The following is a 57671-nucleotide window of genomic DNA, read 5'->3' on the forward strand; positions in this document are numbered from 1 at the left end:
GATATATTTTTTATTAATTTTCGTTATTCATTCATCTTATATACCATGTATTTTTTTTAATCAAGCTGAATAAAAAATACGCTTTTCAACACGACGTTGAGTTAAAATTTTTATCCAGTTAAAATTCAATAATAAAAGTACGTTATAATAAATATTTGCTATACAACTTAGGATCAAACCTTGAACAAATTTGCAGCCATAATTTTTGTTTTATTATTATCATGTGGTGCTGCGCTATGGTTTTTAGCCAGTGACTCTTTAAATTTTCATATTAAAAATCAACTTCAAAATATTGGTTCGCAACTAAGCCAACAAAAAGTAACGGTTGAAAACGTAACTGTCCATGGGTATCAGGGAACAGGAACCATTAGTAATTTTGTGATGGCTCCATCACTATTATCGAATATTTCGACCGATGAAAAATCGACACTAAGTATTGCCGCCATTCATTTAGTGGTTGATCGTGATAGCTTAAAAGAAGATATTATTCTTATCGAGAGTATAACCATCGATGGCTTGAGTGCTTCAATTTATTACAGCGAAGATGGTGGCAGCTTCAAACAACTACTATCAACCGTGCAAAAAAATATAGCTCAATTCACCCTCAAAGACCCTAGTGTCGAAAATCAGCAACAAGTTACAACGACACCACGTTTATTAAAGGTCGCTAAAATAACAGTAAATTCTGCAATACTTAATTTAATAAGTCATAAAGACGCACCAATAATCACTAAAATATTACCTCGTTTTGAGGTAGATAGTATTGATAAAGAAACCGGTAGCACTGGTGAAACCATAGGTATTGAGTTATTTGAAAAATTATTGATCATATTGAATAACCAAGCAACTATGCTTACAAAAACATTGTAAAGCTTGAAATAGTCTAATAACCCAGCTAATAATAGCTTTACTCACTTATGATTTATCCGTATTAAAAAGGTAATAAAATGCGAACGTCATTAACGACAGCAAATCTCATTTGCATCATACTTATTAATTCAGTTTTATTGCTATTACCTTTTACAAGCCATGCTCGAGATATAGAAATAACTCCCTTTATCGGGAAAATGTTCAGTGCTGATCTAATTAACAGCCAAAACGGCACAGACCTGGTTGTCACTGATGATAAGAATTATGGCTTAGCAATCGCTTGGCAAGACTCACCTAATGGCCAAGGACAAATATTACTTAACACCGTTAGCCACGACTTTATCAGTAGTTCAGATCTACAAGAGCACTCCTTCGATATTACCTACTTGCATTTCAGTGGCGTTACTCAGCTTAAACAGCAAAATTATGTGACGACCATCTCGCTAGGCATCGGTGCCACTTATTTTGAAACTGACAGTAAAGACGAAATCTACCCCTCCCTCACTATGGCTTTTGGCACGCGCTACGAACTATCAAAATATGTCGCTCTTGTTACAGAGCTTCGAGGTTATGCAAGTTATATAGAAGAGGATAATCAGTTATTTTGTCAAGAAAGCATCTGTCACGCTTTGATAGAAGATGGTCTGTGGCTTGATGGGAGTATTTCGGTTGGTTTAGCTATTAAATTTTAGTCATCATTGATAAACCATTTTATTACCAGTAGCATAGCTAGAGTAAACCTGCTGTTTTAATCAAAACAGCTACCATTGTTAGATCTAGCTGATGTTGCAAATAAAATTTTCATAAAAAACTTCATCTAATAAAAAGCAGGGCTTTAAATGTGATAACAGCTGTCAGGCTTGAACAAAAATTTCTTTGGCAGCGATTTTAAAAAGAAGCGGTATTAAGAATCACCCGTCGTGAATTAAGTCCGGTAAAGCACTTTAATAACATGCCAACCAAATTTAGTTTTAACAAGATGGGGCTCTAATATTGCACCGCTAAAAGCCACTTTATCAAACTGAGGTACCATCTGACCTCGTTTAAACTCGCCTAAATCACCCCCTTTTTTACCCGATGGACAGGACGAATGTTTTTTAGCTAATGTTTGAAACTTAGCCCCTTTAGCTAGCTGCTTAATAATATCTTCTGCTATCTCTTTATGTTTAACCAAGATGTGAAGTGCATGCGCTGTTGCTGCCATATTGAAACCTTTTTAGTACTATCTAATAAACACGCATATTATAGCGGCTCATAACTAATTTAGTTGAATATTATCTTTCGGAAAACAAAAAGCCCCGATTCTTTCGAATCAGGGCTTTCATATTATGGTACCGCAGGACGGACTTGAACCGTCACTTCTTTCGAAACCGGATTTTGAATCCCCGCACAGCAACACACGCCCTTTACAACAAAGGGTTGCGTAGATACACTGCAAGCACTCTGAAAGAAACTCTGAAAGATTATGTCTGAAACATTCATTAAACTAACTGACAAATTATACATATATAAAGATAAAAAAAGTAAAAACTTTTATGTATATCTAAGAAAAAAAGAAGGTTCAGAAAGTGAACGTAGTATACGCATATCTACAAGAACAAGCGACATAGAACAAGCTACAAGAAAAGCTTGGGCTTTATATACTAATTATCATGATAGTAGCTTCATAGAAGAAGTAAGCAAAAGAAAGCAACCAACCGTTAAAAAAATAGGACTAAAAGTAATAGAATTACTAATGATTGAAGATAAAAAAATTAATACTGATTACATCAGAGTAATAAATGAAATAATAGAAAAAATAGGAAGCACAAGAATAAAGAAGCTAGATAGAATCATAGTAAAAGACTATTTAAGTGAGTTTGCAAACAGCAAAACACAACTAACAATTAGAAAAAGTTGCTTTAACAAAATAATAAACAGAGCTATTGATGAAAAAATAATAACGGAAGCTGAAGCGATTAAAGTGCCTACCGTAAAACTAAAACAAGCTGATACAAAACAAATGTTTAATCATGAACATTTAAGCATATTTAGTGAGAATATTGATAACTTCATAAATGAAGCAAAAAGAGAGTCATCAAGAGATAAAAGATTTATATTCAAACATTATATGACATTTCTACTCGAAACAGGTGCAAGGTCAGGTGAAGAAACCTCACACATAAAATTTAGTGACTTTGTGGTTGAAGAGAAAGAAAATATCATTAGGGAGAATGTAAGCACAAATCATCAAATGATAAGTAGCATCAGCATACCAAAACTTAATAAAAAAGGGCTTATTGATAGAGACTATGTACACCTAAAAATAACCGCAGGAAAGATACACAGCAAATCCAAGAGATCATTTAGAGAGATAGTAGTTAATAGCAAAGCACTAATTGCAATCAACGAAATAATAAACAAAATACATCGAAAAGGTGATAAATCAATACATGATAACCACCCACTTTTTCAATTTAAAAACACATTAAAAGATTCATATTTATTTAAATCAAATCATTCAAATGTAATTAATCAACAATTTGAAAGAATGTTTTCTGACTTCTGTGAATACTGCAAAATAGATCACAAAGAAGAAGCTATATCACTTTATAGCTTTAGACATAGCTATATTACTAACATGTTAAAAGCCAAAAAATCACCCGCACTAATTGCGGCTCAATGCGGTACTAGTATTGAAATGATAGATAGATACTATAATAAGCTAACTACGAGAATGAATAGAGATGAACTTTTATAAAAATGTGAACAATCACACATAGAAAATATGTTAAGTAAAATTATAATTTTAATTAGTGTTAAAATTTACTTATATTAATGAGTAAATAAAATGATGTCACTAGAAAAAATGCTACAAAAAAATAACTTCAAATCAATTGAAAATTCAATGCTTGATAAGAGCATGTTTAGAAAGTTTTCTGCTATATATAAACTAATAACAGCAGACAATTTAATAACAAAAAGTGATCTTGAAGAACTAGAACTATCAATAAATATGACTGAAGAAGAGTTTAAAGATATAGCTACAGAGGTATTGAGTAATATTAACTCTTATTTTGAAAGCAAGTATCCTGAGCTTAATGATAATGACGAATCAGATAAGCATGAAAGAAGTATGATGAATAATGAGTTTTGTTAATTTTTACACAATGCTAAATAACCGACTCCGTGTTGTTCCAACACTCTTCGCTTCGCTCGTTCGGCTTTTTGCAAGCAAAAAGAAATCCGCATTCGCTCCAAAATCTAACGGGGGATGCAATGAATAATGCACAATTTTTAAGAATTGAAGAGTATTCACAAAAGACCGTACAGCGCAAAAATGGAGAAACGAGGGGTAATGTATTTGGTATATTAAAGGAGGCTGAACGTGAAGCTAGTCATTCTAAGCATGTTAATAACCCTATGAAGCCTGAGATAATTTTCGGAATAACAGCTTCGGAAATGCTATCTGAGCTGAATTATCTATCTGAAAATGTAAAAGTAAATAATAAGAAGATACGAAAAGATGCAAGAATATTAACCGCTGGAATAGCTTCATATCCAATAAAGCAAACCTCAAAAGAATTCGATATTAAGCACTTTGAAATATGGAAAAAAGTAACAGTAGAATACTTAAAAGCTAAATTTAACAGTAACATAAAATCAGTTATTTGTCATATGGACGAATCAAATCCCCACTTGCACTTCTATCTATATAACAGTAAAGACTTAAACATGAGAAGCTTTCACCCCGCTTTTTTAGCTGAAGATAACGAGAAGAACACAAAGCTAAAAAGAAAGGCTTTTAGAAGTGGTTTAACAGAATTTCAAGATCAGTATTTTAAACTTACTAGCAAACCTTTAGGTTTTGAGCGAAAGACAGTACAACGAGAGAGACGAAGCAGAAAGACTCAATTAGCAATGAATGATATGAATAAGTTAAGCAGTGATAAAGATTTTGAAATATTAAAACTTAAGAGAGCTAATTTAAAGCTAATTAATGTTATTAATAGTTATAAGAATAATATTAAGTTGCTAAAATTGAGACTAAGCAAAGCCCTCGGTTTTGGTAATAGTAGTTATACCCTAAAATAAAAAACAAACTCCCCAAAGGGGAAGCCCCTTTTTTTTATTTATAGGGCATGAATTTTTACTTTTATAAATATATCTAATTGTTTGTTTTTATTTATTAGTACTCCTGAATAGATGTGGATCGCAGAAAATTATGAAACCTGCGACAGAAAATGAGATTGAAGCATTTTCCTTATATTCACTAATGCCACATTGAAGACCCTTTCCATTATGAAATAATGACCTCAAAATAGCCTGCTTAAAGTTAGAAAGCTGACATTAGTCTTTGCTTATCTAACTACAACTATTTCGTAACTATTCGATAAAGGAGATATTTTTCGGGAATGATTTCTTGTCAAAAACTATGAAAGCTGACACCAGTAGTGCTGAATATTAAGTTAAAGTGTCTGAAGGCTTTTACACATACGGCATAACAAAGGATTAAGAATCCTATGGTAGTATTTTGTAATGTAAATCATGGTTAATACATATGTATGAGTCGAATAAGTTTACAGTGGTATGAACATTAGTGATAACCGAATTAGTATCTGAATACTTAATCGATGAATCGTTTAGGTGGTTATGTAAACAACGCAAACACTTTCCTGTGAACAGTGATGTGTGGCATTGTCGATTTCATTGGAAAAGTATTAAACCCAAATTAATACGTGATTTATCAATTAACCGTTTCACTTTTCAACCACTACAAAAGGTAACAAAAGCTTCAGGTGAAGTTATTCACTTATGGACATCAATCGATAGTGTGGTATTGAAATTGTTATCATTGGTGTTATCACATTATTTACCGTCATCTAAGCTGTGTACACACTTAAAAGGGCATGGTGGTAGTAAACAAACAGTAACTTCAATACAAGCTGAAATACCGAATAATACCTTTGTATTTAGAACGGATGTTAAATCGTATTATGAGTCCATCAATCACGAAATATTGTTAGACAAGTTATCGGTTTACATCAAAAATAAAATGGTAATGAACCTACTAGCGCAGTATCTAAAACGAAGTGTTGAATCTGGAGGTTTATTTAAGGATATAAAACAAGGTATTTCATCAGGGTGTCCGTTAAGCCCTTTGATATCGAGTTTTTATCTTTATGAGTTAGATAAAGAAATGGAAGATAAATCCGTATTCTATCGACGTTATATGGATGATATTATCGTACTATCACCATCAAGGTGGAAATTACGCAAAGCGATAATAACAGTTAATCAACATTTTGAAAAACTAAAGTTAAAACAACATCCTGACAAAACAGACATAGGTAGGATTAGTAATGGATTTGACTTTTTAGGATATCAGTTTGGACAAGAAAAAATAACCGTGTCAAAACGAACAGTACAAAATCACATTCGTCGAATAACGCAGCTTTATGAGCAAAAAAAGCATCAACCAAATTGGAAGATGCTTCTTGATGATTATCGACAACGTTGGGTTACATGGGTTTTATCAGGCATACCGTCGTCAATAATTAATTTTGATTCTGAATCAATAAACTTAAGATTGTTTCTTAAATCGACGTGATGCTAAACCAATCATGCCTAATGCAAAAATAGCAAGTGTTGAAGGTTCTGGAACCTCCGCCTTCTTGACGAGCCAAGTATTTGTGCGGATGTTGGTCGCGCTGTGACTCTCAGGTCCCCATGAATCGTCTCTTAAGAATCCCTGAGCGACTTTATCGCTCCACCACCCGATTTGTACTGTACGGGGTGCTCCAGCTCTATTTGAGTAACTTGAAATTTCAGTCGTCATGCCGTTTAAATACCCATGATTAGCATTATCTCCATAATAAGAACCATCTCCTAACATCATCACTAGTGCTTTGAATGAAAATATTGAAGTGTCCCATGTGCGCCCTGTTCCTGTTGTAGGGATTAGAACGTTGTTATTTTGATGAAGTAAAAGTCCTAATACCTCTGAAGTTGAAGCAATTTCCCAACCGATAAGGCTGCCACTAGTTGTGCTTGCTAATACATCATTATATGACATGTTATCGGTGAACCTAGCGTCTAACCACTGCCAGCCCGTAACGCTATCAGTGACGTACCCATCATGGTCTGTAATAAGACCAGCATTCGACAAACAGCTAGTAGTTATGGCTAAAACCATAAATACCTTATTTAAAAATTTAAATTTCATATGTGTTCCTTATATCCCTTTCCAAAAATCTGGGTAGGTAATCGTTGTTAAAGTAATCTATGAATCCCCGCACATTAATACAAAAATCATACCAAACTTAAAATATCAAACAATTTCAATATGATGATAATTTATGCAGTGTTTAATTAAGTAACACTGTAAAATAATCTGACACAAAATAACTTATCAACCGGTTGTTTCGATTGAACAATATTAACAAACTGTAAATAAAACTAGTTTTAGTATAAAAATATTATTAGATGATTAAATTTCATCTTCAACCTGATATAAACCACTACAACATTCATGCTTAAACCACTTAAAACAAGTGTTTCAGTAGTGTAATTGATTAAAACTCAGTGATGCTAATTGTTGTATTCCAACACCGTAACACCACTACATACCAGTATATTCAACACCTAGCAACTGACTTGTAATCCGTTGGTTTGACATGTCATTAATTGGTCTTACTACAAATTCAAGATATTGATTTTATAATGTAAGTTATCTATTTCTATATTCATGAAATTAGCTTAAAACAAGATGGTAAAATTCAAAATATGCATAATAACGGAGTTTTATCCGTTGCTAGTGGGAGTCGGACATTGGCAAAGCGAACTTTGATTTTTTATTCTGTTAACAGTAACTTTAGTCTCAACTTTAACATCTTAAATTTGAACTCCACTGTCTCCTTAGAGCTTCAAGCGGACGTTAGGATTAACGAGTGGCTAACGTCTGCAATGCGCACTTTTTTGACATGGAAGGGAATTGATAAACCTTAGTAATTTAAAGAATACGCACCGCTAAGTGCGTAGATTATAATGAATCACTTTAACTAAGCTTTACTGATGCTCGTAATTTGAAGGCCGTTTGACATTAAGCCACCAGCATCAACAACAAACTCATTCGGATAATCAAAAGAAAAACCTTTAATGAATGCGTCTGCTGATAAATCAACTTCTTTAGCATTAACTCCCTTAGCTTGACCTTCAGCTCCAAACCCAACTGCTTTTACAGCAATATTAGCTTTGTAAATCTCATAAGCATTACCTGTTTTTTTAGATACGCCTTTGCTCTTAGTAATACTTAATATTTGAACTTTCTCTGACATAATGTTTTCTCTAATTAGTTGGAAATCCGTTTCCGCTATGCTTTCCCTATACACATATCATGCAGTATATTAAATAAAACAGTCAAGAGAAATACACTGTACAAGTGTACATAGTTTATTTCATCCTTTAATAATGGTTACTTATTTATCAATAACTTAAGTGCGACTACTGTATTTATAGCTTGTTTTCATTAATTATTAACCCTAACGCTTGTTTTATTAGGTTTTTATGTTATAAATAATGGTTATGTAGGGTATAAGCACCGTTTATAGCGGGATAACAAAATAAGTCAAGTGACTGTTGACGTTGAAGTTTTTACTTAAATCAGTAGTAATAAGTTTGACGAGTGAGATTAAATATGCTTATAATAGATACATCAACAGCTAACAGTTTATGAAGAGTGTTTAAACAAGTAAAAAAAAACAGAAAACGAATAAATATGCAGTAAAAGTGAATTTACGCATTAAAAAACCTAAATGGAATTAAAACTTAAAACACTTAAATTGTTAGTTGCATATTAACGTTTTTAGGTGGTTTTTAAGTGAGTACAGTTCAAAATACATACAGTGTAATAGCAGACATAAAAAAATGTGGATGCAATAGAAATTCGTTTGATGCTATAAGCATTAAAGCGTTTAAGGCTGTATCTGCATCTATAAATCAAATTAAAGAATCATTAGAAAAATTCCCTCTACTTACAACTGAAAGAATAAATACGTTCAGAAAAATATTTTTAATGAAACAAATACACAAAGAAACAGGAATACCAAATTTCTGCAACACAAAAGAAAAAAGAAAAGAAAGAGATAGAAAGTGGGATCTAAGAATTGATGAGCACTACAATAATTTACTAATAAAAGAGCTAGCTGAAAAACATGAATTCATAAAGAATATTGATGACAAGTTAAGTGCTACAAGTAAGATAAAAAGATTGCAGTGTCGGAGAGGAATTAGAAGACTTGTTAATAAAACTTTCAAGATAATCATAATTAAGCTTGCAGCTCAAGAAGCATATGACGCTAAAAAGAACAAAAACGGTAAAGCCGTAACTTATGCAACAGACAAGCAGAAAGCTTTTTACAATCACTCTGAAACAAAACAAGCTGAATATAGAAAGAATACGTTTATTGAAGTAAACGGGCTAGCTACTTCATTACCTGACGCTAATTATATTAGCAGAATTCAAATGTCTAAAATAATAATGCGTTCATATGCAACGCAAATAATTGCGGAGCAAAAAAATTATATTTGTGTGTTCACTACTGACACATGCCCTCCTAATTTTCATACTGCGCCAAAGATCGCAAAAGGAAGCCGCGGGGACAAAAAAAACACTTCTAAAGATGCAATAGAATTTTTAAGAAATAATGACATAAAGCTAAAAAAGAGATTAGAAAAAGAAGGGATCGTAATGAGCAATCAGGATTTTCTTGAAATAAAGTGTACAGAGCCACATTTTTCAGGAACGCCACACTGTCACTCTCTTTTGTTTTCATCTGATGATTCATTAAGAATAATATTAAAAGAAAAATTCAAGCTATTTAACTACAGCAATGAAAAAACTGAAGGTCAAATAAATGAAATGATAGAAAGCTTATTAAGTGGAGAAGTAGAAGAAATAACTAATAAAGCATTAACTATTAAACTAATAAAGAAAGCAGAAAAAGACAACAAAGAAGAGAAAATTGCTTCTCCTGTATCTTATTTGTTTAAATATATAACTAAAAACTTTTTTGATAGCGGTGATGCTCTAGAAGATGAAATTTCAGAAAGCGGCATAATTGAGAAAGTTGAAGTAAAAAATCACATTGAAGCAATTTCGGCGTGGTACAAAGTAAATTCTGTAAGAAGATTTTCATTCAGAGGAATCAACGGAGCATTAGGCAAGTGGGATTATTGCAGAAAACTAGATGCTGACAAAATTGAAGATAATGAAGAAAATAAAGATCTTATTAAAGCTATAAAAATCGCAAAAAAAGAAGGCTTAAAAGACAATGAAAATACGTCTAATGCATTTGTTAGATTTATTGCTGTAAGCAAAAACTTAGAATGGGTAAAAGAAAGTAGAGTTAACGCATATGGTGAAAAATTAAAAACAAATGTAGCTATAAAATCAAATGTAATAAATGCAGCAGAAGTGTTTAAAAATAAAAGCGTCTTGCTAAATAAATCACAAGCAGAATTAATGAACTTAAAAGCAAATGAAAAAAACATATCAAACATAATGATACATGAAAGACAGATATTTAGTGAAGAAAGCGTACTAGATAGATCAATAAAAGAGATATCAAATTTAGGTCAAAAAGTGACGTACTTAGTAAATTACAGAAGTGAAAAAATAACAATACTAGAAATTAAAGAAGAAATAAAAAGCGAATTGTTGGGGACAGTTAAAGATAGTTATCCAAGTCAGCTGACTTCGTCATCTGATGAAGACATAAAAGCAAGATTGCACAACCAAATAGAGACACAAAGGTCAAATGAAAGAGATGAAATTGCAGAAATACATAAGAAATATAAAAACAAGTCAAAAGAGTACATAGAAATGCACATGTTTTTGAACGATATAGCTGCTTAATGATTATAAGTCGTTAAGCTTTAAAAAGGTAAGTAAAATGGGAACAAAATACATGGAGTCAATAAAATGCATGAAGAATACTACAAGTGGATTCGTGAAATGAACATAAAATATGAAAAGCTAAATGAAGAAAATGAAAAATACAATGAAAGAATGAAGCAAAAAGAAGCAGAGCGCTGGTATTCACTGCTAAATTAGAGAGTTATTATTACGGGGCTTCGCCCCTTTTTTTATCGATGTTTGTTACAGCCTCTATTGATAATACTCAAACAAAGTACAACAAAAAAAGCTACTGAAAACGGGATTAAAAAGCATTAATAACACAATTAAAAATTAAAATAAACAAAGCCACGCTTTCAACTTTCCCACCTAAAAACCAGTACAAAAAACAAACAAATAAGTAATCCACAACATTTAAATAAAATAAAGCAAGTTAATTGATTAGTAACAAAAATATGTACTTTATCAAGCAACCGTAACAAAAAATAATGATTTGTCATATTAATTGAGTAGTAACACAAAAAATGGAATTATCAAGTTATAGGAGTAGTAACGCAATAAAAGAGATCGTCAAGGAAGTAAGTATCATAAATATAAAAATAATCAATCAAACAAGTATCATAAATAATAAATTAATCAAGCAAGGTAAAATAAAAAGTACTAGAAGAACAAAAAAAACAAATAGAAAAACAGTTTGACATTTACAAATCTCTTCACCCTATTGATGTGTAGAGCAGTTAAAAAAAACAAAATAAAGAAGGGTTAAAAAACATAAAACCAAAAGAAACAATTAATATCAAAAATAATAAATTAGTAAAGGAAGTAGGTATCAAAAATAATAAATCAGTCAAGTTAATAGAGAAATAACACAAAAAAGAGGATTATCAAGTTAAAAGTCAAATAACACAAAAAAGAGGATTATCAAGTTAAAAGTCAAATAACACAAAAGAGTGGATTGTCAAGTTAACAAGAAAGTAACATAAGAAGAGGGTTCGTCAAGTTATAAGAGTAGTAACACAAAGAAGGAAGTTGTCTAGTTAATTTGAAAATAACACAAAAAAGGAGAATTTCACAAAATGGTAGCATCTGCGAGAATCGAACTCGCACTCCCGAAGGAACCAGATTTTGAATCTAGCGTGTCTACCAATTCCACCAAGATGCCACTTCGTGAAAAACTCTGAAAGGTGTCTGAAAGATATTTATAGAGCTTTTCAAAACCTAAGCTCTTGTACTTAAAGTACTTTACACTAGTTAAAGCCTACACACAACGAATTTTGAATCCGGCGTGTCTACCAATTCCACCACTGCGGCTTAAATATTTTTGTAGTAACTACCAAAAATTTAAACTGTTTATCAATAACGCCAGTGCATTAATGAATATGTTCGGCATTATACGAAAATAACTTTATTAAGCAATAGTTTTTATCAATCGTTGGCGTATATGTTTATTATTTGGTCGATTTGGAGGTATTTGAAAGTTTAAATCATTAAACACCGACTTAATTAATGCTTAGGTGACGGTTCCCCTTTCAACAAGGCAATTAAGTATAGCTCGCGACACTAAAATAAACGTTGCCTTCATCAGCTATTTTATCGAAATTAAAATAATTTCAGTCTAAATAAACGGCTCAATATATCAACAAGTCATTTGATGCCAATCTAAAATCATTCTTGTGTGATATAACATAGCCATGGAGTGAGCTTAGTAACAATTTACTTACTGTAAATTGACAATTCCATATGGAGAAATATTATGAAAACCTTAATAAGCAATTCGAAAAAAGTACTTATCCCCTTAATTATGGGAAGTATTTTTGCTGGAAATGTTATGGCCGCAGGCCCCTATGCGGTAGAACTTGGCGAAGCAGGTACTTTCACCATATTGAGTAAATCTGGTATTACTGATGTTTATCCGTCTACTGTTACCGGTAATGTCGGTACTAGCCCAATTACAGGCGCTGCACTTTTACTCAACTGTGATGAAGTAACCGGCGCTATGTATACCGTTGACTCTGCTGGCCCACTGCCCTGCTCGATAAATTCACCTTACCTTTTAGAATTAGCAGTCAGTGATATGGGCATTGCCTACAATGATGCTGCAGGCAGAGTTCCTGCTGATCATACCGAACTTGGTGCGGGTGAAATTGGCGGCCTAACGCTAGAACCTGGTGTTTATAAATGGTCTTCAGACGTCAATATCAGTACAGATGTTACTTTTAATGGCACTATGGATGATGTTTGGATCATGCAAATATCCGGTAATTTAAATCAGGCGAATGCCAAGCGCGTGACTTTAACGGGTGGAGCTTTAGCCAAAAATATTTTCTGGCAAGTCGCAGGTTATACCGCATTGGGCACTTATGCATCTTTTGAAGGTATCGTGCTCAGTAAAACCTTGATTTCTGTTAATACTGGAACCACTGTTAACGGGAGATTATTGGCGCAAACTGCTGTCACATTGCAAAAAAACACGATTAACGCGCCAACTGAGCAATATGAAGAAGCTCCTCTATAACAACGTAGAAACTTCAGTCAAATAGCGTTAACGACATATAAAGATGGCAAGCTTCAATGCTACTGTCATTTTTTTATGTCGTTTTTTAATACTATTTTAGCGATAAAAAACACAAATAATCATCTCTCTTATACTTTAGCTTTTGTGTTTGATAAACTGGTGAAAATTTATTATTCACGTGACTTATGACTTTCATTTCATCTCAACATTTTCCCCGTGCTGGTTTTCGCCGCCGCTTAGCTTCATGGGTATATGATCTTTTAATTGCCATTGCGGTTTATATGACTGCCGGTGCAATGTCATTTCTATTGATGTACTTAGGTTTTCACTTTGGTTTATTTGGCTTACAGGGGTACGAACACTTTTCTGATGCTATTGCCAATACGGCTTGGTTAAAGTGGCCAAATGAGTTTTGGAAGCTTGCTTGGGTGTCGTTTTTCTTTATTTGGTTTTGGTCTAAAACCGGTCAAACCTTAGGAATGAAAGCCTGGCGTTTACGTGTGCAAAACCAAGATGGTACTTTGATCAATAAGGTTACTGGCCTAAAAAGATTACTGCCTACGCTATTAGGTTTAGGTAACTTTACGGTGATTTTTGATCGTAAAAACAAATTAAGCTTACAAGACAGGTTAACCGATACAGAAGTGGTGGTTTTAACGTTAGAGGCTAACCGTGGACGTTTGTAGAGCCACTAATACGCTGCAATAAAGTGAGGCATGATAAATGTGATTATCATGCCTTCTAATCACATTTATCGACTAAAAGGCGCACAAGTAAACGTTAACTGGGCCGTTTATTCATTAGGTATAACGCTAATGATACAAAGATAAAGCTGGGCATTAACGCGCCAAAAGCCGCTGGCAACTGATACACTAAGCTTAACGACCCTAGTACTTCGTTAGTAATAAAAAACAATATTCCTGTTGCTACTCCCATCATAATTCTTGCCCCCATCGATACTGAACGCAAAGGTCCAAAAACAAAAGACAAGGCAAGTAGCAGCATCACCGCAACGGTTAGTGGTTGAACTATTTTACGCCAAAAAGCTAAAACGTAACGACTTGAGTCTTGGTTGTTTTCTTCCAAATAACTTAAGTATTCAGATAAGCCCCGTAATGATAAAGCTTCGGGAGTAACCATAACGACGCCAAGTTTTTCAGGCGTCAAACTCGATGTCCACATTTTTACCTGCGATGACTCGGTAACCATTTGGTTTTCACTTAAATGGATATCGACAACATCACGCAACTGCCAGGCATCTTTTTGATAAATAGCACTATCTGCAGATAACCAACTTGATAGTTTTAATGATTTATCAAAGCGGTATATTTGTACATCGTTTAATTTCCCTTTGTCTTCTACTTCACCAATATGGACAAAATAATCACCGTCTTTCGCCCAAGTTCCATCAGCGGATGAAATTAAGCTTCCGCCCGATATCGCCTGCGCTTTAAGCTGTCTTGCTGCTAATTCACCAACCGGCGCTAACCACTCTCCAACCGCCATGCTGATAAAAACGAGAACAGTCGCTGACTTCATCACTGATTTTATAATGTCTACCCGCGACAAACCTGCCGCTTGCATAACCACAAGCTCACTGTTTGTTGCCAGCATACCCATACCGATTAAACCACCAATTAATGCTGACATCGGGAAAAACATTTCAATATCGGGTGGGATTTTATAAAGCACAAATAAAGCTGCATGCGCAATATCATAGTTACCCTTGCCCACGGTTTTCATTTCTTCAACAAACTTAATGATACCACTTAGGCTGACAAAAACTGATAACGTTAACAGCGTTGTAGATGCAATAATTCGACCAATGTACATGTCTAATATACGCATTATGATGATTTTCCTTTGCGGGTAAAATTGCGAAATAATAGCGGAAGCTTAGCTTTGATTTTCATCCCAAAACTGCGATCCTTTATAAGCAGACTTACACCGAGCACCAGCACAAAAAAGTGTACTGGCCATAAACCTAAGCTTTTAGGTATTGTGCCCGACTCAACGCCAGAGCGCACCGCTGTCAGCATCAAGAAATAACCTAGAAACAGCAATAATGCCGGTAACATTTTAGCAAATTTACCTTGCCTAGGATTAACAACACTTAAGGGTACGGCAATTAATGTCATGATCAAACACGCAATAGGAAAAGCAATGCGCCAATGACTTTCTGCACTAAAAGCAGCGGTATCTTCTTCGAATAAATCTTGGGTTGGAATAGCCCTTAACTTTCTATTTTTGTGCGCCACTTTTTGATCTTGTATTTGGATATAATACTTATCAAAAAAGACTTCTTTGAATTCTTTACTCTTGGTATCGTTTTGATAACGTGTGCCGTCACTCAAAACTAGACGCTGTGAGCCACTTTCTTCCTCAACCACTTGTCCGGTTTGTGCATAAACTAAACTGGCATTAATAATACTTTTATCTGTGGCTTTTTTATCGGGAAGTTGCGCAACAAACACTTTTTCAAAGGTGTTGTCATTACGGTTTTTGTCATGAATAAAAATAACGGCTTTTTCATTACCTGTCGTTTGAAAACGACCAGCAATAAGCGAACTTAACCCCGAGTCTGCGGCTAATTGTTCTTTAACTTGATACTCATATTCTGAGGCCATAGGTGATAGGTACAGCGTAAAAATACCGGTAAATATCGCAGTCACAAAGCTTAAAATCAGTGTAACCCGCACTACGTACCATTCACTGACACCACAGGCATGCAATACTGTCATTTCGCTATCGGCATAAATACGCCCGTAAGCCAATAAAACCCCAAGAAATAAGCTTAAGGGTAAAATCATTCCCGCTAAGTCAGGTATCTTTAAGCCAATAAAGACCATAACCAAGTGTCCGGGGATCCCACCTTCGGCAGCATCATCAAGAATACGAACAAATTTATTACTAATAAAAATGGTCATCAGCACTAAGAAAACCGCTAATTGAGTTTTAGTGACTTCTTTAAGTAAATAACGAAAGATAATCATAAGAATTCCCTATAAAAACATCGTTTTTTTCTGACATCTGCTCTATTTTTAAGTAAACTTGTCGTTTTCATAAGTAATATTAATTTTTGCTCTGAGGGGAATTCGCTTGCACCAAGCTATAATTATAGCCTGTAGCTGAATACTTTTAAAAGTAAGCATAACGATTATTTATAGATTTAAACAAGTTTACTTGTAAATTTCATTTAAAAACAGCTTGTTTTTGTACGAATTAGGAGAGCTCATGGAGTTCAACGTAAAAAGTGGTAGTCCCGAAAAGCAACGTAGCGCCTGTATTGTTGTTGGCGTTTTTGAACCTCGCCGTCTTTCAGCGATTGCTGAACAACTTGACGAAATTAGTGAAGGCTATATCAGTAACTTATTGCGTCGCGGTGATTTAGAAGGTAAATCAGGGCAAATGTTACTGCTTCATCACGTGCCTAATATATTAAGCGAACGTGTTTTACTGGTCGGTTGTGGCAAAGAACGTGAACTTGATGAACGTCAATACCGACAAATTATCAGTAAAACTATTAGTACGTTAAATGAAACGGGCTCGATGGAAGCTGTGTGCTTTTTATCAGAACTTCATGTTAAAGGTCGCGATACCTATTGGAAAGTACGCCAAGCCGTTGAAGCGACTCAAGACTGTTTATACAGCTTTGACGGATTAAAAACACGTAAGGTTGAAGCACGCCGCCCTCTACGTAAAATGGTTTTTAATGTACCAACACGTCGAGAATTACCCATGGGCGAACGCGCTATTTCGCATGCGCTTGCTGTATCTGAAGGTATAACAACCTGTAAAAATGTTGCTAATATGCCGCCAAATATCTGTAACCCAGCATATTTAGCAGAACAAGCTAAGATTTTAGAAAATGATTACGACAATGTCAGCACTAAAATAGTTGGCGAGAAAGAAATGGAAGAATTGGGTATGAATTCATACCTTGCCGTTGGTCGAGCTTCGCGTAATGAATCTATTATGAGTATTATTAAATATAATGGTGCTGGTGATGATGTTAATCCGATAGTTTTGGTCGGTAAAGGTGTGACTTTTGATGCCGGTGGTATTTCTTTAAAGCCTGGCGAAGCCATGGATGAAATGAAATATGATATGGGTGGCGCAGCAGGTGTTTTAGGTGCTATGCACGCCCTAGCAGAATTACAGTTGCCAATTAATGTTATTGGTGTTTTAGCCGGTTGTGAAAATATGCCGGGTGGCGATGCTTATCGCCCTGGTGATATTTTAACGACGATGTCAGGACAAACAGTTGAAGTATTAAATACGGATGCAGAAGGTCGCTTGGTTTTATGTGACGCGCTGACGTACGTTGAACGCTTTGATCCTGAACTCGTTATCGATGTAGCAACCCTAACTGGTGCCTGTGTGGTTGCCTTAGGTAAACATGCATCTGGCCTGTTGAGTACGCACAACCCATTAGCACATGAGTTGTTAAATGCTTCTGAACAAAGTGGTGACCGCGCATGGCGTTTACCGTTATGGGAAGAATATCAAGAACAATTAGAAAGCCCATTTGCTGATTTCACCAATTTAGGTGGCAAAGGCGCAGGTACTATTACGGCTGCCTGTTTCTTAGCGCGTTTCACTAAAAAGTACCACTGGGCACATCTTGATATTGCCGGTACGGCCTGGCGCAGCGGTGGCAAAGACAAAGGCTCTACTGGTCGCCCGGTAAGCTTATTGACTCAATTTTTATTGAATCGCGCTGGCGCAGAGCAAAGCGAATAACTTTAGACTAAAAAGAAATAAAAGGAACAACGCAAACATGCAAACACAAGTAATGTTTTATTTGCTTGAAGAAGATGCAAAGCATGAAGCGGTGGCTGAACAGTCACATGCTCATGCTTGTTTGCAGGCTGCTAATTTTTATCGCCAAAATCAGCGAGTATTTATTTACTGCGCTGATCAGCAAACAGCTCACCAGTTAGATGAACTGCTTTGGGCCTTTGAACCTGACAGCTTTGTTCCTCACAATTTACCGGGCGAAGGCCCTAAAAATGGCGCTGCCGTTGAAATTAGTTGGCAACCACCTACTAACCGACGCGCTATTTTAATAAATTTAACCAGCACAGTGCCTCACTTTGCTAATCAGTTTTCACACATTATTGACTTTGTACCCAGTGATGAAACCCTCAAACAACAAGCTCGAGAGCGCTATAAAGGCTATCGTCAATGGGGGTTTCAAGTGGATAATCAAACCGCGCCACAACCGTCACAGTCAATTAATGCACTTTAATCAAGTTAAGTAGTCATTCCCATGGAAAAAACATTCAATCCTTCAGAAATCGAACAGTCTCTTTATCAAAGTTGGGAAGAGCAAGGTTATTTTAGCCCAACAGGTGAAGGAGATGGCTATAGCATCGCTATACCACCACCAAACGTTACCGGTAGTTTGCATATGGGACACGCGTTCCAACAAACTATTATGGATACCTTAATTCGTTATCAACGTATGCAAGGTAAAAATACTTTATGGCAAACCGGAATGGACCATGCGGGTATTGCCACACAAATGGTGGTAGAACGTAAAATTGCTGCCGAAGAAGATAAAACTCGTCACGATTACGGTCGTGAAGCTTTTATTGATAAAGTATGGGAATGGAAAGACGAGTCGGGTGGCACTATTGGCAAGCAAATGCGCCGTTTAGGTAACTCTATCGATTGGTCTCGCGAACGTTTTACTATGGATGATGGCATGTCTGAAGCGGTGCAAGAAGTTTTTGTACGCTTATTTGAAGACGACTTAATTTACCGTGGTAAACGCTTAGTTAACTGGGATCCAAAATTCCATACCGCTATTTCTGATTTAGAAGTTGAGAACAAAGATAAAAAAGGTCACATGTGGTATTTACGCTATCCTTTGGCTGATGGTGTTAAAACTGCTGAAGGTAAAGACTACCTAGTGGTAGCGACAACTCGACCAGAAACTGTTTTAGGTGATACTGGTGTCGCGGTAAACCCTAAAGATGACCGTTATAAAGATCTTATCGGCAAACATATTTTATTACCTTTAGTTAATCGTTTAATCCCTATTGTTGGTGATGACCATGCTGATATGACCAAAGGTTCAGGTTGTGTGAAAATCACACCTGCACATGACTTTAACGATAATGAAGTCGGTAAACGTCATAATTTACCATTAATCAATATTTTAGATAAAAATGCTGCTATTTTAGCAAGCGCTGAGGTTTATAAAAATAACGGCGAGCATTCTGATGCCTACAGCACTGAATTACCAAGTGAATTTGCAGGAATGGACCGTTTTGTTGCTCGCAAAGCCATTGTCGCTAAATTTGATGAGTTAGGTTTACTTGTTGAAGTAAAAGATCATGATTTGGTCGCACCCTATGGTGATCGCTCAGGCGTGATTATTGAACCCTTATTAACCGACCAATGGTATGTTCGCACCGCACCTTTAGTGGGCCCTGCCGTTGACGCGGTAGCAACGGGTCAAATTGAATTTGTGCCTAAACAGTATGAAAATATGTACAACGCTTGGATGCGTGACATTCAAGACTGGTGTATTTCTCGTCAGCTTTGGTGGGGACATAGAATTCCAGCCTGGTACGATGAAGATGGTGGTGTTTATGTCGGTAGAACCGAAGCTGAAGTGCGTGCTAAATACACGTTAGCGGCAGATTTTGTTTTAAAGCAAGATGATGATGTACTCGACACTTGGTTTTCATCAGCATTATGGACGTTTTCTACCTTAGGCTGGCCAAGCAATATGGAAGATCTTAAAAAATTCCATTCAACTGATGTGCTTGTTACCGGCTTTGACATTATTTTCTTCTGGGTTGCCCGGATGATCATGATGACCATGCATTTCATTAAAGATGAAAATGGCCAACCACAAGTACCGTTCAAGAAAGTCTATGTTACCGGTCTAATTCGCGATGAAAATGGCGATAAGATGAGTAAATCAAAAGGCAACGTTGTCGATCCTCTTGATATGATTGATGGCATTGCCCTTGATGAGTTATTGGAAAAGCGCACCGGCAACATGATGCAGCCAAAACTGGCGGCAAAAATAGCTAAGCTAACCAAGAAAGAATACCCAGCAGGTATTGAGGCTCATGGTACTGACGCATTACGCTTCACCTTAACCTCAGTTGCATCAACAGGCCGTGACATTACTTGGGACATGAAGCGCTTAGACGGTTACCGTAACTTCTGTAATAAATTATGGAATGCGAGTCGTTACGTATTAATGAATACCGAAGAGCAAGACTGCGGTAAAGTTGTTAATGGTCAACAAGGTGAAATGGAGTTTTCATTAGCTGACCGTTGGATATTAGGTCAATTCCAGCAAACTGTAATAACTGTCCATGAATCTTTTGAAGCTTTTCGTTTCGATTTAGCTTCACAAGCACTATACGAGTTCACTTGGAACCAATTTTGTGATTGGTACTTAGAGTTAACAAAACCAGTATTGTTCAAAGGTAGCGAAGCACAGCAACGTGGTACTCGTCATACCTTAGTGACTGTACTCGAAAGCTTATTACGCTTGATGCATCCTATTATGCCATTTATCACTGAAACAATTTGGCAACGTGTTGTGCCATTAAGTAATTTTGTTGCTGATAACAAAGGTAATGAAAACGCCAGTATTATGGTCCAGCGTTTTCCACAGTTTGATGAAAGTCAATGTGACCAGACGGCTATTGATGATTTAGAGTGGGTCAAACAGTTTATTGTTGCTATACGTAATATTCGCGGCGAAATGGATATTTCACCCAGTAAAGAATTACCGGTATTACTTAAAAATGTTAATGCTAATGACCAACGTCGCTTAGATGAAAATCAACAGTTTTTAAGTGCCTTAGCTAAACTTGAAAGTATTACGGTATTAACCGATAACGACAATGCACCACTGTCTGCTACCGCTGTTGTTGGCGATTTATCAGTATTAATTCCAATGGCGGGGTTAATTGATAAAGAAGCGGAGCTAGCCCGTTTAACAAAAGCGGTCGATAAACTAGAGAAAGACGCGGAGAGAACCCGTGGAAAATTGAGCAATGAAAAGTTTGTTGGTAAAGCTCCTGAAGAAGTTATCAACAAAGAAAAGACCAAGTTAGCTGATACCGAATCGGCCTTAGTCAAGCTTGCTGAACAAATAGTACAAATTTCGGCGTTGTAAGCGTTGTTTATCTTATGATTGATAATAATAATGATTCTCAATCATAAATATCTAATAAAGCCAGCATCTTAGCTGGCTTTTTTATCTCATAAAAAAGTCATCAAATCTTAAGATTTTTATAGGATTTCAAGAAAATATTGTGCTAACATACTTTTGCGTTGAGTTTTTGCGTTTCGGGAGAAGGATATTTCAACTATTTACCTTAATTTAACAAGGTCGATTATTGATTAACCTCAGACGCTACTAGTTTGTGTTATTGGAAACCTTTCTCTGTCTGTACTTTTATAGGTAGAGAGCATTTACTCCGTATATTTCATAGTGGATAATCCACTTTTTACTATTTTTTAATTAATGACCTACGGGAAATGTTGACATGTCTGATTCAGTAACTGGTAAAGTAAAATTTTTTAACGAATCTAAAGGATTCGGTTTCATCGAACAAGATAACGGACCTGACGTTTTTGTTCACTTCAGCGCTATCTCTGGTGACGGTTTCCGTACACTAACTGACGGCCAAGCTGTTACTTTTACTATCAAGCAAGGACAAAAAGGTCCTGAAGCTGAAAACGTAATTGCTTCTTAATAACGACTTATTGTAGTTATTAAAGGATCTTAGCATCCGAATAAAATGAGCGGAACAATGAAAATTGTTGCGCTTTTTTTTATACTAAAATTCAACCTTCCACGTTCGTTAAAGAGCGCACATACCGTCAAACTTCCCTTTGCTATCAAAGCTATTAATAAGGTCATTACTAAAGATCATCAAAAACGCATCAGTAATTAAACAAGAGTATGTATTCTTATTGCTATATGTTTATTTCTAACCACAGGCCCACTGAATTGTGTTTTAAAAGAGCTTATCAGCACAGCCATAGGTTTTATTAATTAATAAAAAGAAGTGAGTTAATGAAGGGAGGTTTACACTTGTGACACCATTATTAAATAGCGCAGCAGAAACACCGGTAAAAGGTATCAGCAAGGCTATAAAATACGGTGTCTTATTTTAGTTAGTGGGTTATCTCTGCAGAAATGATATCTACAATCGCATCAATATGCATTTCATCGGTATTTAAAGCGGGAATATAATGATACGTTTCGCCACCAGCACCAATAAACATATCTCGGTTTTCGTGCACTAACTCTTCTAAAGTTTCTAAACAGTCAGCACTAAATGCAGGGCTAATAATAGCGACATGCTTATTATCAGCGGCGAGATCAACAAGCGTTACATCGGTATAAGGTTGTAACCACTCTGCTTTACCAAAACGTGACTGAAAGGTCATCACAAAATCATCCTCAGTAAAGGCTAACGCTTCCATTAATAACCGCGTTGTCTTTGCACAACAACAATAATAAGGGTCACCCTGCTCTAAGAAATACTTAGGCATACCATGAAAAGATAATACTAACTTATCCGGCTTACCATGTTCGGCAATATGCTTATTTACACTTTGCGCAAGGGCCGCTATGTATTTAGGGTTGTCATGATAACCACTAATAAAACTTAAACTTGGGATCCAACGCCACGATTTAATTTTATTAACGACCGCATCGAAAGTAGAACCAACCGTTGGGCCTGCATATTGAGGATACAGAGGTAAGGTAATTATTTTGCTGACTCCTGCAAGCTGTAATCTGTCTAAAGCCTCGTCGATTGTAGGCTTACCATAACGCATTGCCAGCTCAACTCTGACATCATCACCATATTTCTCAGTGAGCACTTTAGCGACTGCGTCTTTTTGTTGTTGGCTAATAACCAATAAAGGTGAGCCTGATGGTGTCCAAATACTTTCATAGAGTTTTGCTGATTTTTTAGGTCGAACCCGTAAAATAATACCATGCAAGATCATCAACCAAATAAGTCGAGGTATTTCAACGACCCGAGGATCAGATAAAAACTCACCTAAGTAGCGTCTTAAAGCTGATGCAGTAGGCGCTTCAGGTGTGCCAAGATTGGTGAGTAAAACACCAACTTTAGCCGTTTTATTATGTATTTCTTTGGTACGGCCGTGAAAACGTCCACTAAATTTAGACATGAATTAGATACTCTATTTTTTAAATGACGAAAAAAACACCACAGATTAGTTTACCCTAACACACCAAACAAGAATCAGTTCAATCTGATGTGTTAAAAGGCTTAAACCCATACTATTTTAAATTATGGAACGATATTACTAATGACTAAATTTAATTGCTCTGTAGTCGTTACAGCTACATTATTAAGTTCAGCTTTGAAATCACCTGATTTAATACCAGCGCCGCCTGAAGCAGAAACAACGGCATAAATATGTACCGTATCGACATCACTCAACTTAGCTTGTGGCGTCATAGCACTTGCATCGTTAAGTACTATCGTTATGGGCAAATCACTTGCAACTAATTTAACGGCGGCAAGAGGCATACGCCCACGAGAAGTATCTGCAGATATAGCATAAATGAAAACCGTTTTATCATCACCCTGTGACAGCAATGTTTGTATTTCATCACTTAATGTAACGTTAACCGTTAGCTTGGGACCAGGAATACTTGGTTCGATTTGACTGTTAGCATCGTCGGTCATATTGGGTTGGGCGATACGCTTTTTCGCTTCATCAATAACTTCAAGCAATGCTTGCTTATTGACATTCTTTTTATCTGAATCAACAACACGTTGCCAATGAGAAATAGCCACTTGATACTGACCAGCAGTAAAACTATGCATACCTAGTAATATGTTTGTGGAAGGATCACTAGGGTCTATCGCTAAAGCCTGATCAATAAACCCTTGCACCCTTTCATCAATTTGTTGTTCGTTCTTGTAGTAAATCGCTTGGGCTTTAGCACCAAACACATCGGCTTGCGGGCCTTCAATGCGTAAGACTTGGTCATAAGCTTTTACTGCACTGTCAAATTCACCGACGGTGACTAAAGATTGACCTAGAGCGTACCAAGCATCTGAGTTGTCTGGTTCGGTTTTAGTGACATCCATTAAGCGTTTTAATTGATTAATAGTTTGTTGTTCCGCATTAGCCGATTGTTGCATTGGCTCTTGAGGCGTCATTGTTGTCAGTTTTTCATAAGTGCCTATTTCAGCATATAGATAAAAACTAAAAGCTAAAATAAAAACAGACAAGCCAATAGGCCAAGCCATAGCCAATACTTTCGTTTCTTGCGGCGTTTTATCTGCAAGGTCTTGATTTTCCATATCTTGCAATAAAGTATTATCTAGCTCTGTTAATAAATATTGGTAATTTTCATCATCAATATTATTTTGCTGAAAGTCTTTTTCTATCTCAGCTTTATGCTCGTGGTATAAGCGCACATTAGTTTCGTCACGCTGAGTGTCATCAATCGAGATGTTGTTTTGGTGTTGTTTAAGAAATGGTGCCCACACTACTGCTAAAACCAGCAATAAAAAGACAATAATGATAAAAATTAATTCCATGAGACAGCCTTATTTATGCTTTAGAATTTGATCAAGTTTATTTTTTTGATCATTGCTTAACGGTTGTTGGGCATTTTTAACCGGCTTTCGACGAAGAATAATAACAACGACTATCACACCAATAAATAATAGCCCTGCAGGGCCATACCATAAAAGATAAGTTAAGCTAGAGACCCTAGGGCGATATAAAACAAATTCACCGTAGCGTGACACCATAAAATCAACAATCTCCATATCAGCCTTACCTTGTTGAAGCATGTCATAAACTTCACGGCGAAGATCTTCGGCAATAGGTGAATTAGAATCAGCCAAATTTTGATTTTGGCATTTAGGGCAACGTAATTCTTTATTAAGGGCATTAAAACGAATTTCTGTGACCTTATCTTTAAAGACATAAGTATCAACCGGGCCGGCTAAAACAAATGAACTGAGCAAGGTAACCGTCGTTAAAAATGCGGCAACTAACAATTTATTGAACATCATTACTGGCTTCCTTTGCTCGTTGACGAAACTAAAAATTCTGCTTCTATTTGAGTAATAAGGGGCTCAAATTCATTTTGCCAAACTTGCGGCGTTAATGGACCCGCATATCGCTTGCGAATAATATTACTGTGATCCACCACAAAAGTTTCTGGTGCTGCGTATACCCCTAGATTAACACTTAATTTTCCCTCTTCATCAAAGGCTGAGAATTGATAAGGATTACCTAACTCGGTTAACCACTTTGCGGCATCAACACGTTGATCATCATAATTTAAACCATAAATAGTAAAACGATTTGTTTTAGACAATTCGTTCAAATATTCGTGCTCATAACGACACGATGGACACCAAGTTCCCCAAACATTCACCAGTTTTATACCCGGTTTAAAGTCAGCTGTCGTGACAGTTCGATCAGCGTTTAATACCGAGTGTAAGCTGAACTCAGGGAATTTTTTGTCAATCAACGCCGAAGGTAACTCTGTAGGATTAAGCGATAAACCGCGAAATAAAATAGCCCCTAAAGCGATAAACAATATCAGTGGAATTAAACGAATTAACTTACCCATCAAGCATTTCCCTGATTATTTGTTGCTAGTTTATCAGCGCTAGCTGTGTTTATTGACTTGCTCTTAGTGGTGTTACTGACCTTTTTACGACGGTAGCGTTTGTCTAATATCGCTAAAAACCCACCGAACGACATAAATATTGCCCCCAACCATATCCAACGAACAAAGGGTTTGTAATGAACACGAACTGCCCAAGCATTTCCTTCTAAGGGATCACCTAATGCCACATAAATATCACGAAATAAACCTGGGTCAATACCCGCTTCAGTCATTCCCATGGTCTGTACTAAGTATGTGCGACGTTCCGGTTTCAAAAGCGTAACAAAGTCACCATTATTGTAGACTTCTATCTGGCCTTGTTCGGCACTATAGTTAGCACCTTTTACCTGCTTAATACCTTTAAAAACGATTTCATAATCGGTATCAGAAATTTTAACTTTCTCATTGACGTGAATTTTTACGTTAGTTTCACTTTCATAAACAGAGACTATCGTTACACCAACAATAGTGATCGCTATCCCCATGTGAGCACAGGTCATACCCCATTGGCTTAATGTCAACTTAGAGAATTTCCCTTTGTCACTACCCGAGTTTATTTGATTAATTAATTCTTTAAGAACGACCAGAAAAACCCAACAGGCTAAACCTATCCCCATGGTAACCAAAGGTACAAATTCACCACCGTATAAAAATGGGAAAGCAATACCAACAATAACGCTGATCACTAATGGACTCATCATTTGTTTACGCAATTCACCTTGCTTAGCTTTTTTCCAGCGAATTAACGGACCAATTCCCATGACAACAAAAAGCAAACTCATGATCGGCACAAACACCGCATTAAAATACGGAGCCCCAACAGAAATTTTTCCTAAGCCCATAGAATCAACCAACAACGGATACAAGGTGCCCAGCAAGACAGTAACCGTTGCCACGACTAAAATAATGTTACAAATAAGCAGTGCCGTTTCACGAGAATACAAGGCAAAACGACTAAACGTTTGCACTGTACTTGCTCTAAAGGCATAAAGTGTTAATGAACCACCGACCGCAATTGCCAGTAATAATAAAATAAATAAACCACGACCAGGGTCTGCGGCAAACGAATGTACAGAAGTGATAACACCTGAACGTACTAAGAAAGTCCCCAACAGGCTTAAACTAAAGGCAAATATTGCTAATAACACGGTCCAATTCCTGAACGTACCACGTTTTTCAGTTACCGCTAATGAATGGATAAGTGCCGTACCAACCAACCATGGCATAAAGGAAGCATTTTCTACTGGATCCCAGAACCACCATCCGCCCCAGCCAAGTTCGTAATAAGCCCACCAACTACCTAAAGCGATACCTAAAGTTAAAAATATCCATGCGGCAACAGTCCAAGGTCTTGCCCATCGAGCCCAAGCAGCATCTAACTTGCCACACATTAACGCAGCAACAGCAAAAGCAAAAGCAACAGAGAAACCGACGTAACCTAAGTAAAGCATCGGCGGGTGAATAATTAAGCCAATATCTTGTAGTAATGGGTTTAAATCGCGACCTTCTGTGGGGACCATCGGCCATAAGCGTTCAAAGGGGTTAGAGGTTAATAACGTAAACAGCATAAAGCCAACAGCTATCATACCCAATACCGCTAATACCCTAGCAATAAAGGCTTCGTCGATGCCTTTACTGAATTTAGCAACGGCGGCGGTCCAAGCAGTGAGTGAAAAAACCCACAACAACAGCGAACCTTCATGCCCACCCCAGACGGCACTTATTTTAAAATAATAAGGTAAAAAAGAATTTGAATGACCTGCAATATATTTGACGGAAAAATCGTCAACGACAAAGCTCCAACCGAGAATAATAAGACTAATGGTAGTAAAGGCAAACATACCGAAGGTTAAGGGTTTAGCATAGCCGACTAATCGCTCTTGATTACTTGCCAATCCTACTAATGGAATAATGCTTAAACATATTGCAAAAGCTAAACCAATTATAAGGGCGAAATGTCCTAACTCAGGGAGCATTACTTCAGGGATCATTACTTTCTCCGATTCAGCGTATATACTGAATACAAAAATTATCAATTAAAGACACCATTAATATGGCGTTTTAGTGAGTTTGTTGTTCAATTAACGGTAAATAGAAAGTTAAAGAAAAACAATTCAAACTAAAAATTTTGGTAATTCTAGCACTATATGGTGAGTAATTTCATCAATGTAATACGAAAATAAATGATTAATTTTCTCATTGCTAGGGCTAGCCTTTACCGACCGATATAGTATGATAATACCCAACTTGGTATTACGATCTAAATCAACTCTTTATGTAGCAAATTACGTTAATAGTTGTTCCATAAATTTGGTATTTAAATTATTTAAAAAGTGATTCTTTTGGCAAACTCTCAAAATATTCAACCACCGAACGAACGAGCGAATAAACAAGTATTGCTCTGTGCTAACGAATTAACTTGTATTCGTGAAGATAGAATATTATTTGAAGCACTTAATTTTTCAGTATCTAGCGGTGATATTATACAGGTGGAAGGCCCAAATGGATCAGGTAAAACTAGCTTATTACGTATTTTAGCCGGTTTATCTCAACCCTATGACGGTAGCGTGTTATTCCAACAAGAAAATATTGTTGACCATAGCGATACCTTTCATCAAAACTTACTCTATTTAGGACATTTACCGGGCGTCAAAGGTGAAATGACCGCTCAAGAGAACCTAGTGTTTAATCTTGCCTTGCATGGCAATGACATTTCAACAGCAGAAGAAACCTTAGAAAAAGTAAACTTGTTAGGTTTTGAAGATGCCCTTGCCTCACATTTAAGTGCCGGGCAGCATCGGCGTATTGCACTTGCACGTTTATGGCAAAGTACCGCGCCTATTTGGATATTAGACGAACCTTTCACCGCCATCGATAAGCGTGGTGTCAATACATTAGAGCAATTGTTTCTCGCACATGCTCAGCGTGGTGGCTGTGTTATTTTGACCACACACCAAGACTTATCATATCCTGAAGATAAGGTGAAAAAAATCACTTTAGATTACCGATTTTATTAGAGATAATAACATGACAACCGTTCATAATTTATCATATACGTCCGCTTTTAGCTTAATCATCAAAAGAGATCTTACAATTGCCTTTCGTCATCGCGACGATATTATTAATCCACTGTTATTTTTTATTATTGTCGTTACTTTATTCCCACTGGGTATTGGTCCTGAGTCGACAACTTTAGCGCGCATTGCACCGGGAATTATTTGGGTTGCGGCTTTACTTGCGACATTATTATCACTCGACCGCTTATTTAAATCTGATCACGAAGATGGTTCCTTAGAACAAATGATGCTGAGCCCTCATCCCATATTTATATTAGTGCTTGCTAAAATTATTGCACATTGGTTGGTTACTGGCTTACCCCTTATTTTTATTGCGCCGTTACTTGCCGTATTGTTACATTTAGATGAAAATAGCTATGGCGCATTAATGCTCACATTACTTTTAGGTACACCCGTGCTCAGTTTACTCGGTGCTATTGGTGTTGCGCTAACGGTAGGTATTAAAAAAGGTGGCGTATTACTCAGCTTATTAGTCTTACCGCTGTATATTCCAATATTGATTTTTGCGACAAGTGCCATAGATACTGCGGCAATGAACTTACCTTACAGCGGACAACTTGCTATAATTGCCGCATTGTTTTTTGGCTCGTTAACCTTAGCCCCCTTTGCTGTTAGTGCAGCGCTAAAAGTGAGTACCAACTAATGTGGAAATGGTTACATCCTTATGCAAATCCAGAAGTGTCGTATCGCTTTGTCGGTAAACTATTACCTTGGATTGCAAAAATTACGATTACTTTACTCACTATTGGCATTATCTGGGCGTTAGTTTTTGCGCCAGCTGATTACCAACAAGGTGACAGTTTCAGAATTTTTTATATCCATGTGCCAACAGCTATATTATCAATGAGTATATATATGGCTATGGCATCAGCAGCTTTTTGTAGTTTAGTCTGGCAGTTCAGGCTGGCTGATGCATCGGCGGCAGCCATGGCCCCCGTAGGAGCGGTTATTACCGCTATAGCATTATTTACTGGCGCCGCATGGGGTAAACCTATGTGGGGAACTTGGTGGATTTGGGATGCCCGTTTAACATCTGAATTAGTGCTACTTTTTCTCTATTTAGGTGTTATTGCTTTACACAATGCCTTTGAAGATAAAAACCTTGCAGGTAAAGCCGCAGGTATTCTATCACTCGTTGGCGTTGTCAACATTCCTATTATTAAATATTCTGTCGAATGGTGGAATACCCTTCATCAGGGAGCAACCGTAAGTAAAATGAGCGCTCCCTCAATGAGTATGGATATGTTCTGGCCATTTGTTATCTGCTTTTTAGGCATCGCCATGTTGGTAACATTTGTTATTTCTATCCGTTTTCGTACCGAAATATTAGCACGTAATAGCATGCGTCCTTGGGTACGTGAATTGATCACCGCAGAGGGCATTAAATAATGCAGTTTGATAGTATTTCAGCCTTTTTTCATATGGGTGGTTATGCTTTTTTTGTTTGGTTGTCTTATGGCGTTAGTGCTTTTTTATTAGCCGCGTTAATTTATAGCAGTCTTAGCAACCATAAAAAGGTTAAACAAAAAATAGCACTTCGTTTACAGCGCGAGAAGAAGTTACGCAAAGCGGCTCAACAAAATTCAGCGCAAGCAGAGCAAACTGATAGCAATATCGCTGTTTTAAAAAATTTACCCAAAAACTCTAATAAGGTTGTTTCATGAATCCACGTCGTAAGAAACGTTTAACCATCGTTATATCTATTTTAGTCGGCCTAAGTGTCGTTGCTGGATTTGTGCTTTATGCATTAAGCCAAAATATAGATCTTTTCTATAAACCCTCTGAAATATATCAGGGTAAAGATGATACCGGCATAAAACCTATTGACGGCCAACGTCTTCGCATTGGTGGTTTAGTGGTACCTGGTAGTGTTAAGCGTGACCCATCAAGTTTAGACGTGACTTTTGAACTTGTAGATATGAGAATGCCGATAGTTTTTAATGATTCTGACCCTGTCATCAAGGTGCATTATGACGGCATACTGCCTGATTTATTTCGTGAAGGCCAAGGTATAGTCGCAAATGGTATGTTAGTTAATGGCAATTTTATTGAGGCCTCTGAAGTATTAGCTAAACATGACGAGAACTACATACCCAAAGAATTAGCTGATGACATGGGTGAAAAGCATCAAAAACCCAGTTACAGTAAAGAACAGTTAGAAAAGAAAACCTACTAATAAAAAACAAAAAACGCTACACCAAGATAAATATTATATTTGTCTTGGTGTAGCGTTTTTTATTGTAATTGTTTAATTGTTTAATTGTTTAATTGTTTAATTGTTTAATTAAGCAACATCATAAGCCGAAATAATACGATCACCGATTTTATTAAGAATATTAATCTCACCTTCACAAACAGCAATAATCGACTTACCTTTCTTAAAGCTTTCAGGAATAACCACACGCCCTTCTGCAGATTGTAAAAATGATTCAATCTTATGTAGAAGTTCTAGGGAGTCATCACTGTAATAAATCAAGGTTACTATCTTTTCTTGGTAGATTTGCATTATTCACTCTTATTATTGTTGAGCTATAAATTCATCAAGTTAAAGCCACTTATAAACTTTATTGTTCAGCAATAGCTAAAAATAAAAAATCAGTAAACCTTGTATCCAAACAAAGTAACACAGTAAAAAACACAAAGCTAATTATACAATTAAATCAATAAGTTAAGTTAACACTAAGTTAACTTGGAGTTATCTTTAAGCAATTGTTGTATCTTACTGTAAATTTTAAGTAAAAAAAAACCCTGAGTATAAAACCCAGGGTCGATCAAATCAGATCGTTTAACGCATCCTCAACTAGTGAGATCGGATATCCATATGGATAAATTTTTCAAAATATTTAGAAACTGTCCAGAGAATCTATATTATTTCCAACTTTTCATTTTATGGCCTTTAAGCGCATAAAATAGAATAAATAAATAACAAGGTAACATCACAATATAACCCCCTTGTTGACCGAGTGATGAACCGCTTGCCAAGCCCCAAAATAGTGGACCAAATGCCCCTCCTGAAATACCCATAACTAATAATGCCGAGCCCACGCTGGTTAATTTTCCCATTCCAGAGAGTGCTAATGGAAAAACAGCAGGCCAAACAATCGCATTAGCCAAACCAAGCAATGCAATAAGCATCAAGGTATCGGGTAGTTCTGCCCCTCCAAAAGGAACAAGGACTATATTAGCGATAGCGTATGAATTATTGTCACCAAAGACCACACCTAAACTTAACACCAACCCCAGCAGGGCTGAAACAGTTAAGGCTTTTTGTTGAGAAATAAAACGAGGAATTAAAAAGATCCCTAATATGTAACCTACCACCATACATATCATAGTGTATGAGGTCATTATGCTGTAATTTTCAACGCCTAGAGACAAGGCAAATGTACCTATTGTGTCGCCAGCTATCACTTCAACCGCAACGTAGAAAAAGATAGTTAATACACCTAATGCTAGATTGGGGTGAGATAATGCTTCTTTAATATGTCCTTTGCTATTTGCTCCTTCTTCCTCATCTTCACTGGGTAATTCTGGAAGTGATGATTTTTTCACAGCAAAACCGAGTAAACCAATGAAAATCGCCATACCTAAATAAGGAAGTACCAACGAGTTAGCCATCTCATCAATACTGGCTTGGGTTAGTACTTCGGTTGAATGACCTTCAAAGCCACTCAAAATTAAGGCGGTAAAAACTAAAGGCGCAATAACACCAGCACCTTTGTTTAAAATTCCCATAACACTAATACGTGCTGCAGCAGATTCCTCAGGACCTAAACGGACAACATAAGGATTAACAGCTGTTTGTAATAAAGTAATACCCGAACCCATCACTAACTGAGCAAACAAAAACAAGGCAAAAATTTGGGTTTGAGCAGCAGGAATAAATAATAAGCCTGCTACCATCATGGTGGCCATTCCCAAAGCCATACCATTTTTATAGCCTACTTTACGAATAATCGTTGCTGACGGCAGCGCAGTAAAAGTAACAGCAATATAAAAGGAGAATAATATTAGTGATGCTTGAAATGGTGTCAGCTGGAGTATTTGTTTTAGGTAGGGCATTAATGACCCATTAAGCCAAGTAGCAAAGCCTAATATAAAAAAGAGTACCGCGACAATTGCCATAGGCAATGCATTACTTTTGGGTTTATCACTTGTTATTATCTGTTCCATATATTCCTCAATGTTTGTCTTGTTATTATTGTTTTATGATAGGTTAAATTAGTTATTTTCTATAAATGGCTTGCCCTGAGATCCAGGTCGATTTCACGGTATAATTATCGTTAAGCTCAACAAAGTCAGCTTGACTATCTATTGTTAAACTGCCACGAATATCACTTTGCTTAATATAATTGGCCGGGTATTTAGAGGCCATTCTAAGCGCTTCATCTAAAGGTAACCTCAGGCCTAAATGAGTATTTGCTACTGCTTGCGCCATATTCAACACCGACCCTGCCAACTCCCCTGTTGTTGACGTTAACTTGCCATTTTCAAGCCGCACTTTTTTAGCAACTAAAGTAAACTCAACATCGCTTGTACCTACCGGTGGCATTGCATCGGTGACTAAGAAAATCGTTCCTGCAGGTTTAGTTTTAAGCGCTAATTTACAGCTCTCGTAATTAACATGATGACCATCAACAATTAAGCCACAACTTGCTTGATCATTGAGCAAAGCACAACCGGTTACACCGGGCTCTCTGCCCTGTATTGCCGACATAGCATTATACAAATGAGTAAAGCCGTCAGCACCCGCCTCTAACGCTTTTTGTGCGGTGTTAAAATCAGCATTGGTGTGGCCTAAGCACACCTTAATACCCAACGAAACCATGCGAGCAATGTCATCAACATTTACTGTTTCAGGGGCAAGTGTCACCAGTATTTGCCCGATATCTTTACGTTCAAGCACTTGCCACTCTTGTGGTGAAATGGCGCGAATGTGCTCCTCAATATGTGCCCCTTTTTTAGCAACAGATAAATGTGGGCCTTCAAAGTGAATACCAATAATACCTGGTGTTTTTTCTGCCATTGCTTCTGCCATTGCTTTTGCAGCCTGTTGCATCACTGATATTTTATCGGTTATAAGGGTAGGTAACATCGCTGTAGTACCAAACTTAGCATGAGCGGCCATGATAGTTTTAATGTTTGTTAATGATGGAGAGTCGTTAAATAGTGCACCTCCGCCTCCGTTGACCTGTAGATCAATAAAGCCTGGGACCACTAAACCATCAAGTACATCATCAACGTCAGAGATATTATTATCAAATGCTGTGATTTTTCCATCGGTGATCGTTAACACTTGGTGGTCAATAAAGTTTTGACCATCAAATAATTTTTTAACGTAAAGACGAAATATAGTCATAGCAATGCTTGTTCCTTAAATTATATCAATTAATTGGCTAGGTTTTACTTTAAAGCAAGTTGTTGTTTAGCATAAATCACTGAACCCACTTCTGGTGGATGTTTTGGCTCAATCAATTGTCGTTTAATATCTTTATCTAACCAAGGTTTTATTCTTGGTGTTAAGCCACCAATTAATGAAATGGCGGGTGGATTTTGCTTTAATAACTGCCTAGCCACATGGCTAATATATTCAGCGCCTTGTGTAACAATATCTAACGCGATTTTGTCACCTTCTTCAGCAGAGTCAAAAACCAAATTAGCCATAAGGGCATAAAAAGCTGCTGGCTTACCAGCAATCACTTCGACTAATTCAACATCATCTTTGACATTTAATAACGCTAATACTTTGTCATTAATGGATGAATGAGGAATGAGACCATCGAGTGATAACAAAGATTGTTTTGCCGCCTGTAACCCAAACCATGCACCGCTACCTTTATCTCCATGAGGAAAACCATGAGCGCCAACAATATATGGATGACCATCAACATATGAAAAGCCACATGAACCAGTCCCCGTTATCATCACTGCACCGTCTTTACCATCGTGAGCTCCAAGACAAGCAATAAGTAAATCAGTGGCAAGATACATCTTTTTAAACGGATGCTGCCAGTTTGACATTTGTTCAAATAAAACCGGTAAATTCACCCCTGCAAGACCAACACCGGCAATGATATTACCAAGCTCACTTTCATCAATCCCAGCATTTTTAAGTGCTAACTTAGCAGACTCAGCAATTGAACTTATAGCCTGTTCATAACCGTGCAACGGGTTAGCAGGCCCTGCAATGCCAGTACCTAATATTTTATTATCATTCGACACTAGGATAGCTTTGCATTTGCTGCCACCGCCATCTATGCCTAAGAATATTTCGTTGTTGCCGCTGCTACTCAGCATGTTGACCTCATGTCTCTATATTTATTATTTTAATCACAATGCTCAATAAACAGCCAGTGCCTAAAATGTAATCTGATTTTATCTTAACGACAAATGACAGCGTTGTCATTTGTTTTTTTAATAAAAAGGCTTTTTTTATTTTTCTATTACAAAATAAATAATCAATAGTCTGATTAAGACTGCTTTGTTAACTAGCCCGCCAAGAGCGTAAGCCCTAAATTAGTGGCTATTAATCGTTACTGCCCGACCTTTACGTTGTCCATCAAAGCTAATACTGCGAACGTTTACTGTGCCCTCAATAGCTACTGGCCCTTGGTAACGGGTCCAATTTCCCGCTGGTACTTGATACTCAATAGCGATACCAGGAAAAGCAATGTTGGCATAAAGTTTCCCCTCTTTTACCATGGCACCTACGGTAGGTAATCGATAAAAAATGTTATCATTTTCTAATTTAATTAAGGCTTTTTGACCGATAGTATTCGCAAACAATTGCCACTGTTGATCGCGCTGGGCTTTTTTCTGTGCACTAAAAACTTTAGTTGCCTGACTGTACTTAGCACCTTGATAATTATAAGGAACTGTCCAATCAGCTAAGTGCCATGCACGCTCGGCTAAAGCGAAGAGTCGTGGAAATAATTTATATTGCGCCATATGGTCAGTGCGAGTATTTTCACTCCATAACTGCCCTTGGATACCGAGGAAACGATTACCTAACTTCATCGGGGTTTGGCTATCATCGGCTTGATAAGGGTTGTCTTGACGGTCTAACCAAAACTCCGCATGAATAGGTAAATTGTTGGGTATAAATTGAAAGACTTTTTCGGTGTTAGTGTGGCGGGAGGCCCAATAATAACCATGTTCTTTGGGATCTGCTTCATAAGGGAAATCAAAATATAGTACATCGGGTGATGACAGCACAACTTGCCAATCTCTATTGACCAATTGATGGGTTTTGTTATGACCTCCCCACGCTAATGTATCCCAAGCATTCGACTGAACAATAGCTGGCATATTCTCTTTGCGGGTATGCTCCATACCATCGCTCCAACCTGCAGTTTCTATGTCTAATGCGGATAAAATACCAGCAACACGCTCAATAAAATAAGCACCAAGTTCACTCATTTTTTTGACACCTTTATCGTTATTGGCAATAAAGTCTTTACAGGCTTGAGACTCTATCCAAGCGCCCGCAGTTTCATCTGCGCCAATGTGATAACGCGTTAACGGTTGACCACCATCAGCATGAATTTTCTTAACTTGAGTCATCACTTCAGTAACAAAATCGTAAGAAGACTCTAAACAAACGTTGATGGTATTATCATTGTAAAATTGCACGGATGAATAGACCGTTCGGTCATTAGCATCATGGAGGATAAACTGTTTTGCTTTGTCATCTTGCTCAGCTATAGCGTATTTTTTACTACGCGCTGCCATCGCTTTAATCGCGGCACGCGAATGCCCAGGCATATCTAAAGAGGGGATCACTTGAATATGACGGGCCGTTGCCGCTTTTAATATTTCTTGATAGTCAGCCACAGAATAATAGCCATTGACTTCACTTTTAGGGTCAATACCCGCGCCCAGTTGTGGTAATAAACAATTTTTATCGTTTAAATCAAAACAGCGCCTACTACTCACTTCGGTTAACTCGGGGAGCGAAGGGATTTCTAATCGCCAGCCTTCATCATCACCTAAGTGTAAATGTAGCTTATTAAGTTTATAAGCTGCCATTTGATCAAGCAGCGTTAAAATAAAGGTCTTATCGTGAAAGTTACGCGCAACATCAATTAACAAACCGCGAAACTCATAATGAGGTTCATCATTAATCGTTAGCACAGGTACTTGCGTTGAACCTAAGGTGATTAAGCTTGATAATGATTGCAAGCCATTAAAAACACCAGCGCCGTCAACACCTGTTATCTTAATATCTGTTGTGGTGATGTCTAATTGGTAACTACCAATCATTTTGCTGTTGTCTTCAACCAGTCTTAACGTGACAGGCTTACCTTGAGTATTATTAGCAATACCTAAGGTATCTAAGCGATTAATGGCTACGATAACATCATCTTTTTCGACATTGCCATAATCAACATTAATACCAGAAGTAAGACTAAGCTGAGCATTATTCTTACTATAAATAATCGACTTTGGCGTAGGTATAATCACCTTGCTCACATCGAGCTTTTGCTCACCTAATTGGCTATTTCTTTGATATAAACTTGCCGCATCGAGCCACTGAGTAGAATCTTGGGCGGTGCGTTTAAACTGCTTTTCAACATCAGTGAATGGCACAACATAAGGCAGTACTTCTAATCCTGTTTCACTGTTTGTATATGGCTTGGTACTGGCTATTACACGCGGTTGTAAATTATTTGCACTGACAATATAGTTAGGTAAAGCATCTGTTTCAGACAACGACCAAAACATAGCTCTAAACAATAAGGTTTTGGTTTCACCTGCAGTAAAGCCTTTAAAATTATCATTCAACGATATTTTATGTAAATCGCCATTAATATGAACAACAGAAAATTCATCACTTTCAAAGGATTGAATAGGCGCAATTTGGCTAAAGTGAATATGCCAATCTTTACTAGTTATAGATTGAGTCGTGGTGAAACTTAGCTCAACTTCAAAGCAATTACCGTCGGCGATATTTATATCACACTTATCACTGGGTATATTGGTCAATACTTTATACTTAACATTGAGGGTTTCAGCAATCTTGTCGATATCAATTTGAGTCGCGCTTACTGGGCTGTTATGTGTTGCTATTACAGGTAGAGCATCGGTCATTGAATCCGGTTTCGGTCCACAAGCGATTAATGTCGAGGTTGCAGTAATTAACAGTGCTAAAAGTTTTCTATTCATTATTTATAAGACTCACATGCTGTTGACGTTTGGTGTGAAAAATAATTTTCAACTTTGGATAGGCTTACAATCTCTTATTTTGACAGCGCTGTCAAAATAAATATACTACAAAATATAATAGTTAGTAAAATCGACAATATTTTTGTTATAAATATTGTAGGATACCAATTAGCTTTGATTTAATATTTTGTTAGCCCCGACTTTAGAGAATTATTTTATGAACAGTAAGCAACAACCAATATTTATTCATATTCCCAAAACAGGTGGCACCAGTATTAATTGTGTGATGAAAGGTACAGAGTGGCAAACACCACTTGACTATCACTACCGTCATTTAGATTTCGACACAAAAACATCTACTTGTGGTGATATTTTTGATAATAAAAATAATAAAACCTATCAAGAAGAATTTATTTTTATGATGCTTAGACACCCAGTTGACAGACTGATATCTGAGTATTATTACATTAGAAATAACCATGAATTCATGGACTTCCTAACGACTAAACCTGATAGTTTTTCAGCCTATGTAGACAACGTTCAAACCTCGAATTACATGCTTAAATTTCTTGATGGGCAAAGGATCTATTCTGAAAGTCAATTAACAGAAAAGAGAGCATTAGAAATTATTGAGTTAATTGATACTTTAGATATTCATGTTGGGATTTTTGAAGAGTATGACCGCTCTTTAAGTTACTTTAGCGAAGTAGGTGATTTTGATTGGCCAGAGACAATTGATGTAAAACGAGCAACGATTAATCGTCCAACTGTTAAGCAAATTCCATCAGAGGTTTTAGAAAAAATACTGACTGCCAACAAGCTTGATATTCAACTATACCTGCATTGTAAAGCTAAACTCATAGAGCGAACTCAAAAACTCGCTATTAATAAAATTAAATACCAAGGTGGGAAGTTAGACTTTGTCATTCCCTACACGATGTGGAATTGCATCTTAGATATCGAACTAACGAACAATACCTTCATTGAAGAAAACAAAAAATTCTTTGTGACGCTTAATACTTATCTACATAAAACAAGCGGTTCAGGCAGAGAATACGCTAAAAACTGGATGAAACTATTTAAAAAATCTGTCGCGTTATATTTCAATGCAACAAAGTTTGCCAAACAAATTAAGCAAATTAAGAAGCCTTCCCCTATCGACGAAATAATCGCTGTGGCAAGAGCTATTGATGAAGCGACAATAAAGCCCTCAATGGGTTTAGATATAGGGAAACCACGTATAAAATTGTCACTAACACCTTTGATGGGTGAAGCATTGCAACAAGATGATGTGATCAAAAAAGGGATAATCAAATGGTAATCCCTTTTTGATCATCCCTAAACGTTTATCACTTTATTGCTAACTTAAATTTTTTGTAGCCCATGTAGCTTTATTGTTTCAATAAACTCACGGTGACTTGGTAAGCTACTTTTAATTTTATCGAGCATTTTCAAGTTTTGCTGAAAGTGCTTTTTAGCCAGCATATCATTATTATATAAATAGTCTTGTTTGCTTAAGTCGCTTTTGAAATTCAAGCCATATAAAACATATTGAATACTCGCAATTGGGAAAACATCAAACTGAGCATCAGTATCATTAATATGAGGTGGATGATATTTCCACAACGCTAATAAATCTTGCAAACGATCTGACATTGATTCTTTTTGAATATTATCAAGCCAATATGCTTCATCTGTTCTTTCTGAAAGCACATAGTGCAGTTTCAAAAAGTCTATTATTGCTTCCCACTTTTTAATAAAGCCATTATTAAATTGCTTAGCAATAATTTCCATACTATTAAAGTCAGTCGGTAGCCGTTCACTTATCCACTCGACAGAATTATCGACCAAGATTAATGCTGAAGCTTCTAAGGGCTCTAAGAATCCAGCTGACAAACCAATAGCGACACAGTTTTTATGCCAAAATTTCTCTCGATATCCTGAAGTAAAAGGGATTTTTCTAAAATCCATCCCTTCTGCTTTAGGACCAATATGCTCTGCAAAGGTTTTAATCGCGTCTTCATGGCTCGTATGGTCACTTGAATATACATATCCCATACCTTTACGACTACTTAAGCCAATATCCCAAGTCCAGCCAGCGGTTTGTCCTGTTGCGATTGTATGACAAGCAATATCTTCACCTTCGTCATAAGGTATTTGCGTTGCGATTGCAAAATCATTAAACAAATACTTTTTAGCCGAGATAAACGGGACTTTCATCGTTTTGTCAATGAGGAGTGCGGCAAATCCTGAACAATCTACAAATAAATCACCATTGATTCGTCCACTTTTTTCACAGCCCAGATATTCAATGTAACCATTATCATCTAAATTCACGTCAATAACTTTATCAACCACATGGTTAACGCCCATCTCAATGGCTTTTTCTTTAATAAGTTCAGCCACTTTTTTAGCATCAAAATGATAAGCGTAATTCAGAATCGATTGATATTCAGGAGTCACTATTTTTTTAGGAGCAAGTCCCGCTTCACATATCTGATCCTGAAAATCTACTGCTTCAGCAAATCGACCATATTGTTGTTGGTTTTCTTTCTTCTGCCAATAGGCAGCCATATCAAACTGGCCATAACCACTGGGTACATTGAAAGGATGATAATAAAATTCTTTTTTATCATTCAGGCGCCAGCTAACAAATTTAGCGCCTTGTTTGAAAGTAGCGTCACATCGTCTAATTAATTCAGTTTCAGAAATACCAATAGTGCGTAATGTTTTTCGCATTGTTGGAAAAGTACCTTCACCAACCCCTATTGTAGATATTTGATCTGATTCAATCAATGTGATGCTAACATTCGAATTTTTACCACCACAATGCTGTTTGGCTAACATTGCTGCAGATATCCAACCGGCTGTGCCGCCACCAACAATGACTATGTTTTTTATCGCTTTATTCATTCATAATTCCTTCAGAGTATATTCGCCTGAAACTCATTTATTAACGCCATACTACTTATTTAACAATTTATTTAAGTTGTCCTATTAACCACTTCTTTACCCCTTTTTTGGTTTGCTCATCTAGAGGTTCTAAAATCCCTCTAATTTCTTTGGGGATATGCTCATACTTTTGGTGTTGATCTGAGAAGATGAAATAATCAAATAAAGCTTTCCAAGTATTCTTTTGTACTAAAGGTAAATCACGAATAGAAAGCATTGCCATTAATATCGTATCAGCAGGAACAGGTTTAGTTTTGCCATTAATAGAACCACCTTCCCAATAATTCACTAATACATTGACGCCTCCCTTAGCCCGAACATGATGCCACCAAAGGATCGGAATATAGATAGCGTCACCCGGTTCAAGCTCGGCAACAAGTGCATTATCAAGAGCTTGATGAAATTTAGGATACTTCTCAAAGTCAGGTTCATTAAAGTCAACTAAACTCAACTGAGCCCCTGCGGGGGTAAAATCCATAGGACCTACATAAAGATTTTCGATTTGCTCTGGAGGAAATAAGGTAAAGGTTCGTTGTCCACTTACAACACAAGCAATATTTTCTGAATCATCATAATGAGCAGATACCACAGCATCGTTACCAATCCAAATTCTCGGTGGGACACTTTTATCAAAAAATTGAAAAGGATTATTCTTTTCAAATTCAGGAAAATAATCAGCAACTGGCGCACTTTGTAAGGCAAGAGTGTCCGCTTTGTTATCTTTACTATTGGCTAATACATCACGGAAAAATGCATCTAGTGGACCAACTTCTCTTTTGAAATTAAAATCAGTCATTTCTTTGTTATAAAAGAATCGTCCTTTTTCTTCTGGTGGTATCCGTGCAAATTGGATGTCACCACCTATATATAAATCAGAAAAATATTGATATAAACCTTCAACACTATGTTTCGCCTGCTTTACAGCAGGCCAATCATTTACTAGCCCCTTTAAAATTGCAGGTTGATGTAAGGGGAGTATTTCTTCTTTAAATACCTCAGGCGTTACATTATGCCAACAAGCAATTCTTTTTAGGGCTCTTTTATACATATATACTCTCTTACTCTGGGGTAAAATTAGACTTTAACTGTAACAAGCGATCAAATTGACTAAGGGATGCTAAATGAGCATAAATTGCTGCAAAATATTTACGCTTGTAAAGTGTTAATACTAAATCATCTGAAAGTTCGTTTAGTGCTTCTTCATCAACTTTATAAAGCCCGTTAAGCTGTCGTTCTCCTTCTTCACCTAGGGTAAGTGTTACCTCTGCTGGTTGTAATAAGTCATTTTCAACTAAGAAGGTAATAAAAATATCCGTTGCTGCATCTTTCGCTAAAATGTCAGTAAGCATATTTGTAACTTGCTGAGTTGCTTCTGAAGGCTTGCCATCTTCATCAAAAATTTGAACACCTTCTTTTTCATTCAAAAGTGCACTGTTCTCATCGATACATAAGATCATTTCACTTTCATCCGCTACTTTTCCACCTGCAGCAAAAGGATAACGCCTAATATTTACAGGAATATAGTTGCTACGCACTTTATTATTAGCAAAAACTAAGTTTTCTTTGGCATTAAGACCTAACAAACCCACACTTTTGAATTTTCCTGTTTCTTGTTGTTTAACAAAAACAATAGGGAAATTTGTTGATGCAGGTATAAACTCAGAAGCGAGTAAAGGCGTCATATTTTGATTACTAACGTGTGCATAGTTACGGTCAACATTTACACGTAAGTTTTTATGTTTAACGGAATCTAGTGGAATCATATTTATTGTTGTCATTGTTAAGTCCTCTTAAATTTCTGTTGAGGTATAAGCAAAAAAATACCTTATATTTTGCTTATGCCATACTTTTTTATTTTATTAATAATATCTCGATGCGACGTTAAGCTTTTCTGGGCTTGCAAAGCATGTTGTTTAATTCTCTTTATAGCTTTGTTTGCTTGGTCAATATGAGGATAACGTTCACTTATTTGGCTAAGATCTGTCATAAAATCCATACCATAAAGTACGTACTGGTAATTCTCTAATTGAAACACTTCATATTTACTCGAAAAATCTGATTGGGTGGGTAAGTTAAATCGCCAATATTCCAGCTTTTCTAATAAGCTATCAGGTGCTGTTTTGGGGTTAACATTATCTAACCAAAACTCGTTATCGCGTCGTTTACTTAAAAAGTAATGTAATTTAATAAAATCGATGACTTTATCCCATGCTGTCCGACTAATATCATTAAATGATTTTTCAGCATAGACCATTCCATGGGTAGTTGTTGGGAGTTTCTCGGCGAGTAACTTGGCTGTAGCTTCTACAATAAGTAATGCCGTTGCTTCTAAAGGCTCAACAAAACCTGCAGAAAGACCTATCGCTACACAGTTTTTGTGCCAAAACTTTTCTCGGTACCCTACTTCCATAGGTATGCGTCTGGCTGATAAATCAGCAGACTCATCACCGATATAATTTCTTAAAATTTCTTCTGCTCTATCATGGGATGTGTGATTTGAAGAATAAACATAACCAACACCTCTTCTTTTCGAAAGCCCTATATCCCATGTCCAACCAGCTTCATGAGCTGTTGAAATGGTATAAGGTGGAATTTCTTTTTCTTCATCAGCATACGGAACTTGAATAGCAAGCGCATTATCAACAAGTAACTGATGAGCTTTACTGACAAAACTAACCTTTAATGCTTGCCCCATTAAACGACTAGAGAAACCTGAGCAATCAACAAAAAAGTCTGCATCTACTGTTTGACTATCTTTTGCTCTTAGTTTTTCGATACTTCCGTCAGGGAATAAAACAACCTCCTCAATAGTCAATATTCGATGATTAATGCCTAAGTTTTTACAACCATGTTTCGCTAGGAATTTTGAAAATTTCCCTGCATCTAAGTGATAAGCATACTCTAATGTACCAGCATACTCTTTGTCGGTAATGCGTTTTGGACTTAAATGTAAATCGCATATCGTTTCTTGAAAGCTGACATGACTTGCATAGCTATCATTTCCTTTATTTAATAACCAATAAGGCGTGAGATCGAAGCCAGGAGTTTGAGGGTAATTAAATAAATGATGATAACTGTGGTGATGTGCTGATTTCGGCGTATGTAGCCAATCTACAAACTTAATTGACTGCTTAAACGTAACATCACATTCTTGAATGAATTCAGTTTCATTAACTCCAATCATTCTTAAGGTCTGACGCATGGTAGGCACTGTACCTTCACCTACGCCAACAGGTGGTATATCAGCAGACTCAATAAGGGTAATAGTTGTTGTTACATCATTCGCATTATTTAATTGTTTCGCAAGTATACAAGCAGTTAACCAACCAGCTGTTCCTCCGCCTACGATCGCAATATTTTTTATTGGTGAATTCATGCAACTCTCTGAATCTGATTAAAATTAAATATGTAATATTTATAAGATATTCACTAGAAAAAAAAGCCGAGCCTAAGCTCGACTTACTTGTCATGTCAATGTTAACTCAATAATTAGAAGTTAAGACGTACACCAGCAACAAAGCGACGACCGTTCGAATATAGTGATACTAAACGTGCTTTATCAACATTGTATTCAAAGATTTCTTCATCACCAAGGTTAACAGCTTCAAGCGTAAATGTTACATTTTCACTGAAGTTCCAGTTTGCACTTGCATCCCACTGACCAAAGTCATCGTTATAAACTTCAATACCTGAGAAGTTAATTCCTTTGTACCATGCACTACGATAGTTATACATAATGCGAGCACCAAAAGTATCATTTTCATAGTATGCAGTTAGGTTCAATGAATTTTCAGATGTACCTTCAATTAAACCAGAACCAAGGTTAGCTTCATCACGCTCTTCATCTGCGTCTGAATTTGTATAAGTGTAGTTAATACTTGCACCGTAGCCACCGAAGTCATGCTGAAGACTTAATTCAACACCGTCTAATAATCCACCAAAACCATTACCCGGTTGAGTGAAATCAACATCAACAAACTGATTTTCTCTCTCAAAAAATCTAGGTTGAGTATCGATAGTGCTAGTACGTAATGTATTAAGATCTTTCACAAAGTATGCTGCAGAAAATAAAGATGCGTCTGCATAGTAATACTCATAAGAGATATCAAATTGGTTTGCGATGATAGGTCTTAATTGAGGATTACCACGAGTACCTGTATTTTGGGCCGTTGTTGATAACGCCCCCATAGATTCATTACCTGAAATATCCTGCCAGTTTTGACGAGACATTACACGTGCAGCACCAATACGTAAGATTTGATCTTCAGCAAGGTCCAAAGCGATATTAAAGCTAGGTAAGAACTCAGCATAATCATTATCTTGACTTACCCACTCAATACTAGAAGGGTTTAACCAGCTACCATTTTTAGTACGTAAACCTGAAGAATCATTTGAATATTCATAACCTGAAGATGTCTGCTCAGTAGAAACGTAACGAAGACCTACATTACCGCGGAAACCATCACCAGAAAAATCACCTTGAACATATAAGGCAGTTATATCTTCTTCAACCGACCAAACTTCACCTAAACCTTCATGGTTAGCATATCTAGCATCTGGACCAAAGGCCAATGCTTCCATAACTGAACGATTTTGTACAATTTGATTGGCAATGTTACCACCCGCTGCCGTGTCAACATTTACACTACCTAATGCATCTAAATCACAATCAGCCATTGTTGGACAACTAGCAAAGATAGATTGCATTGTACCATTCCAATCTGAATTAGGATCTGTTGCTTGAGTTGCATGCCAACTATATACTTCACGATCTTGTGAACGTTCAGCGTCTCTTGATTTAACGCCGAATTTAACTATAGAGAATGCACCTACGTTAACAGGCACCTCAAGATCTAGCTGAACCCATGATTCTTTATCTTCAGCAGGCTTAGCACCACCCCAAATCCAACCAGCAGCAAATTCAGAACCGTCAGAAGGATCAACACCAAAGTTAACTGTTGGCTTACCTGTTAGGTCATAATCATAACCTGCTTCTACTGCACTGTATTCCCAAGATGTTTCACGTATCGTTCCGCCTTCACCTTTTGTAGTACCAATTTCAAAGTTAAGAGTATAATCGTCTGTTTCATAATCGATATCTAAATGGTATTGCTCTGTTTCAGTGCTTGAAACACGGTTGATCATATTATAAGACGCTTGCCCTAAAGGATCTGATGTCGCTAAAATAGCGCCATCTTTTACTTTAGTAGCATTGGCAATAGCTGTCGCTCTATTTCTTGCTGGGAAATTAAGCAAGTTAGCATTTTGGTTATCGACATCCATTTTAGATTGAAGTGCATTAAATGTAACTAACAATTCATCACTTGGAGCGTATTGTAACGTAGCAAATACTGTTGAACGTTCACGGTCTTGAAGGAAACGTGGAGCACCTAAATTACCAGGAACAATAAAGTCATCATCGGGTGATTTTTGCCAGCCTAAAACTTCAAAGCCTTGGCGTTCAAGTGTACGGTCTTGTTTTACAGCAGAGACCATAAAACCGAAATTTTCGTCTTCATTTTTCCAAGAATACATCGCAGAAGCTAGCGGATCTGTTTTTTCTGATACATCAGAGTATTGTGCTTCTAACCCAATGCTAACACTGTTAGCATCCATTTCTAGTGGACGTCGTGTATTTAAAACAACAGTACCACCTATTGAACCTTCATCCATTGATGCTGTAGCTGATTTGTGAACCTCTAATCCTTTCACAATTACAGATGGCAACATGGTGTAGTTAAAACTACGGTTAGCTTCATCAAGAATAAACCAATCAGCAGAACCCACTGTTTGACCGTTTAATAATGTACGGTTATATTTTGGACCAGCACCACGGATTGAAATTTTCTCACCTTCACCGAACTCACGACTAACAGCAACACCTGTAATACGTGATAACGACTCAGCAACGTTTTTGTCTGGAAATTTACCGATATCTTCTGCAGTAATAACATCTACAACGCTATCAGCGAAGCGTTTGGCATTGATATTTTCTTTCAAAGAACCACGAATTCCGCGAACTTCAATTACTTCAGTTTCTTGCTCGGCAGCTTTAACTTCTTCAGCAGCCATTGCGAATGGTGTAGCACCGCCCGCTAGCACTAGAGCGATTGAACTCGCTAACATGCCTTTTTTAAATTTTTGAATTGACATCGACTTTCCCTTACACACGTTTTTTTAAATATAATAGTTATGTTTTTATAACCTTATCAAAGACAGCGCTGTCTTTTTAATTCATGACAGCGTTGTCATAGGTTGGTAAAACATTACACAATAAATGACCATCTGGCTACACTTGATTACCATTTAATCAGCACCTTTAATGCAACAAACTGTAAACAATAGAGTTTTATTTTAGTTTTTTTATAAATACACTGTATTTTTCTCGTACATATAAACAGTTTTTATACATTTTTAGTACTATTTTATTCATTTAAAGTAACGTTTAATGAATAAAAAATTACTTTAGCGAATACTAGAATTTAATGTCATTAAAGAAGTCGACACAAGTAATTTTATTGTTTCAAAAATAAAAAACGCTGAAAATTTATCAGCGTTTAAAGTAAACTAAAGTAAAATTAAAGCTTATTTAGCTTTATTATAATAGTTCATTAAGTTAAGCGTAGAGCAATCATGACTGAGCGCAACATTACCGCTTTGCAGCTCTTTATGAATACTTTCTGCTAAGCCTTTACCTAATTCAACGCCCCATTGGTCAAAAGAGCATATTTGCAGCACAATACCCTGCACAAAGATTTTATGTTCATAGAGTGCAATTAAGTTGCCTAACGTTTTAGGATCTATGCGTTTTAAAAGAATCGTGTTGGTTGGACGATTCCCTTTGTGCACTTTATGAGGGGCCACCTTATCGATGTAATCAGCTGTCCGTCCTTTTGCTTTCAAATCAGCACGAACTTGCTTTTCATTGACGCCAGTCATTAATGCTTGTGTCTGTGCAAAAAAATTCGACATTAACGTTTCGTGATGACCAGATACCGGCGTAACACTGGCAACCGAACCAATAAAATCAGCCGGTACCACATTATTACTTTGGTGCAGGTACTGATAAAAAGCATGCTGACCATTAATACCCAGTTCACCCCATATTGAAGGTACGGTGGCATAGTCAACTTCATCACCATTCCACGAAACAGATTTACCATTACTCTCCATTTCAGCTTGTTGTAAATAAGCAGAGAGCATATGTAAGGTTTGATCGTAAGGGAGGATCGCTTGAGATCTAGCTCCTAGAAAGGTGGTATTCCAAACGCTAAGTAAAGCCATTATTGCTGGCATATTTTTTTCTAGTGGTGCACTTTGAAAGTGTTCGTCCATTTCATTAGCGCCATCAAGCAATTCTATAAATTTATCAAAACCTAGATCTAACGCTATTGCTAAACCGATTGCTGACCATAATGAGAAGCGCCCTCCGACCCAATCCCACATCCCGAAAATATTTTCTTCTTTAATGCCAAACCCCATGGCATTTTCTTTATTCGCGGTTACTGCAACAAAGTGTTTACCGACCGCATTATCATCAAACGACGATGCGCTAAGCCACCTTATTGCTGTTTTAGCATTAGTCATAGTTTCGGTCGTGGTAAAGGTTTTACTGGAAACAATAAATAGCACTCTTTCTGGGTCAAGCGGACGAAGTATTTCTACTATTTGCGCGCCATCTACATTAGAAACATAATGAACATTAATGCTTTTATCACTGTAGTGTTTTAACGCCTCGGTGACCATCTGTGGACCAAGGTTGGAACCACCAACACCAATATTAACCACATCAGTAATACGCTTTCCTGAATAACCTAACCACTTACCTTCACGAACATGATTTACAAAAGCTTCCATTTTCTGTAACTGCATTTGAACGCTGGTGGTGACATTCTCACCATCAACAATCAGAGGCTCTTTGCTTTTACGGCGTAAAGCTGTGTGAAGAACAGCACGGTCTTCTGTTTTATTGATTTTTGCGCCAATAAACATTTTTTCGCGCCATTCAACAACTTTACATTCACTAGCCAACTTGAACAGTGTATCCATTGTTTCAGTATCAATGAGGTTCTTTGAATAATCTAACAGTAATCTAGGTAACTCTATAGAAAACTTGTCAAAGCGTTCACTGTCTTGAGCAAACAGATCATTCATGTGCTGAGATTGTTTCTGTTGAGCAAGCTGAGTCAGCTTTTTCCAACTATTGAGTGTTTGACGACTTGACATAAATATTCCTATAGTGCATTAATTTAACCCTTTAATGTTGTACCATATTTGATAATGACAGCGCTGTCAATTTGAATTTTTATCCTTTATTTCTATAGATTAGTATAAAGGTTTGAGTTATTTTAAAATAAGTAGTTGCCGCCGTGCCAAAGAAACAATACTCTGTTGCGCTGCATTAGGGTTACATAACAAGAATAATACACAAGGCCGTTTTAACCGATGAAAGCTACAATAAACGATGTTGCCAAACAAGCGGGCGTTTCGATAAAAACCGTTTCAAGAGTAATGAACAATGAATCATCTGTACGACAATTGACTCGAGATAAAGTCATGGAAGCCGTAAATGATCTACATTATCAGCCCAACTTAGCGGCGCGAAACTTAGCGGGTACTAAGGCATACAGCATTGCTTTTATCTATGATAACCCTAATGCATATTATGTCATTGATATGCAAAATGGTATTTTAGCGGCTTGTAAACAACAAGGTTTTGAATTACTTATTCATCCTTGCCAAGCAAAATCAGTACATGTACTTGATGAAATTGCTGACATGGTTAGAAAGACACGAGTCGCTGGTTTAGTGCTCACCCCACCTTTCTCTGAAATGCCTGAATTTGTCCAAAAAATTATCGACCTAAATGTTGATGTTGTTCGGATAATGTCTGGCGATGTAGCACCCGATGAATTAGCCCCATGCATTATGGTAAATGACCATGCAGCTTCGGTAAGTATTACTCAACATCTCATTGATTTAGGCCATAAACACATTGGTTTTATTGCCGGTGAAGCAGCACATATGTCAACGGTTGAACGTTTAAGAGGTTATAAACAAGCCTTATCTGACAATGGCATTGCACTTGATGAGCGGTTAATTATTAATGGCGAGTATTCTTTTGAATCTGGCGTACTTGGCGCAAAGCAATTAATGTCTGAAGATATTCGCCCAAGCGCTATTTTCTCATGTAACGATGAAATTGCGGCGGGTGCTTTGTTTGCTGCTCGGTTAATGGGGATATCAATACCAGATCAACTTTCTATTGCTGGTTTTGAAAACTCGCCTTTCTCTCGCCAAACATGGCCACGTTTAACGACAGCAAATCAACCGAACCAAAAAATTGCTGAAGATGCAGCGAGCTTATTAATTGCAAAGTCGCGTAAACAAACCGCTCAAAACAGTGTTCATCATTACACGCCACAACTGATTGTTCGTGACTCTACGGGTAAAAGCCACTAACGGCTTATGAATAAAAAATTCAAGCTTTATCTTTGATTTCAATTCTCTAAAGATAAAGCTTTTGTCTCATAAAATTATTTTTGCCTTAACGAATAAACAGCCACTTTCCCCTCAGAGCCCGCGGCTAAAAACATCATTTTACTACTCGCTAAGCTATAGAACCCTTTATCGTCTTTTTCTCCCTCAGGGTTTGCCAATACTTGCCATGTTTCTCCTGAATTATATGAAATATCACTACTGGTTTTTCCGGTTGCAATGCAAACATCGCCTTGGCAGCTCATTGCTGAACGTAATCCATGCTGCCCTGTAGTGACTGAACGCCACTGGTTATTAGTAAATGTTGCTATATTAGAATAACTTGCTGGGCGTTGCTCGTAGTCTCCACCCACGACAAATATTTGTTGCTGTGAATTTAATGCTAAACCATAGCCACCCGCTGTTTGTGTTTCAGAAAATAACGGCACCGCATGTCGTTGCCATGTTTCACCAAAGTCCTCGCTGCTATAAACCGATGCTGAAAATCCGCCAGTTGTTAGCCAAGCCTTGCCTTGCTTGCCAACAATTAGCGTATTACCACTTGCAGCAAAAGCAGCTTCTTTTTCAACTAATGGTGGTATTTTATCAATACTTATTCTCCGCCACGTTTTCCCGCCGTCACTGGTTTTTTTGATCATGTAAAAACCACCAACAGGATCCCCCATCAGCAAACCATTTTCACGATCCCAAAAAGCAATAGCGTCAAAAAAGCCGGTTTCATCTTTATTCTGATAAAGCAACTGCCAGCTATCCCCACCATTAGATGTTTTATACAGCACTGATTGTTCACCACTGCCAACCCCCATCACAATCGCAGTGTGCTTATCGAATAAGGCAATATCACGAAAACCTGTTTTTAATGGGCTATTTACAGATTTATCAAGCCACGTTTTACCCGCATCTTGGCTGACAAAAACAGCATTATTACTGCCACTTACCCACAAAGAATCATCAATAATCGCGCTTCCTCGTAAAGAAGGTGAATGAGGTAAAACACTATGTTGCCATGACGGCAAATCAACCATAGTGGTACTACTGACAATAGCGGAATAAAAGAAAGAGACTACACTGATCGTTTTAATTGCTTTAATTAACGTATAACTTATTTTAGGTGCAGGTAATATTGAGAGAATATACGGCATTATAATTATCATTTTAAGTGAACATAACAATACTATTAAGTATTTCCAAATATTTAACAAGCGATAAACATCAAACACTCACAATAGTACATAGCAATATAATTCTTAGCTATAAAGTTGTAAATACAGTCAATTTCAGCGATAGTAGTTCAATAAAAACACTAGTTATAATATTAACTTAACCAATAAAATGATAAATGCTTATGCTAGAAATTGATGACAAAGTACTTGCTGATATACGCCGTGGATTTTCGATTCCTGCTCAGCCAAGTTTATTACGTAAATTACAAAAAATAATGGCGGAAGATGAGCCTGACTTAAATGTATTAGCTGACATTATTTCACAAGATGTCGCCGTGGCTTCAATTATCTTAAAAACGATAAACTCGCCACATTATGGGTTATCACGTTCCATATCAGATATTCATAAATCAGTGCACTATATCGGTTTAAATGGCATAAACTCATTAGTAACTAACACGCTAATAAAAAGTAGTTTTGACCAAAAAGATTGCAGTATCGCTTTAGAAGATTTTTGGGATAGCGCAACACATATTGCCCATACTTGTGTTCATATTGGCAAAAAGCTCAAAGAAGGCACCTCAAAAGATAAGCTCTTTTCTCTTGGTTTATTTCATGATTGTGGTATCCCCATCATGGCGATGAAATATAGCAATTATACAGAGACTTATGAGCTTGCTTATAACAGAGCCAGTAAAACTTTACCCCTTATTGAAGACGAGTTTTATGGGGTAAACCACGCAACTATTGGCTATTACGTAGCATCATCTTGGCGATTACCCAAAGATATTTGCACATTAATTTTAGTTCATCACGACCGTGATTTTCTCAAGATGAAAAATTCACGTCCACAAGAAATTTACTATGCGATATTAAAGCTGGCAGAAAACCTTGTACACAACCATAGACACAGTCAAAATTCTGCAGACTGGCCTTATGTACAAGAGATGATTTTCACCTTACTCGATATTGATGAAGACAACTATCAAGATTATCTTGAAGACACTGAATCATGCCATTTAGAAGAAGACTAATATTTACCACACCAAGTAAACCCTTGATTTAATAATAAAAAATTGCATTAAGGGTGTTAAGTTTTGGCAGTATATTTGACACATAGATTTCACGGTACCTTCCCATAAAATGCTATGAGTTATTCCTTAATTAGGAGTCCTTTCATCAATCAATCGTAATGTGTTTACCCTATCCCTATTAAGCTTTACTGATATGACATTTGTCATATCAACTCCTGACAAATCTCTCTTACACTTAAACTTTATATTCGGCAAACTCAGCTCATTGTCCAATTAGCCATAAAGTCACTCATGAAACATATTATCAAATCAATCGTTCTGTCTTTCGTACTGATACAAACAGCTTGTTCAGTATTTGAATCTCAAACTGAATCACGCGAAGTAGAAAAATTTACAGCATTAAAAATATCTGGACTTGCTGAAGTTATTATCACCCAAGCTAACGAACAAAAACTGGTCGTTCAAGTATCCGGTATGCCAATAGCTGATGTCGTTACCACCGTAGAAAATGAAACGTTAATTATCACGACTAAAGGTTTTCATCAAGGTGAGTCAGTGCAGGTTTTTGTTCATTACAATCAACTTAATAGCATAAGTACCTCAGGCTCGGCTGAATTAACCAGCACTAATACTCTGAACACCCAACATATGAACATTACGACAAATGGAGCAGGAGACATTAAAGACTTAACGGTCAAGGCTGACAGTTTAAAAGTGAGTATTAACGATTCAGGTAATGCCCACTTGGACGTTGACGTGAACGATATAGAAATTGAGATGAATGATGTGGGCGATTTAAGTATTCAAGGCGTTACCAAGCGACAAAATATTCGTTCAAATGCTTCACGAGGTACATTATCTAACAGTAACTTAGCTTATTCAGAATAATACCGCCCCTTGCTTTTAAGTAACCCAATTAACCATCAAAAATGAGTATTACCATGAAAAAATTCTTTGTCTATTTCACCCTATTAATAATTTTAATCACCGCCAGTTTTATGATTTCATATCAGAATGGCTTGTATGTGTGGGAAAATCCGCAGCAAAACATGTGGATCACTAAAGGACAGCTATTTGATAGCACCAGTGAACAAGCGATTAAAAATACTGGCATTTTAGTTGAAAACGGTAAAATATCTTGTATGGGTAAAACCTGTAAAATCCCCGCAGATGTTATTCAGATTGATGCCACAGGCAAAAGTATTGTTCCTGGGTTAATTGATCTACATGGTCATTTTTTTAGTGGCAAATCAAGGGATAATGAACAAAGTTTACCGGCAATGATCTGGGATCAATTTCGTTTTTTACCCCGTGTTAGACGTGAGCTTATTGCCGCAGGCATTACCAGCTATCGTTCTCTTGGCGATGTTATGCCAGCTATTTTCACACTGAAAGAAGAGCTTAATAAACAAAACATTGCAGGACCAAGGCTGTTCGTTTCGGGACCCATATTTACTATCAAAGGCGGGCATCCAACCCAAAAAAAAGGCATTCCAAACTGGGTGCTTGAAAGCATGACCGTACAGTCTGATGATCCTGTTTATGTAAAACAACAAATTGCTACTTTAGCAAAAGAGGGAATAGATGGCGTAAAGGTTGTCTATCAGAGCCATACTAATAGTGAAGGCGTCGTTACCATGCCACGTATTTCCAATGAAACGTTACAAGCGATAACCAGTGCAGCGCGTGAACACGGCCTTTGGATTGCGGTACATACAGGCACACCTGAAGAAACTGATAAAGCTATTGCAGCGGGTATAACGACTATTGAACATGGCATACGTCATGGAAATATTATTAAAGCAAAGACGATGCAAAAAATTATAGATAATAATATTGTCTACGTGCCAATATTGGGCAGAGAGCCACAAGGTCATTTAAATATTGCGGCATTAAATCAGTCAGGAGTGATGTTTGGAGTCGGTACTGATTCACCTGTCGAAATGAACGACGGTAACAGCTATCGGAATGAGTTATCTCGCATGGTTAATGCCGGTATTTCTGATGTTGAAGCACTCATTGCTGCAACACGAAATGGTGCAATTGCTTTAGGAAAATCAAAAGAATTAGGCACTATTGAAGTGGGTAAGTTCGCAGACATATTATTAATTGATGGGCAGCCTTGGCAAGATATTACCGAACTAAAAAATGTTGAAATGGTTATTTTATCTGGCCGCATAGCAATGAATAAATTAACCGTTCTTTGAGGTCAGAGGTAAATAGGTAACTTCTGCAAAATTAGCTGTACGTTAGCTACATTTTTGAAGATGATATACTACATAATAATTACTGCATAAGATGTAATACGGGGTCAAATGAGCTTATTACTTAAAATACATTATTTCTTACTACCACAAGATGAAGATATTGGTTATGCGGTTTATAGCAACTTACTTTTCTTGAGTTTATTTTTTGGTAACTTGTATTTTAGACCGGTACACGGTTTTGATATGGTAATAATCATTGCCGGACTGATGACCTTCTTAGTCCTTTATTTTCGAGCATTTGCAGCTCATAAAAATGATTTAATTTATTATATCGCTGCTATGTGTTTTATTGGCGTTGCTTTGTCAGAAATTAATATAGGGGCAAATATTTTTTTCATTTATGCCGCTGCATTTAGTGGAGAAATTTATAATAAGAGGAAAGCGTTTATAACGCTTTTATTAGTGTTAGCCTTCATTATTTTTTATTCCGTTATAACGGATAAATCAAGTTACTTTTGGTTGCCCGCAATATTTATGTCTATTACATTAGGGTTATTAAATATCAATCGTACTGAGGTTTTAAAAAAGAATAAAGCGTTAAAACAATCACAGCAAGAAACCAAACACTTAGCGAAAATAGCAGAACGTGAACGCATTAGTCGAGACTTGCATGATTTACTGGGTCATAGTTTGTCAGTCATAACGTTAAAGTCTGAACTGGCTGGTAAAATGATTGATAAAGGACTTCCGTCTGAAAAAATAAAAATAGAAATTAAAGCGATGGAAGAGTTATCACGTAAAACGTTAGCGCAAGTTAGAGACGCGGTTAAAGGTTATAACATCGCAACGATTAAAGGAGAACTACTGCAAGTAAGAGTTGCCACTGAAGCCGCTAAAATAGAATTGATCGAAAATATTGAGTTGGAGTCATTACCGACAGGTATTGAATCAGAATTAGCATTAATTATTCGTGAAGCCATCACCAATGTCATTCGTCATGCTGAAACAGAAAAAGTCTGGATAGTTTTAAAACAAGTTGCCACACATTTAACATTGACCATAAGTGACCAAGGACAAATAACCGCGATAAAAGAGCAATCGGGTATGCAAAATATGCGCACACGAATTAATAAAATGGGTGGTGAAATGAATGTCGCCAGCGTCCCGAATACACAACTTAAATTTACACTACCCATAACAGCTAAAAGCCAGAATAACAAAGTCATATCAACCCTGCACACTGTAGCTAATGGATAAAATAAATGATTAAAATACTCATTGCAGAAGATCAATCGATGGTGCTTGGTGCCTTATCTGCTTTACTAGATATGGAAGACGATTTTGAAGTCGTCGAAAAAGCTAAAAACGGCAAGGATGCGCTTGCGAAATCTCAGCAGCAACCCATTGACATAATTTTGACCGATATCGAAATGCCATGCATGACAGGTATAGAATTAGCACAAGAATTACAGAAAAAAAACCACCCCGCCAAGGTCATGATTTTAACGACATTCGCTCGAGGTGGATATCTTCGCCGTGCTATGGCTGCTGGTGTAAAAGGCTACTTACTCAAAGATGCGCCTTCTGATTCGCTAGCTGATGCAGTGAGAAAAATTCATGCGGGTAAAGTCATTGTTGCGCCTGAGTTAGTAACTGAAGCTTGGGCTGCAGAGGATCCATTGGGCGACAATGAACGTAAAATATTACGTTTTTCATTAGAAGGTCACTCAACAAAAGAGATCGCTGAATTGATCTGCTTATCTGCTGGGACGGTGCGAAATTATCTCTCTGAAGTGACTTCAAAATTAGGCGCTAAAAATAGAATTGAAGCAGCTCGAATTGCTAAACAGAAAGGTTGGTTATGATTTACCCAATGATCATTAATATTTGTAAATACCAGTCTACCAACACCTTCAATAATACTATATAAGACCCTGATTAAGCGCGATTAATACCGACCGAGTTCTGTCGCGAGTATTAAGTTTTGATAAAATAGTAGAAACATGATTTTTAACTGTCCCCTCTGCAAGAAATATACTACGGGCAATTTCTTTATTAGAAAAGCCCCATGCCACCAACTTTAAAATTTGTTGCTCTTTTTCAGTCAAATTATCAATCATGGGTGCGTCATTGAGACCTTGGTTCAATTGCTTCATAACCACCGGAATCGTTAAGTTAAAGTCGCGGTGCACGACTACCGTGTTTTTACCTTTTTGGTAACTTTTATTAATATTTTTTAATATAATATTATCGCTATTTTTCATCATTTTTTCCTAAAATCTTCAGAGAGGCTTTCATTAAAGTGCAGCTATATCTATGTGATTATTTGAGCTACTAGGGGCTTTCTCTAACGAGCGTTCATCGTTTTTCATAAAGCTGACCTTCACCCCCATATCAGGTAAAATTCGAGGATCTGCTGTTAACAATTTCACCCTGACTTTAATGCTCGCTTTTTGACGATCTGCGGTAGGTATAACAGCAACGACTTCACTACTAATAATCCATTGCGGGTATGCATCTAATTTAGCGAATACTTTTTGTCCGGGATAAACACGATTGATATAGCCCTCACCTACTTCAACCTCTATTTCTAACGAACTCATATCAACAATAGTGCCGACACCTGTA

The 57671-nt window shown here is 36.9% G+C and carries 50 protein-coding genes and 1 tRNA gene (1 of these 51 running past the window's edge); 26 read left to right on the forward strand and 25 right to left on the reverse strand.

From position 1 onward, the window contains the following. Positions 1-180 precede the first annotated feature (180 nt). Both H4J66_RS07345 and H4J66_RS07350 read left to right on the forward strand, forming a co-directional pair. On the forward strand, positions 181-870 hold the full coding sequence (locus tag H4J66_RS07345) for a hypothetical protein (protein WP_182172534.1): 690 nt from the start codon (positions 181-183) through the stop codon (positions 868-870). Between the two features lie 77 nt (positions 871-947). Continuing rightward, positions 948-1562 carry a hypothetical protein gene (locus tag H4J66_RS07350; RefSeq protein WP_182172537.1) on the forward strand — a complete coding sequence of 205 codons (615 nt, stop codon included), beginning with the start codon at positions 948-950 and terminating at the stop codon, positions 1560-1562. A 233-nt stretch (positions 1563-1795) separates the two neighbouring features. On the opposite strand, the gene ppiC is transcribed toward H4J66_RS07350, so the two are convergent. Then, a complete protein-coding gene (ppiC, locus tag H4J66_RS07355) occupies positions 1796-2074 on the reverse strand; it encodes a peptidylprolyl isomerase PpiC (RefSeq protein ID WP_070375841.1) in 279 nt (92 codons plus the stop codon). A 261-nt stretch (positions 2075-2335) separates the two neighbouring features. On the opposite strand from ppiC, the gene H4J66_RS07360 reads away from it, so the two are divergent. The 4 genes from H4J66_RS07360 to H4J66_RS07375 all read left to right on the forward strand — a co-directional run bounded on the left by H4J66_RS07360 (position 2336) and on the right by H4J66_RS07375 (position 6460). Continuing rightward, entirely contained in the window at positions 2336-3610 is a 1275-nt protein-coding gene (locus H4J66_RS07360) for a site-specific integrase (protein ID WP_182172540.1), read from the forward strand. A 90-nt stretch (positions 3611-3700) separates the two neighbouring features. Then, positions 3701-4009, forward strand: a complete 309-nt coding sequence (locus tag H4J66_RS07365; protein ID WP_182172543.1) for a hypothetical protein — start codon at positions 3701-3703, stop codon at positions 4007-4009. A gap of 119 nt (positions 4010-4128) precedes the next feature. Beyond that, positions 4129-4944: a plasmid recombination protein gene (locus H4J66_RS07370; RefSeq protein ID WP_182172545.1), complete on the forward strand. Its 816-nt coding sequence runs from the start codon at positions 4129-4131 to the stop codon at positions 4942-4944. 505 nt (positions 4945-5449) lie between these two features. Beyond that, positions 5450-6460, forward strand: a complete 1011-nt coding sequence (locus tag H4J66_RS07375; protein ID WP_182172548.1) for a reverse transcriptase/maturase family protein — start codon at positions 5450-5452, stop codon at positions 6458-6460. Here H4J66_RS07375 and H4J66_RS20275 read toward each other — a convergent pair. Together H4J66_RS20275 and H4J66_RS07385 are read right to left on the reverse strand one after the other, a co-directional pair. Then, entirely contained in the window at positions 6434-7045 is a 612-nt protein-coding gene (locus H4J66_RS20275) for a PEP-CTERM sorting domain-containing protein (RefSeq protein ID WP_259369083.1), read from the reverse strand. The genes H4J66_RS07375 and H4J66_RS20275 overlap by 27 nt on opposite strands. A gap of 865 nt (positions 7046-7910) precedes the next feature. After that, positions 7911-8186: a hypothetical protein gene (locus H4J66_RS07385; protein ID WP_182172551.1), complete on the reverse strand. Its 276-nt coding sequence runs from the start codon at positions 8184-8186 to the stop codon at positions 7911-7913. Between the two features lie 542 nt (positions 8187-8728). Here H4J66_RS07385 and H4J66_RS07390 point away from each other — a divergent pair. After that, positions 8729-10765 carry a replication endonuclease gene (locus H4J66_RS07390; RefSeq protein WP_182172554.1) on the forward strand — a complete coding sequence of 679 codons (2037 nt, stop codon included), beginning with the start codon at positions 8729-8731 and terminating at the stop codon, positions 10763-10765. A 66-nt stretch (positions 10766-10831) separates the two neighbouring features. Further along, the gene (locus tag H4J66_RS20280; RefSeq protein ID WP_259368487.1) at positions 10832-10963 is read left to right on the forward strand and encodes a hypothetical protein; all 132 of its coding nucleotides are present in this window, start codon (positions 10832-10834) and stop codon (positions 10961-10963) included. 879 nt (positions 10964-11842) lie between these two features. On the opposite strand, the gene H4J66_RS07395 is transcribed toward H4J66_RS20280, so the two are convergent. After that, positions 11843-11927, reverse strand: a tRNA-Leu gene (locus H4J66_RS07395). 591 nt (positions 11928-12518) lie between these two features. On the opposite strand from H4J66_RS07395, the gene H4J66_RS07400 reads away from it, so the two are divergent. Both H4J66_RS07400 and H4J66_RS07405 read left to right on the forward strand, forming a co-directional pair. Beyond that, the gene (locus H4J66_RS07400; protein ID WP_182172557.1) at positions 12519-13280 is read left to right on the forward strand and encodes an ice-binding family protein; all 762 of its coding nucleotides are present in this window, start codon (positions 12519-12521) and stop codon (positions 13278-13280) included. Positions 13281-13465: 185 nt separating this feature from the next. Further along, the gene (locus H4J66_RS07405) at positions 13466-13966 is read left to right on the forward strand and encodes an RDD family protein (RefSeq protein ID WP_070375839.1); all 501 of its coding nucleotides are present in this window, start codon (positions 13466-13468) and stop codon (positions 13964-13966) included. Positions 13967-14060: 94 nt separating this feature from the next. Here H4J66_RS07405 and lptG read toward each other — a convergent pair whose 3' ends face one another. Then, a complete protein-coding gene (gene lptG, locus H4J66_RS07410; RefSeq protein WP_220463236.1) occupies positions 14061-15128 on the reverse strand; it encodes an LPS export ABC transporter permease LptG in 1068 nt (355 codons plus the stop codon). After that, a complete protein-coding gene (gene lptF / locus H4J66_RS07415; protein ID WP_182172560.1) occupies positions 15128-16273 on the reverse strand; it encodes an LPS export ABC transporter permease LptF in 1146 nt (381 codons plus the stop codon). The genes lptG and lptF overlap by 1 nt, the downstream gene beginning before the upstream one ends. Positions 16274-16514: 241 nt before the next feature. On the opposite strand from lptF, the gene pepA reads away from it, so the two are divergent. The 4 genes from pepA to H4J66_RS07435 all read left to right on the forward strand — a co-directional run bounded on the left by pepA (position 16515) and on the right by H4J66_RS07435 (position 22018). Next, positions 16515-18023, forward strand: a complete 1509-nt coding sequence (gene pepA / locus H4J66_RS07420) for a leucyl aminopeptidase (protein ID WP_182172563.1) — start codon at positions 16515-16517, stop codon at positions 18021-18023. A gap of 37 nt (positions 18024-18060) precedes the next feature. Continuing rightward, entirely contained in the window at positions 18061-18531 is a 471-nt protein-coding gene (locus tag H4J66_RS07425; RefSeq protein ID WP_182172566.1) for a DNA polymerase III subunit chi, read from the forward strand. 21 nt (positions 18532-18552) lie between these two features. Next, on the forward strand, positions 18553-21435 hold the full coding sequence (locus H4J66_RS07430; protein WP_182172580.1) for a valine--tRNA ligase: 2883 nt from the start codon (positions 18553-18555) through the stop codon (positions 21433-21435). Between the two features lie 373 nt (positions 21436-21808). Then, the gene (locus H4J66_RS07435) at positions 21809-22018 is read left to right on the forward strand and encodes a cold-shock protein (protein WP_070375833.1); all 210 of its coding nucleotides are present in this window, start codon (positions 21809-21811) and stop codon (positions 22016-22018) included. Between the two features lie 424 nt (positions 22019-22442). Here the strand turns inward: H4J66_RS07435 and hemH are convergent, their stop codons facing one another. From hemH to H4J66_RS07460, 5 genes are all read right to left on the reverse strand, one after another. Further along, positions 22443-23471, reverse strand: a complete 1029-nt coding sequence (gene hemH / locus H4J66_RS07440; protein ID WP_182172583.1) for a ferrochelatase — start codon at positions 23469-23471, stop codon at positions 22443-22445. A gap of 122 nt (positions 23472-23593) precedes the next feature. After that, positions 23594-24859 (reverse strand): c-type cytochrome biogenesis protein CcmI, encoded by a 1266-nt coding sequence (gene ccmI, locus H4J66_RS07445; RefSeq protein ID WP_182172586.1) that lies wholly within the window; start codon positions 24857-24859, stop codon positions 23594-23596. Between the two features lie 9 nt (positions 24860-24868). Beyond that, positions 24869-25342, reverse strand: a complete 474-nt coding sequence (locus H4J66_RS07450) for a cytochrome c-type biogenesis protein (RefSeq protein WP_310650637.1) — start codon at positions 25340-25342, stop codon at positions 24869-24871. Continuing rightward, the gene (locus H4J66_RS07455) at positions 25342-25908 is read right to left on the reverse strand and encodes a DsbE family thiol:disulfide interchange protein (RefSeq protein WP_182172589.1); all 567 of its coding nucleotides are present in this window, start codon (positions 25906-25908) and stop codon (positions 25342-25344) included. The genes H4J66_RS07450 and H4J66_RS07455 overlap by 1 nt, the downstream gene beginning before the upstream one ends. Further along, positions 25908-27923 carry a heme lyase CcmF/NrfE family subunit gene (locus tag H4J66_RS07460; protein WP_182172756.1) on the reverse strand — a complete coding sequence of 672 codons (2016 nt, stop codon included), beginning with the start codon at positions 27921-27923 and terminating at the stop codon, positions 25908-25910. The genes H4J66_RS07455 and H4J66_RS07460 overlap by 1 nt, the downstream gene beginning before the upstream one ends. A 366-nt stretch (positions 27924-28289) precedes the next feature. On the opposite strand from H4J66_RS07460, the gene ccmA reads away from it, so the two are divergent. Genes ccmA through ccmE form a run of 5 tightly spaced genes read left to right on the forward strand, consistent with a single transcriptional unit; the run spans position 28290 to position 31200 of the window. After that, positions 28290-28964, forward strand: coding sequence for a cytochrome c biogenesis heme-transporting ATPase CcmA (ccmA, locus tag H4J66_RS07465; RefSeq protein ID WP_259366814.1), 675 nt, complete (start codon positions 28290-28292; stop codon positions 28962-28964). 10 nt (positions 28965-28974) lie between these two features. After that, positions 28975-29667, forward strand: coding sequence for a heme exporter protein CcmB (gene ccmB / locus H4J66_RS07470; RefSeq protein ID WP_182172592.1), 693 nt, complete (start codon positions 28975-28977; stop codon positions 29665-29667). After that, positions 29667-30413 carry a heme ABC transporter permease gene (locus tag H4J66_RS07475; RefSeq protein ID WP_182172595.1) on the forward strand — a complete coding sequence of 249 codons (747 nt, stop codon included), beginning with the start codon at positions 29667-29669 and terminating at the stop codon, positions 30411-30413. The genes ccmB and H4J66_RS07475 overlap by 1 nt, the downstream gene beginning before the upstream one ends. Then, positions 30413-30688 (forward strand): heme exporter protein CcmD, encoded by a 276-nt coding sequence (gene ccmD, locus H4J66_RS07480; protein ID WP_182172597.1) that lies wholly within the window; start codon positions 30413-30415, stop codon positions 30686-30688. Before H4J66_RS07475 ends, ccmD begins: the two co-directional genes overlap by 1 nt. Beyond that, positions 30685-31200, forward strand: a complete 516-nt coding sequence (ccmE, locus tag H4J66_RS07485) for a cytochrome c maturation protein CcmE (protein ID WP_070375826.1) — start codon at positions 30685-30687, stop codon at positions 31198-31200. The genes ccmD and ccmE overlap by 4 nt, the downstream gene beginning before the upstream one ends. A 108-nt stretch (positions 31201-31308) precedes the next feature. Here the strand turns inward: ccmE and H4J66_RS07490 are convergent, their stop codons facing one another. From H4J66_RS07490 to H4J66_RS07510, 5 genes are all read right to left on the reverse strand, one after another. Beyond that, a complete protein-coding gene (locus H4J66_RS07490) occupies positions 31309-31530 on the reverse strand; it encodes a TIGR02922 family protein (RefSeq protein WP_070375825.1) in 222 nt (73 codons plus the stop codon). A 362-nt stretch (positions 31531-31892) separates the two neighbouring features. After that, on the reverse strand, positions 31893-33185 hold the full coding sequence (nagP, locus tag H4J66_RS07495) for an N-acetylglucosamine MFS transporter NagP (protein ID WP_182172762.1): 1293 nt from the start codon (positions 33183-33185) through the stop codon (positions 31893-31895). A 64-nt stretch (positions 33186-33249) separates the two neighbouring features. Next, on the reverse strand, positions 33250-34383 hold the full coding sequence (nagA, locus tag H4J66_RS07500) for an N-acetylglucosamine-6-phosphate deacetylase (protein ID WP_182172600.1): 1134 nt from the start codon (positions 34381-34383) through the stop codon (positions 33250-33252). Between the two features lie 44 nt (positions 34384-34427). Beyond that, positions 34428-35321, reverse strand: a complete 894-nt coding sequence (gene nagK / locus H4J66_RS07505; protein ID WP_182172603.1) for an N-acetylglucosamine kinase — start codon at positions 35319-35321, stop codon at positions 34428-34430. 219 nt (positions 35322-35540) lie between these two features. Beyond that, complete coding sequence (locus H4J66_RS07510; protein WP_182172606.1) at positions 35541-38189, reverse strand: family 20 glycosylhydrolase; 2649 nt, start codon at positions 38187-38189, stop codon at positions 35541-35543. 217 nt (positions 38190-38406) lie between these two features. On the opposite strand from H4J66_RS07510, the gene H4J66_RS07515 reads away from it, so the two are divergent. After that, the gene (locus H4J66_RS07515) at positions 38407-39510 is read left to right on the forward strand and encodes a sulfotransferase family 2 domain-containing protein (protein ID WP_182172609.1); all 1104 of its coding nucleotides are present in this window, start codon (positions 38407-38409) and stop codon (positions 39508-39510) included. Positions 39511-39554: 44 nt separating this feature from the next. Here H4J66_RS07515 and H4J66_RS07520 read toward each other — a convergent pair whose 3' ends face one another. From H4J66_RS07520 to pgi, 6 genes are all read right to left on the reverse strand, one after another. Beyond that, positions 39555-41102, reverse strand: coding sequence for a tryptophan halogenase family protein (locus tag H4J66_RS07520; protein WP_182172612.1), 1548 nt, complete (start codon positions 41100-41102; stop codon positions 39555-39557). Between the two features lie 67 nt (positions 41103-41169). Beyond that, complete coding sequence (locus tag H4J66_RS07525; protein WP_182172615.1) at positions 41170-42189, reverse strand: cupin-like domain-containing protein; 1020 nt, start codon at positions 42187-42189, stop codon at positions 41170-41172. A gap of 10 nt (positions 42190-42199) precedes the next feature. Further along, positions 42200-42919 (reverse strand): SapC family protein, encoded by a 720-nt coding sequence (locus tag H4J66_RS07530; protein ID WP_182172618.1) that lies wholly within the window; start codon positions 42917-42919, stop codon positions 42200-42202. A gap of 47 nt (positions 42920-42966) precedes the next feature. After that, the gene (locus tag H4J66_RS07535) at positions 42967-44517 is read right to left on the reverse strand and encodes a tryptophan halogenase family protein (RefSeq protein ID WP_182172622.1); all 1551 of its coding nucleotides are present in this window, start codon (positions 44515-44517) and stop codon (positions 42967-42969) included. Positions 44518-44630: 113 nt separating this feature from the next. Further along, positions 44631-47294 (reverse strand): TonB-dependent receptor, encoded by a 2664-nt coding sequence (locus H4J66_RS07540; protein WP_182172625.1) that lies wholly within the window; start codon positions 47292-47294, stop codon positions 44631-44633. 432 nt (positions 47295-47726) lie between these two features. After that, positions 47727-49367: a glucose-6-phosphate isomerase gene (gene pgi, locus H4J66_RS07545; RefSeq protein ID WP_182172628.1), complete on the reverse strand. Its 1641-nt coding sequence runs from the start codon at positions 49365-49367 to the stop codon at positions 47727-47729. Between the two features lie 219 nt (positions 49368-49586). Between pgi and H4J66_RS07550 the strand changes: the two genes are divergently transcribed. Continuing rightward, entirely contained in the window at positions 49587-50603 is a 1017-nt protein-coding gene (locus tag H4J66_RS07550) for a LacI family DNA-binding transcriptional regulator (RefSeq protein ID WP_182172631.1), read from the forward strand. 74 nt (positions 50604-50677) lie between these two features. On the opposite strand, the gene H4J66_RS07555 is transcribed toward H4J66_RS07550, so the two are convergent. Further along, positions 50678-51781 (reverse strand): oxidoreductase, encoded by a 1104-nt coding sequence (locus tag H4J66_RS07555; protein ID WP_182172634.1) that lies wholly within the window; start codon positions 51779-51781, stop codon positions 50678-50680. Between the two features lie 203 nt (positions 51782-51984). Here H4J66_RS07555 and H4J66_RS07560 point away from each other — a divergent pair, with 203 nt between their 5' ends. The 5 genes from H4J66_RS07560 (at position 51985) to H4J66_RS07580 (ending at position 56908) form a co-directional block, all read left to right on the forward strand. Next, a complete protein-coding gene (locus H4J66_RS07560; RefSeq protein ID WP_182172637.1) occupies positions 51985-52836 on the forward strand; it encodes an HDOD domain-containing protein in 852 nt (283 codons plus the stop codon). A gap of 291 nt (positions 52837-53127) precedes the next feature. Beyond that, entirely contained in the window at positions 53128-53724 is a 597-nt protein-coding gene (locus H4J66_RS07565; RefSeq protein WP_182172640.1) for a GIN domain-containing protein, read from the forward strand. A gap of 53 nt (positions 53725-53777) precedes the next feature. Continuing rightward, on the forward strand, positions 53778-55043 hold the full coding sequence (locus H4J66_RS07570; RefSeq protein ID WP_182172643.1) for an amidohydrolase family protein: 1266 nt from the start codon (positions 53778-53780) through the stop codon (positions 55041-55043). Positions 55044-55151: 108 nt separating this feature from the next. Continuing rightward, complete coding sequence (locus H4J66_RS07575; protein ID WP_182172646.1) at positions 55152-56300, forward strand: sensor histidine kinase; 1149 nt, start codon at positions 55152-55154, stop codon at positions 56298-56300. A gap of 5 nt (positions 56301-56305) precedes the next feature. Further along, the gene (locus H4J66_RS07580) at positions 56306-56908 is read left to right on the forward strand and encodes a response regulator transcription factor (protein ID WP_182172649.1); all 603 of its coding nucleotides are present in this window, start codon (positions 56306-56308) and stop codon (positions 56906-56908) included. 57 nt (positions 56909-56965) lie between these two features. On the opposite strand, the gene H4J66_RS07585 is transcribed toward H4J66_RS07580, so the two are convergent. Both H4J66_RS07585 and H4J66_RS07590 read right to left on the reverse strand, forming a co-directional pair. Beyond that, positions 56966-57310: a response regulator transcription factor gene (locus H4J66_RS07585; RefSeq protein ID WP_182172652.1), complete on the reverse strand. Its 345-nt coding sequence runs from the start codon at positions 57308-57310 to the stop codon at positions 56966-56968. 30 nt (positions 57311-57340) lie between these two features. Next, positions 57341-57671, reverse strand: the 3' portion of a protein-coding gene (locus tag H4J66_RS07590; protein ID WP_259368596.1) for an efflux RND transporter periplasmic adaptor subunit. Its footprint extends 137 nt past the window's final position; 331 of the gene's 468 nt are visible here — the last part of the coding sequence; the start codon falls outside the window, past its right edge; it ends in the stop codon at positions 57341-57343.

Origin of the sequence: Colwellia sp. MB3u-55 (assembly GCF_014076785.1) — a bacterium.
Classification (GTDB): Bacteria; Pseudomonadota; Gammaproteobacteria; order Enterobacterales; family Alteromonadaceae; genus Colwellia_A.

Excerpts from the sequence above, each read along its gene's own strand:
- H4J66_RS07350 (WP_182172537.1), top strand. The coding sequence starts at position 948 with ATGCGAACGTCATTAACGACAGCAAATCTCATTTGCATCATACTTATT.
- ppiC (WP_070375841.1), bottom strand. The coding sequence starts at position 2,074 with ATGGCAGCAACAGCGCATGCACTTCACATCTTGGTTAAACATAAAGAG.
- H4J66_RS07360 (WP_182172540.1), top strand. The coding sequence starts at position 2,336 with ATGTCTGAAACATTCATTAAACTAACTGACAAATTATACATATATAAA.
- H4J66_RS07365 (WP_182172543.1), top strand. The coding sequence starts at position 3,701 with ATGATGTCACTAGAAAAAATGCTACAAAAAAATAACTTCAAATCAATT.
- H4J66_RS07370 (WP_182172545.1), top strand. The coding sequence starts at position 4,129 with ATGAATAATGCACAATTTTTAAGAATTGAAGAGTATTCACAAAAGACC.
- H4J66_RS20275 (WP_259369083.1), bottom strand. The coding sequence starts at position 7,045 with ATGGTTTTAGCCATAACTACTAGCTGTTTGTCGAATGCTGGTCTTATT.
- H4J66_RS07385 (WP_182172551.1), bottom strand. The coding sequence starts at position 8,186 with ATGTCAGAGAAAGTTCAAATATTAAGTATTACTAAGAGCAAAGGCGTA.
- H4J66_RS20280 (WP_259368487.1), top strand. The coding sequence starts at position 10,832 with ATGCATGAAGAATACTACAAGTGGATTCGTGAAATGAACATAAAATAT.
- H4J66_RS07400 (WP_182172557.1), top strand. The coding sequence starts at position 12,519 with ATGAAAACCTTAATAAGCAATTCGAAAAAAGTACTTATCCCCTTAATT.
- H4J66_RS07405 (WP_070375839.1), top strand. The coding sequence starts at position 13,466 with ATGACTTTCATTTCATCTCAACATTTTCCCCGTGCTGGTTTTCGCCGC.
- lptG (WP_220463236.1), bottom strand. The coding sequence starts at position 15,128 with ATGCGTATATTAGACATGTACATTGGTCGAATTATTGCATCTACAACG.
- lptF (WP_182172560.1), bottom strand. The coding sequence starts at position 16,273 with ATGATTATCTTTCGTTATTTACTTAAAGAAGTCACTAAAACTCAATTA.
- pepA (WP_182172563.1), top strand. The coding sequence starts at position 16,515 with ATGGAGTTCAACGTAAAAAGTGGTAGTCCCGAAAAGCAACGTAGCGCC.
- H4J66_RS07425 (WP_182172566.1), top strand. The coding sequence starts at position 18,061 with ATGCAAACACAAGTAATGTTTTATTTGCTTGAAGAAGATGCAAAGCAT.
- H4J66_RS07430 (WP_182172580.1), top strand. The coding sequence starts at position 18,553 with ATGGAAAAAACATTCAATCCTTCAGAAATCGAACAGTCTCTTTATCAA.
- H4J66_RS07435 (WP_070375833.1), top strand. The coding sequence starts at position 21,809 with ATGTCTGATTCAGTAACTGGTAAAGTAAAATTTTTTAACGAATCTAAA.
- hemH (WP_182172583.1), bottom strand. The coding sequence starts at position 23,471 with ATGTCTAAATTTAGTGGACGTTTTCACGGCCGTACCAAAGAAATACAT.
- ccmI (WP_182172586.1), bottom strand. The coding sequence starts at position 24,859 with ATGGAATTAATTTTTATCATTATTGTCTTTTTATTGCTGGTTTTAGCA.
- H4J66_RS07450 (WP_310650637.1), bottom strand. The coding sequence starts at position 25,342 with ATGATGTTCAATAAATTGTTAGTTGCCGCATTTTTAACGACGGTTACC.
- H4J66_RS07455 (WP_182172589.1), bottom strand. The coding sequence starts at position 25,908 with ATGGGTAAGTTAATTCGTTTAATTCCACTGATATTGTTTATCGCTTTA.
- H4J66_RS07460 (WP_182172756.1), bottom strand. The coding sequence starts at position 27,923 with ATGCTCCCTGAGTTAGGACATTTCGCCCTTATAATTGGTTTAGCTTTT.
- ccmB (WP_182172592.1), top strand. The coding sequence starts at position 28,975 with ATGACAACCGTTCATAATTTATCATATACGTCCGCTTTTAGCTTAATC.
- H4J66_RS07475 (WP_182172595.1), top strand. The coding sequence starts at position 29,667 with ATGTGGAAATGGTTACATCCTTATGCAAATCCAGAAGTGTCGTATCGC.
- ccmD (WP_182172597.1), top strand. The coding sequence starts at position 30,413 with ATGCAGTTTGATAGTATTTCAGCCTTTTTTCATATGGGTGGTTATGCT.
- ccmE (WP_070375826.1), top strand. The coding sequence starts at position 30,685 with ATGAATCCACGTCGTAAGAAACGTTTAACCATCGTTATATCTATTTTA.
- H4J66_RS07490 (WP_070375825.1), bottom strand. The coding sequence starts at position 31,530 with ATGCAAATCTACCAAGAAAAGATAGTAACCTTGATTTATTACAGTGAT.
- nagA (WP_182172600.1), bottom strand. The coding sequence starts at position 34,383 with ATGACTATATTTCGTCTTTACGTTAAAAAATTATTTGATGGTCAAAAC.
- nagK (WP_182172603.1), bottom strand. The coding sequence starts at position 35,321 with ATGCTGAGTAGCAGCGGCAACAACGAAATATTCTTAGGCATAGATGGC.
- H4J66_RS07510 (WP_182172606.1), bottom strand. The coding sequence starts at position 38,189 with ATGAATAGAAAACTTTTAGCACTGTTAATTACTGCAACCTCGACATTA.
- H4J66_RS07515 (WP_182172609.1), top strand. The coding sequence starts at position 38,407 with ATGAACAGTAAGCAACAACCAATATTTATTCATATTCCCAAAACAGGT.
- H4J66_RS07520 (WP_182172612.1), bottom strand. The coding sequence starts at position 41,102 with ATGAATAAAGCGATAAAAAACATAGTCATTGTTGGTGGCGGCACAGCC.
- H4J66_RS07525 (WP_182172615.1), bottom strand. The coding sequence starts at position 42,189 with ATGTATAAAAGAGCCCTAAAAAGAATTGCTTGTTGGCATAATGTAACG.
- H4J66_RS07530 (WP_182172618.1), bottom strand. The coding sequence starts at position 42,919 with ATGACAACAATAAATATGATTCCACTAGATTCCGTTAAACATAAAAAC.
- H4J66_RS07535 (WP_182172622.1), bottom strand. The coding sequence starts at position 44,517 with ATGAATTCACCAATAAAAAATATTGCGATCGTAGGCGGAGGAACAGCT.
- H4J66_RS07540 (WP_182172625.1), bottom strand. The coding sequence starts at position 47,294 with ATGTCAATTCAAAAATTTAAAAAAGGCATGTTAGCGAGTTCAATCGCT.
- pgi (WP_182172628.1), bottom strand. The coding sequence starts at position 49,367 with ATGTCAAGTCGTCAAACACTCAATAGTTGGAAAAAGCTGACTCAGCTT.
- H4J66_RS07550 (WP_182172631.1), top strand. The coding sequence starts at position 49,587 with ATGAAAGCTACAATAAACGATGTTGCCAAACAAGCGGGCGTTTCGATA.
- H4J66_RS07555 (WP_182172634.1), bottom strand. The coding sequence starts at position 51,781 with ATGCCGTATATTCTCTCAATATTACCTGCACCTAAAATAAGTTATACG.
- H4J66_RS07560 (WP_182172637.1), top strand. The coding sequence starts at position 51,985 with ATGCTAGAAATTGATGACAAAGTACTTGCTGATATACGCCGTGGATTT.
- H4J66_RS07565 (WP_182172640.1), top strand. The coding sequence starts at position 53,128 with ATGAAACATATTATCAAATCAATCGTTCTGTCTTTCGTACTGATACAA.
- H4J66_RS07570 (WP_182172643.1), top strand. The coding sequence starts at position 53,778 with ATGAAAAAATTCTTTGTCTATTTCACCCTATTAATAATTTTAATCACC.
- H4J66_RS07575 (WP_182172646.1), top strand. The coding sequence starts at position 55,152 with ATGAGCTTATTACTTAAAATACATTATTTCTTACTACCACAAGATGAA.
- H4J66_RS07580 (WP_182172649.1), top strand. The coding sequence starts at position 56,306 with ATGATTAAAATACTCATTGCAGAAGATCAATCGATGGTGCTTGGTGCC.
- H4J66_RS07585 (WP_182172652.1), bottom strand. The coding sequence starts at position 57,310 with ATGATGAAAAATAGCGATAATATTATATTAAAAAATATTAATAAAAGT.